Annotated in this window: 50 protein-coding genes and 3 pseudogenes (2 of these 53 running past the window's edge); 32 read left to right on the top strand and 21 right to left on the bottom strand. The window is 72.3% G+C overall.

The window, feature by feature from the left end:
• Positions 1–459, top strand: partial view of a TetR/AcrR family transcriptional regulator C-terminal domain-containing protein gene (locus ABT342_RS21790; RefSeq protein ID WP_351576199.1) — the 3' portion only. Its footprint begins 150 nt before the window's first position; only the last 459 of its 609 coding nucleotides appear in the window; its start codon lies off the left edge, out of view; its stop codon occupies positions 457–459.
• 93 nt (positions 460–552) lie between these two features.
• Entirely contained in the window at positions 553–1257 is a 705-nt protein-coding gene (locus ABT342_RS21785) for a hypothetical protein (RefSeq protein WP_351576196.1), read from the top strand.
• A 30-nt stretch (positions 1258–1287) separates the two neighbouring features.
• Here the strand turns inward: ABT342_RS21785 and ABT342_RS21780 are convergent, their stop codons facing one another.
• Positions 1288–4275 carry a bifunctional [glutamine synthetase] adenylyltransferase/[glutamine synthetase]-adenylyl-L-tyrosine phosphorylase gene (locus ABT342_RS21780; protein ID WP_351576227.1) on the bottom strand — a complete coding sequence of 996 codons (2988 nt, stop codon included), beginning with the start codon at positions 4273–4275 and terminating at the stop codon, positions 1288–1290.
• A gap of 146 nt (positions 4276–4421) precedes the next feature.
• On the opposite strand from ABT342_RS21780, the gene ABT342_RS21775 reads away from it, so the two are divergent.
• Complete coding sequence (locus tag ABT342_RS21775; RefSeq protein WP_351576193.1) at positions 4422–4943, top strand: pyridoxamine 5'-phosphate oxidase family protein; 522 nt, start codon at positions 4422–4424, stop codon at positions 4941–4943.
• A 25-nt stretch (positions 4944–4968) separates the two neighbouring features.
• Positions 4969–5403, top strand: a complete 435-nt coding sequence (locus ABT342_RS21770; RefSeq protein ID WP_351576190.1) for a VOC family protein — start codon at positions 4969–4971, stop codon at positions 5401–5403.
• 43 nt (positions 5404–5446) lie between these two features.
• Here the strand turns inward: ABT342_RS21770 and glnA2 are convergent, their stop codons facing one another.
• Complete coding sequence (gene glnA2, locus ABT342_RS21765) at positions 5447–6808, bottom strand: gamma-glutamylpolyamine synthetase GlnA2 (protein WP_351576187.1); 1362 nt, start codon at positions 6806–6808, stop codon at positions 5447–5449.
• A gap of 142 nt (positions 6809–6950) precedes the next feature.
• Between glnA2 and ABT342_RS21760 the strand changes: the two genes are divergently transcribed.
• From ABT342_RS21760 to ABT342_RS21750, 3 genes are all read left to right on the top strand, one after another.
• Positions 6951–7361 carry a hypothetical protein gene (locus ABT342_RS21760; protein WP_351576184.1) on the top strand — a complete coding sequence of 137 codons (411 nt, stop codon included), beginning with the start codon at positions 6951–6953 and terminating at the stop codon, positions 7359–7361.
• A 119-nt stretch (positions 7362–7480) separates the two neighbouring features.
• Complete coding sequence (locus ABT342_RS21755; protein WP_351576181.1) at positions 7481–8122, top strand: thioredoxin-like domain-containing protein; 642 nt, start codon at positions 7481–7483, stop codon at positions 8120–8122.
• 17 nt (positions 8123–8139) lie between these two features.
• The gene (locus ABT342_RS21750; protein WP_351576224.1) at positions 8140–8823 is read left to right on the top strand and encodes a DUF305 domain-containing protein; all 684 of its coding nucleotides are present in this window, start codon (positions 8140–8142) and stop codon (positions 8821–8823) included.
• A 70-nt stretch (positions 8824–8893) separates the two neighbouring features.
• Here the strand turns inward: ABT342_RS21750 and ABT342_RS21745 are convergent, their stop codons facing one another.
• Positions 8894–9343, bottom strand: a complete 450-nt coding sequence (locus ABT342_RS21745; protein WP_351576178.1) for a DUF5990 family protein — start codon at positions 9341–9343, stop codon at positions 8894–8896.
• A gap of 114 nt (positions 9344–9457) precedes the next feature.
• Between ABT342_RS21745 and ABT342_RS21740 the strand changes: the two genes are divergently transcribed.
• Positions 9458–9880, top strand: a complete 423-nt coding sequence (locus ABT342_RS21740) for a CBS domain-containing protein (RefSeq protein ID WP_351576175.1) — start codon at positions 9458–9460, stop codon at positions 9878–9880.
• Between the two features lie 4 nt (positions 9881–9884).
• On the opposite strand, the gene ABT342_RS21735 is transcribed toward ABT342_RS21740, so the two are convergent.
• Both ABT342_RS21735 and ABT342_RS21730 read right to left on the bottom strand, forming a co-directional pair.
• The gene (locus ABT342_RS21735; protein WP_351576172.1) at positions 9885–10739 is read right to left on the bottom strand and encodes an alpha/beta fold hydrolase; all 855 of its coding nucleotides are present in this window, start codon (positions 10737–10739) and stop codon (positions 9885–9887) included.
• Positions 10736–11440 (bottom strand): DUF998 domain-containing protein, encoded by a 705-nt coding sequence (locus tag ABT342_RS21730; protein WP_351576169.1) that lies wholly within the window; start codon positions 11438–11440, stop codon positions 10736–10738. The genes ABT342_RS21735 and ABT342_RS21730 overlap by 4 nt, the downstream gene beginning before the upstream one ends.
• Positions 11441–11511: 71 nt before the next feature.
• Between ABT342_RS21730 and ABT342_RS21725 the strand changes: the two genes are divergently transcribed.
• The 3 genes from ABT342_RS21725 to ABT342_RS21715 all read left to right on the top strand — a co-directional run bounded on the left by ABT342_RS21725 (position 11512) and on the right by ABT342_RS21715 (position 16090).
• Complete coding sequence (locus tag ABT342_RS21725) at positions 11512–12195, top strand: hypothetical protein (RefSeq protein WP_351576166.1); 684 nt, start codon at positions 11512–11514, stop codon at positions 12193–12195.
• A gap of 162 nt (positions 12196–12357) precedes the next feature.
• Entirely contained in the window at positions 12358–13947 is a 1590-nt protein-coding gene (locus ABT342_RS21720) for a multicopper oxidase family protein (RefSeq protein WP_351576163.1), read from the top strand.
• Between the two features lie 382 nt (positions 13948–14329).
• A complete protein-coding gene (locus tag ABT342_RS21715; protein ID WP_351576160.1) occupies positions 14330–16090 on the top strand; it encodes an NAD+ synthase in 1761 nt (586 codons plus the stop codon).
• An 87-nt stretch (positions 16091–16177) separates the two neighbouring features.
• Here the strand turns inward: ABT342_RS21715 and ABT342_RS21710 are convergent, their stop codons facing one another.
• From ABT342_RS21710 to ABT342_RS21700, 3 genes are all read right to left on the bottom strand, one after another.
• On the bottom strand, positions 16178–17200 hold the full coding sequence (locus tag ABT342_RS21710; RefSeq protein ID WP_351576157.1) for an endonuclease/exonuclease/phosphatase family protein: 1023 nt from the start codon (positions 17198–17200) through the stop codon (positions 16178–16180).
• 185 nt (positions 17201–17385) lie between these two features.
• The gene (locus ABT342_RS21705; RefSeq protein ID WP_502965586.1) at positions 17386–18018 is read right to left on the bottom strand and encodes a TetR/AcrR family transcriptional regulator; all 633 of its coding nucleotides are present in this window, start codon (positions 18016–18018) and stop codon (positions 17386–17388) included.
• A 698-nt stretch (positions 18019–18716) separates the two neighbouring features.
• On the bottom strand, positions 18717–20333 hold the full coding sequence (locus tag ABT342_RS21700; protein ID WP_351576154.1) for an MFS transporter: 1617 nt from the start codon (positions 20331–20333) through the stop codon (positions 18717–18719).
• A 186-nt stretch (positions 20334–20519) separates the two neighbouring features.
• On the opposite strand from ABT342_RS21700, the gene panB reads away from it, so the two are divergent.
• From panB to ABT342_RS21680, 4 genes are all read left to right on the top strand, one after another.
• Positions 20520–21386, top strand: coding sequence for a 3-methyl-2-oxobutanoate hydroxymethyltransferase (gene panB / locus ABT342_RS21695; protein ID WP_351576151.1), 867 nt, complete (start codon positions 20520–20522; stop codon positions 21384–21386).
• Positions 21387–21508: 122 nt separating this feature from the next.
• Entirely contained in the window at positions 21509–21874 is a 366-nt protein-coding gene (locus ABT342_RS21690) for a cupin domain-containing protein (RefSeq protein ID WP_351576148.1), read from the top strand.
• A 98-nt stretch (positions 21875–21972) separates the two neighbouring features.
• The gene (locus tag ABT342_RS21685; protein WP_351576145.1) at positions 21973–22986 is read left to right on the top strand and encodes an ATP-binding cassette domain-containing protein; all 1014 of its coding nucleotides are present in this window, start codon (positions 21973–21975) and stop codon (positions 22984–22986) included.
• On the top strand, positions 22983–23810 hold the full coding sequence (locus ABT342_RS21680) for an ABC transporter permease (protein ID WP_351576142.1): 828 nt from the start codon (positions 22983–22985) through the stop codon (positions 23808–23810). Before ABT342_RS21685 ends, ABT342_RS21680 begins: the two co-directional genes overlap by 4 nt.
• Here the strand turns inward: ABT342_RS21680 and ABT342_RS21675 are convergent.
• Positions 23758–27186 carry an ATP-binding protein gene (locus ABT342_RS21675; RefSeq protein ID WP_351576139.1) on the bottom strand — a complete coding sequence of 1143 codons (3429 nt, stop codon included), beginning with the start codon at positions 27184–27186 and terminating at the stop codon, positions 23758–23760. The two genes, ABT342_RS21680 and ABT342_RS21675, sit on opposite strands and share 53 nt — an antisense overlap.
• Before the next feature lie 598 nt (positions 27187–27784).
• Here ABT342_RS21675 and ABT342_RS21670 point away from each other — a divergent pair.
• The gene (locus tag ABT342_RS21670) at positions 27785–28591 is read left to right on the top strand and encodes a site-2 protease family protein (protein ID WP_351576136.1); all 807 of its coding nucleotides are present in this window, start codon (positions 27785–27787) and stop codon (positions 28589–28591) included.
• Here ABT342_RS21670 and ABT342_RS21665 read toward each other — a convergent pair.
• On the bottom strand, positions 28581–28775 hold the full coding sequence (locus tag ABT342_RS21665) for a hypothetical protein (protein WP_351576133.1): 195 nt from the start codon (positions 28773–28775) through the stop codon (positions 28581–28583). The two genes, ABT342_RS21670 and ABT342_RS21665, sit on opposite strands and share 11 nt — an antisense overlap.
• A gap of 63 nt (positions 28776–28838) precedes the next feature.
• The gene (npdG, locus tag ABT342_RS21660; protein WP_351576130.1) at positions 28839–29549 is read right to left on the bottom strand and encodes an NADPH-dependent F420 reductase; all 711 of its coding nucleotides are present in this window, start codon (positions 29547–29549) and stop codon (positions 28839–28841) included.
• A 143-nt stretch (positions 29550–29692) separates the two neighbouring features.
• Here npdG and ABT342_RS21655 point away from each other — a divergent pair, with 143 nt between their 5' ends.
• Together ABT342_RS21655 and ABT342_RS21650 are read left to right on the top strand one after the other, a co-directional pair.
• A complete protein-coding gene (locus ABT342_RS21655) occupies positions 29693–30298 on the top strand; it encodes a hypothetical protein (RefSeq protein ID WP_351576127.1) in 606 nt (201 codons plus the stop codon).
• Between the two features lie 100 nt (positions 30299–30398).
• Positions 30399–31721: pseudogene (locus ABT342_RS21650) on the top strand (MFS transporter).
• 267 nt (positions 31722–31988) lie between these two features.
• Here ABT342_RS21650 and ABT342_RS21645 read toward each other — a convergent pair.
• Positions 31989–32219, bottom strand: a complete 231-nt coding sequence (locus ABT342_RS21645; protein WP_351576124.1) for a hypothetical protein — start codon at positions 32217–32219, stop codon at positions 31989–31991.
• Positions 32220–32277: 58 nt separating this feature from the next.
• On the opposite strand from ABT342_RS21645, the gene map reads away from it, so the two are divergent.
• Together map and ABT342_RS21635 are read left to right on the top strand one after the other, a co-directional pair.
• The gene (gene map / locus ABT342_RS21640) at positions 32278–33135 is read left to right on the top strand and encodes a type I methionyl aminopeptidase (protein WP_351576122.1); all 858 of its coding nucleotides are present in this window, start codon (positions 32278–32280) and stop codon (positions 33133–33135) included.
• Positions 33136–33266: 131 nt separating this feature from the next.
• Positions 33267–33911: a biliverdin-producing heme oxygenase gene (locus ABT342_RS21635; RefSeq protein WP_351576220.1), complete on the top strand. Its 645-nt coding sequence runs from the start codon at positions 33267–33269 to the stop codon at positions 33909–33911.
• A gap of 31 nt (positions 33912–33942) precedes the next feature.
• Here the strand turns inward: ABT342_RS21635 and ABT342_RS21630 are convergent, their stop codons facing one another.
• Positions 33943–34644, bottom strand: coding sequence for a PhzF family phenazine biosynthesis protein (locus ABT342_RS21630; protein ID WP_351576119.1), 702 nt, complete (start codon positions 34642–34644; stop codon positions 33943–33945).
• A 299-nt stretch (positions 34645–34943) separates the two neighbouring features.
• On the opposite strand from ABT342_RS21630, the gene efeO reads away from it, so the two are divergent.
• From efeO to ABT342_RS21610, 4 genes are read left to right on the top strand one after another with little or no spacing between them, the layout of a single operon-like run.
• On the top strand, positions 34944–36092 hold the full coding sequence (gene efeO, locus ABT342_RS21625) for an iron uptake system protein EfeO (protein ID WP_351576116.1): 1149 nt from the start codon (positions 34944–34946) through the stop codon (positions 36090–36092).
• A 36-nt stretch (positions 36093–36128) separates the two neighbouring features.
• Positions 36129–37421: an iron uptake transporter deferrochelatase/peroxidase subunit gene (gene efeB / locus ABT342_RS21620; RefSeq protein ID WP_351576113.1), complete on the top strand. Its 1293-nt coding sequence runs from the start codon at positions 36129–36131 to the stop codon at positions 37419–37421.
• Positions 37422–37440: 19 nt separating this feature from the next.
• Complete coding sequence (efeU, locus tag ABT342_RS21615; RefSeq protein ID WP_351576110.1) at positions 37441–38451, top strand: iron uptake transporter permease EfeU; 1011 nt, start codon at positions 37441–37443, stop codon at positions 38449–38451.
• Positions 38369–39319 (top strand): SCO2278 family lipoprotein, encoded by a 951-nt coding sequence (locus tag ABT342_RS21610; protein WP_351576217.1) that lies wholly within the window; start codon positions 38369–38371, stop codon positions 39317–39319. Before efeU ends, ABT342_RS21610 begins: the two co-directional genes overlap by 83 nt.
• A gap of 277 nt (positions 39320–39596) precedes the next feature.
• Here the strand turns inward: ABT342_RS21610 and ABT342_RS21605 are convergent, their stop codons facing one another.
• Complete coding sequence (locus ABT342_RS21605; protein WP_351576107.1) at positions 39597–40352, bottom strand: bifunctional DNA primase/polymerase; 756 nt, start codon at positions 40350–40352, stop codon at positions 39597–39599.
• 101 nt (positions 40353–40453) lie between these two features.
• Complete coding sequence (locus tag ABT342_RS21600) at positions 40454–41062, bottom strand: TetR/AcrR family transcriptional regulator (RefSeq protein ID WP_351576105.1); 609 nt, start codon at positions 41060–41062, stop codon at positions 40454–40456.
• A gap of 175 nt (positions 41063–41237) precedes the next feature.
• Here ABT342_RS21600 and ddaH point away from each other — a divergent pair, with 175 nt between their 5' ends.
• Complete coding sequence (gene ddaH / locus ABT342_RS21595) at positions 41238–42053, top strand: dimethylargininase (protein ID WP_351576103.1); 816 nt, start codon at positions 41238–41240, stop codon at positions 42051–42053.
• 46 nt (positions 42054–42099) lie between these two features.
• Here ddaH and ABT342_RS21590 read toward each other — a convergent pair whose 3' ends face one another.
• A complete protein-coding gene (locus ABT342_RS21590) occupies positions 42100–43074 on the bottom strand; it encodes a small ribosomal subunit Rsm22 family protein (RefSeq protein WP_351576101.1) in 975 nt (324 codons plus the stop codon).
• A gap of 175 nt (positions 43075–43249) precedes the next feature.
• Here ABT342_RS21590 and ABT342_RS21585 point away from each other — a divergent pair, with 175 nt between their 5' ends.
• Positions 43250–44593, top strand: a complete 1344-nt coding sequence (locus ABT342_RS21585) for a hypothetical protein (RefSeq protein ID WP_351576098.1) — start codon at positions 43250–43252, stop codon at positions 44591–44593.
• On the opposite strand, the gene ABT342_RS21580 is transcribed toward ABT342_RS21585, so the two are convergent.
• Entirely contained in the window at positions 44575–45897 is a 1323-nt protein-coding gene (locus ABT342_RS21580) for a multidrug effflux MFS transporter (protein WP_351576095.1), read from the bottom strand. The genes ABT342_RS21585 and ABT342_RS21580 overlap by 19 nt on opposite strands.
• Positions 45898–45955: 58 nt before the next feature.
• A pseudogene (locus tag ABT342_RS21575) lies at positions 45956–47625 on the bottom strand (alkaline phosphatase D family protein).
• A 133-nt stretch (positions 47626–47758) separates the two neighbouring features.
• Between ABT342_RS21575 and ABT342_RS21570 the strand changes: the two are divergent.
• Both ABT342_RS21570 and ABT342_RS21565 read left to right on the top strand, forming a co-directional pair.
• Positions 47759–48514 carry an SDR family oxidoreductase gene (locus tag ABT342_RS21570; RefSeq protein ID WP_351576092.1) on the top strand — a complete coding sequence of 252 codons (756 nt, stop codon included), beginning with the start codon at positions 47759–47761 and terminating at the stop codon, positions 48512–48514.
• A gap of 415 nt (positions 48515–48929) precedes the next feature.
• Positions 48930–49814: a PhzF family phenazine biosynthesis protein gene (locus tag ABT342_RS21565; protein ID WP_351576090.1), complete on the top strand. Its 885-nt coding sequence runs from the start codon at positions 48930–48932 to the stop codon at positions 49812–49814.
• A 13-nt stretch (positions 49815–49827) separates the two neighbouring features.
• On the opposite strand, the pseudogene ABT342_RS21560 reads toward ABT342_RS21565, so the two are convergent.
• A pseudogene (locus ABT342_RS21560) lies at positions 49828–50071 on the bottom strand (nuclear transport factor 2 family protein); the annotation flags it as partial.
• An 89-nt stretch (positions 50072–50160) separates the two neighbouring features.
• On the opposite strand from ABT342_RS21560, the gene ABT342_RS21555 reads away from it, so the two are divergent.
• Positions 50161–50475, top strand: a complete 315-nt coding sequence (locus tag ABT342_RS21555; protein WP_351576087.1) for a MazG-like family protein — start codon at positions 50161–50163, stop codon at positions 50473–50475.
• Between the two features lie 26 nt (positions 50476–50501).
• Here ABT342_RS21555 and ABT342_RS21550 read toward each other — a convergent pair whose 3' ends face one another.
• Positions 50502–51290: a class II aldolase/adducin family protein gene (locus ABT342_RS21550; protein ID WP_351576084.1), complete on the bottom strand. Its 789-nt coding sequence runs from the start codon at positions 51288–51290 to the stop codon at positions 50502–50504.
• Positions 51287–52285: a C-terminal binding protein gene (locus ABT342_RS21545; RefSeq protein ID WP_351576081.1), complete on the bottom strand. Its 999-nt coding sequence runs from the start codon at positions 52283–52285 to the stop codon at positions 51287–51289. The genes ABT342_RS21550 and ABT342_RS21545 overlap by 4 nt, the downstream gene beginning before the upstream one ends.
• A 158-nt stretch (positions 52286–52443) precedes the next feature.
• Here ABT342_RS21545 and ABT342_RS21540 point away from each other — a divergent pair, with 158 nt between their 5' ends.
• The 3 genes from ABT342_RS21540 to ABT342_RS21530 all read left to right on the top strand — a co-directional run.
• Positions 52444–53415: an Lrp/AsnC family transcriptional regulator gene (locus tag ABT342_RS21540; protein WP_351576078.1), complete on the top strand. Its 972-nt coding sequence runs from the start codon at positions 52444–52446 to the stop codon at positions 53413–53415.
• 173 nt (positions 53416–53588) lie between these two features.
• Positions 53589–55247: an amidohydrolase gene (locus tag ABT342_RS21535; protein ID WP_351576075.1), complete on the top strand. Its 1659-nt coding sequence runs from the start codon at positions 53589–53591 to the stop codon at positions 55245–55247.
• Positions 55248–55317: 70 nt separating this feature from the next.
• On the top strand, positions 55318–56139 hold the 5' portion of the coding sequence (locus ABT342_RS21530) for an MFS transporter (protein ID WP_351576072.1). 531 nt of this gene lie beyond the right edge of the window; 822 of the gene's 1353 nt are visible here — the first part of the coding sequence; the start codon lies at positions 55318–55320; the stop codon falls past the right edge of the window.

Genomic DNA, 56139 nt, shown 5'->3' with positions numbered 1-56139 from the left:
CGGGACGGCATCGTCGAACTGATGCGCGAGCGGGTCTGCTCGGCGATCGACGCCTCGACACTGGACCTCGGCACCTGGGACGCGTCCCTCGCGGCCTGGGCCCGGTCCTACCGTGCCGCCTTCGCCGCACACCCCCGGGTGATCCCCCTGCTGATGACCTCCCCGGTGCGCGCCCCCAAGGTCCTCGAACAGTACGAGCAGGCCGTGGGCGTGCTCCTGGGCGCCGGATTCGCCCTGGAGGACGTCATGGGCGTGATCATCGCCCTGGAGAACCTGGTCCTGGGCTCGGCCCTGGATCTCGCGGCCCCGGAAGCCATGTGGGAGCTCCCCGACGAGACGGCCACCCCGCAGCTGGCCCGCGCACTCGCGGCGGTGGCGCCGGGGCGGGCGGACGCGGCGTTCGAACTGGCACTGGCGGGCTGCATCGCGCACTTCCGCGGACTGCTTGCCGCCGCGTGACACGTGACGCCGCCGTCACACTCCCGTCACGCTCCGGCCGCCACACTGGTCCCGTTCCCATGGGCCGCTCATTCCTGCCGCGGAGGGAAGAACATGAAACGGCACCCTTGTCTCGCCCTCGTCACCCCGCTGTTCGTTTCGTCGGTCGCGTTCGCTCCGGCCGTCTCCGCGCTTGGACACCCGGAAGAGCGGCCTTCCTCCGTTTCCGCCGCTCCCACCGTCGCGAAGTGCGAGCTGACGAGGGGAAAGCCGGACGCACAACGCAAACCCACATACGTTCTCAGGCTCTCCGGATTCACCAAACAGAAAGTGGTGACGGCCCGCTCGGCAGATCAGAAATTCAGCGTCAGTGGCACGACGTCCGATGACGGGAGTTTCCAGTCGACGGTTCCGAGGGGGAGATACGTCGCCCAGGAACTCAACGGCAAGACCATAAGATGCTCGCTGGTCCCGGTGGAGAAGGGACCGGAGGTCACGGACCTGGACGTGCAGATCACACCGAACAGCGGTACGCCGAGCTGCAACCCCCTGACGTTCACCATGACCATCAAGATCACGTCCTCGGGCGCGGGGACCGTCGACTACCGCTGGGACCTCACCCACAAAGGCGATTTCGGCGGGGGCGCTCCCGGAAAGGTCGAATTCACCGGGCCGGGAACCAAGGAAGAGACAAAGACCTACGGGGCATCCCCCGACAAGGCCGGGGAAGTCCATTCCGGCAAAGTGGTGGTGAAGATCCTCACCGGTCCGTCCAAGGGAAAGACCGACCAGGCACCGCTCTCGTTCACGTGCGCGTAGGGGAGCCGGGCGCGCCCCCCGACCGGGGCGTCACGCCCCGTAGAACAGCTCCTCCACCACCGCCCGCGCCCTGCGCGTCGTACGCCGGTAGTCGTCCAGCATGTCCCCCACATGCCCCGGGCCGTACCCCAGGTACCGCCCCACCGCGCCCAGTTCGCGGACGTCCGAGGGGAACGTGTCCCCCGGGCGGCCGCGGACCAGCATCACGGCGTTGCGGACGCGGGTCGCCAGGACCCAGGCCTCGTCGAGGATCTGGGCGTCCTCGGTGGACAGGAGCTCCGCGGACCGGGCCGCCGCGAGGGCCTCGCGGGTGCGGGTGGTGCGCAGGCCGGGTTCCGCCCAGCCGTGGCGCATCTGGAGGAGCTGGACGGTCCATTCGACGTCGCTGAGCCCTCCCCGGCCGAGCTTGGCATGGAGGTTCGGGTCGGCGCCGCGCGGCAGGCGTTCGGTCTCCATACGGGCCTTGAGGCGGCGGATCTCGCGGACCGCGTCCTCGCCCAGGCCCTCCATCGGATAGCGCAGGGGGTCGATCAGCTCGATGAAGCGCGCGCCCAGATCCTGGTCCCCCGCCATCGGCTGGGCGCGCAGGAGGGCCTGGCTCTCCCAGACCAGGGACCAGCGCCGGTAGTAGGCGGCGTACGAGGCGAGCGTACGCACCAGCGGGCCGCTCTTGCCCTCCGGGCGCAGGTCGGCGTCGATCAGCAACGGCGGGTCGGAGGTGGGGACCTGGAGCAGGCGCCGCATCTCCGACACGACGGTGTTCGCGGCGCGGGCCGCCTCCTGCTCGTCCTCCCCCTCGCGCGGCTCGTACACGAACAGGACGTCCGCGTCGGAGCCGTATCCCAGCTCGTGGCCGCCGAAACGCCCCATGCCGATCACCGCGAAGCGGGCCGGGAGGGTCTCGCCCCACCGCTCGCGTACGACGGCCCGCAGCGCGCCGGCGATCGTCGCCGCGTTGAGGTCGGTGACGGCGGTCCCGACCCGGTCGACGAGGGCGCCGGGGTCGTGCTCGGCGGGACTGTCCTCGGTGCCGTACGAACTGATCAGATCCGCCGCGGCCGTACGGAACAGCTCCCGGCGCCGCACTCCGCGCGCCGCGGCCACCGCCGCCTCCGCGCCGTCCGCGCGGCCGACCGCCGCGAGCACCTCCTGCTCCAGCGGCTCGCGGCCGCGCGGCTTCAGCCCTTCCGGGTCGCCGAGCAGCGCCACCGCCTCCGGGGCGCGCAGCAGCAGATCGGGGGCGAGGCGCCCGGCCGAGAGCACCCGCGCCAGGTTCTCCGCGGCCGCGCCCTCGTCCCGCAGCAGCCGCAGATACCAGGGGGTCTTGCCGAGCGCGTCCGACACCTTCCGGAAGCCGAGCAGGCCCGCGTCCGGGTCGGCCGAGTCCGCGAACCAGCCCAGCAGCACCGGCAGCAGCGTCCGCTGGATCGCCGCCTTGCGGGTCATGCCGGAGGACAGGGCCTCCAGATGGCGCAGCGCGGCGGCCGGATCGGCGTATCCGAGCGCCTCCAGGCGCTGTCGGGCGGCCGTCGTGCTGAGCCGGGTCTCACCGGGCGCGAGCTGCGCGACGGCGTCCAGCAGCGGCCGGTAGAAGATCTTCTCGTGCAGCCGCCGCACCACCGTCGAGTGCCGCCGCCACTCCCGCTGCAGCTCGGCGACCGGATCGGTGCGCAGCCCCAGCGAGCGGCCGAGCCGGCGCAGGTCCTCCTCGCCCTCGGGCACGAGGTGCGTACGCCGCAGCCGGTACAGCTGGATGCGGTGCTCCATGGCGCGCAGGAAGCGGTAGGCCTCATCCAGCTGCGCCGCGTCCACCCGCCCCACATAGCCGCCGGCCGCGAGCGCCTTCAGCGCGTCGAGCGTGGTGCCACTCCGCAGCGTCGCGTCGCTGCGCCCGTGCACCAGCTGCAGCAGCTGTACGGCGAATTCGACGTCCCGCAGCCCGCCGGGGCCGAGTTTGAGCTCGCGTTCGATCTGCGCGACGGGGATGTTGTCGACGACCCGGCGGCGCATCTTCTGCACGTCGGGGACGAAGTTCTCGCGCTCCGCGGCCTGCCAGACGAGGGGGGACACGGCCTCGATGTACGCGGCGCCGAGCTCCGGGTCCCCGGCCACCGGCCGGGCCTTCAGCAGCGCCTGGAACTCCCAGGTCTTCGCCCACCGCTGGTAGTACGCGAGATGGCTGGAGAGCGTACGCACCAGCGGACCGTTGCGGCCCTCCGGGCGCAGATTGGCGTCGACCGGCCAGATCGAGCCCTCCACGGTGGTCTCCGAACAGATCCGCATCAGGTGCGAGGCGAGCCGGGTCGCGGCCTTGAGCGCCTTGCCCTCGTCGGCGCCCTCGGCCGGCTCCCCGACGAAGATCACGTCGACGTCGGAGACGTAGTTGAGCTCATGGCCGCCGCACTTTCCCATGGCGATCACCGAGAGGCGGCAGGCACCGGCGTCGTCGGGCGCGGCGGTGCGGGCGATGGCCAGCGCGGCACGCAGTGTCGCGGTCGCGAGGTCGGCGAGTTCGGCCGCGGTCTGGGCGACGTCGGTCGTCCCGCACACGTCACGGGCCGCTATGGACAGCAGACAGCGCCGGTAGGCGACCCGCAGCGAGACGGGATCGGTGGCCTCGGCGAGCCCCTGCTCGAACTCCTCGACCCCGGGGTGCAGATCGGCCGCCTCGTACGTCACCAGCGCGTGCCAGTCGCGCGGGTGCCGCGCCAGGTGGTCACCGAGCGCCTCGGACGCGCCGAGCACGCCGAGCAGCCGGTCGCGCAGCGGCTTCGCGGAGATCAGCGTGTCGAGGAGGCCCCGCCGCTCGTCGGGCTCCTGCGCCTCCACCAGGCGGACGAGCCCGCGCAGCGCGAGATCGGGGTCGGCGGTGGCGCCCAGCGCGTCGAGGAGGACGGAGTCGGCGCGCACGGGCGCCATCTCGGGCAGGTCGAGGAGCCGCTCGGCGGCGGCGGGGTGGGTGAAGCCGTGCCGCAGCAAACGGGTGAACGTACTGCTTCTGCGCCCCGGCACCGTCATCCCGCCGCCTCCGATCAAGGTCATCCGGTTCCGAGCGTAGCCCGAGGGGGCGGATCGCGAGGGGTTCGACCGCCACCCCGTCGCCGGGCAGGGTCCGCACATCGTGGGGACGATGGTCGGGATCGGCACGAGAGACGAGGACCGCCATGCCGGAGCAGCTGCCACGGACCGAGCTGGACCCGCGCTACAGCTCGGCCGACGCCACCGCGACCCCATGGCCCCGGGCCGTGGCCGTCCTGGAGGAGGCCGAGATCTTCTGGCTGTCGACCGTGCGCCCCGACGGACGCCCCCATGTCACGCCGCTGATCGCCCCCTGGGTGGACGGGGCGCTGTACTTCTGCACGGGCGAGGAGGAGTGCAAGGCCCGCAACCTCGCCGCCAACCCGCGGGTGGTCCTGACGACCGGCACCAATGCCTACGACAAGGGCCTCGACGTGGTGATCGAGGGCGAGGCCGTGCACGTCACGGACGAGCGGCGGCTCACCCGGCTGGCCGAGGCCTGGGAGGCGCAGTACGGTCCGGAATGGCACTTCGGCGTACGGGACGGGGCCTTCCACTCCGAGCAGCACAACGGCCGCGCCCTGGTGTTCGAGGTCGCCCCGCGCACCGCCTTCGGCTTCGGCAGGGGCGAGACGTTCAGCCAGACCCGCTGGCGGTTCACGAGCTGATTCACGAACTGAGGGAGACGGCACCATGGAATGGACGCTCGAAGTGATCCCCGTCCCGGTCACCGACGTGGACCGGGCCAAGGCCTTCTACGCGGACCGGTGCGGCTTCAAGGTCGACCTCGACTCGTCCCCCGTCGAGGGGATCCGCTTCGTCCAGATCACCCCGCCGGGCTCCCGCTGCTCCATCGTGTTCGAGAGCGGCCTGCCGGACACTCCCGGGCAGTCCCGCATGGCACCCGGCTCCCTCCAGGGCCTCCAGCTCTGCGTGACCGACATCGAGGCCGCCAGGGCCGAGCTCACCGGCCGCGGCGTGGAGGTCAGCCCGGTCATGAACGTCGGAGCGTCCGGCTGGCAGGAAGGCAAGGGCGAGGACACGTGGAACGCGTTCCTCTTCTTCAAGGACCCCGACGGCAACGGCTGGGTGGTCCAGGAAGCGCCTTCTCCGCTCGCCGAACGCTGACGCACACCGAACGCTGACGCACGCAGACGGCGGGCCCTGCCGGCTACAGCACCGGCAGGTTCTTGCGCAGCTCGAAGGCCGTGACCTCCGAGCGGTACTCCTCCCACTCCTGCTTCTTGTTCCTCAGGAAGAAGTCGAAGACGTGCTCCCCGAGCGTCTCCGCGACGAGTTCGCTGCGCTCCATCAGGGTGATCGCCTCGCCCAGGTTCTGCGGCAGCGGCTCGATGCCCATGGCGCGCCGCTCGGCGTCCGACAGCGCCCACACGTCGTCGTCGGCGCCGGCGGGGAGCTCGTAGCCCTCCTCGATGCCCTTGAGGCCCGCGGCGAGCAGCACCGCGTACGTCAGGTAGGGATTCGCGCCGGAGTCGATCGAGCGGACCTCGACGCGCGAGGAGCCGGTCTTGCCGGGCTTGTACATGGGGACGCGGATCAGGGCCGAGCGGTTGTTGTGGCCCCAGCAGATGTACGAGGGGGCCTCGCCGCCGGAGCCGGCGGTGCGGGCCGAGCCGCCCCAGATGCGCTTGTACGAGTTGACCCACTGGTTGGTGACGGCCGAGATCTCGGCGGCGTGCTTGAGCAGACCGGCGATGAAGGAACGTCCCACCTTGGACAGCTGGTACTCGGCGCCCGACTCGTAGAACGCGTTGCGGTCTCCCTCGAAGAGGGAGAGGTGGGTGTGCATCCCGGAGCCGGGGTACTCGGAGAACGGCTTCGGCATGAAGGTCGCCTGAACCCCCTGCTCCAGCGCGACCTGCTTCATGACCAGGCGGAACGTCATGATGTTGTCCGCGGTCGACAGCGCGTCCGCGTAGCGCAGGTCGATCTCCTGCTGGCCGGGCGCGCCCTCGTGGTGGCTGAACTCGACCGAGATGCCCATGGACTCGAGCATCGTGATCGCCTGGCGGCGGAAGTCCATCCCGACGTTCTGCGGGGTGTGGTCGAAGTAGCCGGAGCTGTCCGCGGGGGTCGGGCGGGTGCCGTCGACCGGCTTGTCCTTGAGCAGGAAGAACTCGATCTCGGGGTGGGTGTAGAAGGTGAAGCCCAGGTCCGAGGTCCTGGCGAGCATCCTCTTGAGGACGAAGCGCGGGTCGGCGAAGGACGGGGAGCCGTCGGGCATGAGGATGTCGCAGAACATCCGGGCCGTGCCGGGGGCCTCCGCGCGCCAGGGCAGGATCTGGAAGGTGCCCGGATCCGGCTTGGCGATCATGTCGGACTCGTAGACCCGCGCGAAGCCCTCGATCGCCGATCCGTCGAAGCCGATGCCCTCGTCGAAGGCCTGCTCGAGCTCGGCGGGGGCCACGGCGACCGACTTGAGGAAGCCGAGCACGTCGGTGAACCACAGGCGCACGAACCGGATGTCGCGCTCCTCGAGCGTGCGGAGCACGAATTCCTGCTGCTTGTCCATAAGCCACATCCTTGCAGTTCAGACGGCCTGTGCACCACCGCCAGGGCGTAGGGAGGAGCTTCAGTATCACGACCCGGGGTTTCGCCCAGATTACGCACCCCGTATGACATGTGGCACGCCCTCGCCACTACCATCTGCGCCCATGGGGGGCTTGCGGCACATCCGCACCGCGCGCACCGCGCGAATCGCGCGTCCCGTGGCGCTCGTGACCGCCACGGCGACGCTCCTCGCCGCGCTCTTCGTCTGTCTGGGTGCCGGCCGGGCGGACGCGCCCACGGACCATGCCGAGGCCCGTCCGGGGACCCCGGCGCTCACGGCCGCGCCGTCGGCGTACCGGCACTCCCAGTACAGCTGCCCGTACGACCGGGACGACTGCGGGCTGTTCCCGCACCTCACCCCGGCCGTGCTCACCGCCCCGCCCCCGGACACGCCCGTGGACGGCGTCGGGCCGGTGTCCTGGCTCGCTCCGGAGCCGTCCCCCGGTCAGGTGCGCCGCACCGGTGCGCTCCCCCGCGCCCCGGATCTTCACGTCCTTCAGGTGCTGCGGACATAGCGGGACCGGCCCTCGCGCCCCTGCCCGCGCATCTCCGTAGCCGCGCATCCGCGCATCCGCGTATCCGCGTATCCGCTGTGCGACACCCTCCACAGAACACCGAAGAAGGACGAAGAAAAATGGCTTCCAAGGCAAAGACCAACGACCGCAGGGCCCGGATAGAGCAGATGCGACGCGCCGAGCTGGCCCGCGAGCGTCGCAACCGGATCATCACCATCTCCATCAGCACCGTCGTGGTGGCGGGCCTCGTCGGCTTCGGTGCGTTCGTGCTGAACAGGGAGTCGGAGAAGAAGGAGCAGGCGGAGGTCGCCGCCAAGAGCCCCGTCACGGGCGAGAAGACCTGGGACGCGAAGAAGCTCGGCCGTAAGCACGTCCCCCCGGCCTCGTACCCGATGAAGCCGCCGGTCGGCGGTGACCACCACGAGGCGTGGATGAACTGCGACGGCGACGTCTACGACAAGGCGATCCCCGACATGCACGCCGTCCACTCGCTGGAGCACGGCGCGGTGTGGGTGACGTACAACGACAAGGCCCCGGCCGCCGACGTGAAGAAGCTGAAGGACAAGGTCGGCAAGACGTCGTACACCCTGATGAGCCCGGTCAAGGACCAGGCCGGGGCGATCATGCTCAGCGCGTGGGGCAAGCAGGTCACGGTGGACGGGGCGGACGACCCGCGCGTGGACCAGTTCTTCACGAAGTACGTGCAGGGCCCGCAGACGCCTGAGAAGGGCGCCGTGTGCACGGGCGGGATGGGCGCGTGAGCCGGCCGGCCCGACCACTGACCCTGACGATCACCCGGACGCACTGGGCCGCGGTCACGGCCGTCGTGCTGGCGCTCCTGTTCGCGGGGGCGGCCACCGTGGCGTCCGCACGGGGTGAGGCGCCGACGACGACGGCGGCGGCCCCCGGCCCTGACTCCGCGGAGGCGGGCTTCGCCAGGGACATGTCCGTCCACCATCAGCAGGCGGTGGAGATGTCCTTCATCGTGCGGGACCGCACGCAGGACGAGGGGATACGCAGCCTCGCCTACGACATCGCCAACACCCAGGCGAACCAGCGGGGCATGATGCTGGGCTGGCTGGATCTGTGGGGGCTGCCGAAGGTGCGGTCCGGCACCGAGCCCATGGCCTGGATGAACAACGGTGAGTCCGGAGGCCACGGCGGGCACGGCGGCGGCCACGGCGGCCACCAGGTGCGCGACGGCTCGCTGATGCCCGGCATGGCCACCAAGACCGAGCTGGCCCAGCTGGCGAAGGCCGACGGCAAGCAGGCGGAGATCCTCTACCTCCAGCTGATGACCGACCACCACATCGGCGGGGTCGCGATGGCGCAGGGCTGCGTCGACCTCTGCACGGTGGAGGCGGAGAAGACCCTCGCGCAGGACATGGTCGACGGCCAGAACTCCGAGCTGGAACTGATGGCGGACCTGCTGAAGAAGCGCGGCGCCAAGCCCCGGAGCTAGGAACAGTCTCCAGGGAGTGTCGTCACAGTCCCGTCTGCCCCGCGGGCGGACGGGACTGTGACGACATGACCTAGGTCCGCTCCAGGCTTTCGTCCGCCCCGGGCCGCCACACCACCCGGGGCGGGCGGAGCGCCGCGCACAGGGGCAGGCCGCAGCCGTCGGTGAGCCCCAGTACGGCCTCGGCGGAGCCCGCCGCCAGCAGCTCTTCGGGGATGTCGGCGAAGAACAGCTTCGCGCGCCGGAACATCGTGAACGTACCGCCCGGCGGCAGTTCACCCCAGGTCAGATAGATGAAACGGGCACCGCGCCGGCCCTGGACGTACGGGCCGCGGAAGTCGGTCGTCCCGTCGGGCGCCTCGACAGTCTCGGCGGTAACGTCGAATACGGCTTCCTCGGCATCGGCCGGCACCAGCTGGTCGGGTTCCCTCCCCCGCTGCGTACCGACGTGGACGTCGGAGTAGTCCCCGCAGTCACGGCCGGGCAGATCCCGCCCTGTGATGCGCAAGGTCAGCCGGGCCATCGGCAGGCTCCTTCCATCGGCTTGCTCCTTCCACCGGTGCGGTCGCGAGGCCGGCCCGTGCTCGGGAGGTTCGCTCAGGAGGTTCGCTCAGGAGGTTTCAGGAGGTTCGCACCCATGACCACAGCCAAAGACATCATGCACCCCGGGGCCCACTGGCTCCCCTCGCACGAGACCCTGGACCGCGCCGCGCAGCTGATGCGCGAGCTGAACGTGGGCGCTCTCCCCATCGCCGATGCGGACGAGCGTCTCTGCGGCATTCTCACGGACCGCGACATCGTCGTGGGCTGTGTGGCGATGGGCCATGACCCGTCGAAGATCACCGCGGCCGATATGGCGAAGGGCACCCCGCGGTGGATCGACGCGGGCGCCGATGTGGACGAGGTGCTGCACGAGATGCAGGACCACCAGATCCGCCGGCTGCCCGTGATCGAGAACAAACGACTGGTCGGAATGATCAGCGAGGCCGATCTGGCCCAGCATCTGTCGGAGGATCAGATCGCGTCCTTCGCCGAGCACGTGTACGCGCCGACGCGCTGATCGCTCACATGGTCAGGACCGCGCGGGCCACCGCGTCCGGACGGTCCAGCATCATCAGATGGCCCGACGGCTCGACGGCCTCGAAACGGGTGTCGTCGCCGAGCTGCCGGGCCAGTGTGCGCTGCCGCTCCACCCAGCGCGTCTCGAACCGGCTCCGGACACCCCCTTCGTGGCCGTCGTACGCCACGAGGACGGCCACCGGTACCCCTTCGGGGAGCGGGAAACGCGTCCGCAGGGCGAGGAGTTCCGCGGCGACCGCGCGGTAGTGGGTGTTCTCCAGCAGGGCCCCTTGCAGCACGCGCCCGGTGCCGTAGCAGCGGCGTACGAGAGCGGCGGGAGCCGGGTCGCCGCCGGACGTACGGGAGAGCCGGACCACGGCACGCCGGGTGAGGGGCCCGAGCGTCGCGGGCGCTCCCACGGCGGTCAGGGCCGTACCGAGTGCGCGGGCGAGGGCCGTGCGCACGGCGGGGGCGGCGGGCACGCGTGCCCGTTCCTCGACGCTGGAGTCGACGAGGACGAGTCCGGACGTACGGGCCGGATGGAGGCGGGCGAAGGCCTCGGCGTGGAATCCGGCGATGGAGTGTCCGACGACGGTGGCGGGGCCGGTGAGGCCGAGCCCGTCGAGGAGCGCGGCGATGCGGTGGGCCTCGCCCGCGGCGGACGGCGGTACGGCGGCGGGGGCGCTCAGTCCGTGTCCGGGCCGGTCGAAGCGGACGACCGTGCGGTGCGGGGTGAGCAGCGGGACGACGGGGTCCCAGTCGAACCAGCTCATGGCGAGTCCGGCACTGAGGACGCAGACCGGGCCACTGCCCTCGACGACGACGTGGTGCGGTACGCCCCCGACCCGTACGAAGCTCACCTGGTGCCTCTCCTCGTGCGTCGCCCCTCCCGCTCCGGGGACTGCCGCGCCACCGCGTACGCGAGTGTCGCGAGCCAGCCTGCCACGAGCAGCACCTGGAGCCGCTGCCCGGCCCCGAGGGCCCAGTTCCCGCCGCCCGCCTCGAAGGCGGCGACGGCGGCCAGGGTCCAGCCGGTGGCGGCGAGTTCGAGGCCGACGAGCACGGGTCCGGCGCGGGCCAGCGGCGGCCACCAGCGGTAGCGGCGGGCGGCGACGGTGAGCGCGACGAGACCGACGAGGGCGCCCGTCATGGCGAGGGTGGAGCTGACGGCGTGCGCGGTGTGGGTCGCCGGGACGAGCCCCCCGGACTCGCGCGCCGCGCACTGCGGGTCGGCGGTGGGCGCGCAGCTGAGCGGCAGCAGGGAGTCGGCGGCGGTGGCGGCCCCGAAGAACGCGAGGCCGCCCCAGCCGATGAGCGCCCAGGGCCGCCGCGCCGTGGTGACCAGGCCCAGGAGCGCGCCCGCCAGGACGAGCAGCCCGGCGGCGAGATCGGTGCCCCGGAACAGCCCGCCGAAGGGCTGGTCGGCGGCGGAGAGTTCACTGACGTACGTCCGGACCGGGTCGAGGCCGGTCACCAGGACGACTTCGAGTACCCAGGCGCTGTACGCGACCGCCCCGAGAGCGAGCAGGGCGGCGACGGGCCGCGCGGCGGTCGTCGTCATGGGCCCATGGTCGGTGGAGCGCGGGCGGCCCGCACACCGAGCGATACGGGGCGGGGGTATGCTGCCTCCCCATGGGGAGCGACCGGATCTCGCAGTGGGCGCGGCTGTTGCTGCTCGTGGCCCTGCTGTCCGGGCTGGCCCTGATGCACACGGTGGGACATCCGTCGGCACACGGAAGCGGACGCGGCGACGGGTACGCCGCGGCACACCACCTGCCACCACAGGGCGCGGTCGGCGTCGCCGGACACGAGGGCCCCGCGACGCCCCGCACGCCGGGGCACGTGACGGGGTCGCTGAACGGCTCCGCGGCCGGGGCGGCGGCGGGTGCCGCGGGGGATGACCTGGCCGGCGGGCACGGCGGCCCGGTCCGGGCGGCCGGCCTCGCGAGGGATGCCGTGATCGCCGGAAGCGACGGCCCGGCCGAGGCGGCACCCCGCCCCACAGAGGATGCCCTGGCCGTCGGACACGAGCACGTCCCAACCGGTGCGGCGCCCCGCCCCATGGGGGACGGCCCGGCCGGCGGACACGGGGGCGGCGGCGAGCGTGGGCTGGACCCCGGTGCCGTGTGTCTCGCCGTGCTCGGGCCGTGGGGCCTCGCGGCACTGCTCGGAGGCCTCGCCGCGTATCGGCTGAGGCTCCGTTCGCACGGCGCGCACGCGCGCCCGCGCGGGCTGCGGCCGGTGCTCGCGCCGTGGGCCGCTCCGCCCCCGCCCGGAGGGCTCGTCCTCGCTCGGTTGTCGGTGCTGCGGATCTAGGAACACGGCCGCCGACTGCTTCGGTGGGCCTGGCCCCGGGGGGAACCTCCGGGCGCTGAGCGGTGTACCAGAAGCAGCGGACGCACCCATCCGCACGCGAGTACGTCAGTAAGCCCTTACGTCCGTACGCAACACCGACATCACCACGAGGTGCACTCAGTCATGCGCATCCACCCCGCCACCCCACGCCGGGCCGTGCTCGGCGCCGGAATCGCCGCGGCCGGGACGGCGTTCCTGTCCTCCTGCTCGGGCGCCACGGAGCACGGCGGCCACGGTCCCGGCCGGGCCACCGATGCCCCCACCGCAGCTCCCCAGGGCTTCGTCTCCCCCGACGGCAAGGAGGTCGCGGCGGCCGAGAAGGCCCGCGGCGGCGGCCCCGTCCGGACCGTGAAGCTCACCGCGACCGCCGGCTCCCTCGACCTGGGCGGCGGACAGACCGTCAGGTCCTGGGCGTACGGGGACCGGCTGCCCGGCCAGGAGGTCCGGGTCACCGCGGGCGACACCCTGGCCCTGACCCTCGCCAACCACCTCCCCGAGGCCACGTCGCTGCACTGGCATGGGCTCGCCCTGCGCAACGACATGGACGGCGTGCCCGGCCTGACCCAGCGCGAGATCAGGCCGGGCGCGGACTTCACGTATCGCTTCGCGGTCCCGCACCCCGGCACGTACTGGTTCCATCCGCACTCGGGCGTGCAGCAGGACCGCGGGCTGTACGCGCCCCTGATCGTGGAGGACCCGAAGGAGCCCCTGGCCTACGACAAGGAGTGGGTCGTCGTCCTGGACGACTGGGTCGACGGGGTGGACGGCTCGACTCCGGACGCGGTGCTGACGGAGCTGCGCGGAGGCATGGGCGGCGGCGGCCACGAGGGCCACTCGCTGGCGAAACCCTCCCCCGGCGCACCGGCGGCCGACGGCCCCTCGCGGATGATGATGGACGCGAAGAGCGACCTGCTGGGCGGCGACGCCGGCGACGTGGCGTACCCGCACTACCTGATCAACGGCCGCACACCCCAGGCGCCTTCGTCCTTCGCGGCGAGGCCGGGCGACCGCATCCGGCTGCGGATCATCAACGCGGGAGGCGACACGGCGTTCCGGGTGGCGCTGGGCGGCCATGAGCTGACGGTGACCCACACCGACGGCTTCCCCGTCGAGCACGCCCGCACCGACGCGCTGCTGCTGGGCATGGGCGAGCGGTACGACGTGCTGGTCACCGCGGGCGACGGCGTCTTCCCGCTCACCGCCGTCGCGGAGGGGAAGCGGGCCGCCGCGCTGGCCCTGCTGCGCACCGCCACCGGCGCGGCGCCCGCGGCCTCCGTCCGGCCCGAGGAGCTGTCCGGCCGGCTGCTGACGGCCGACCGGCTGAAGGCCGCGGAGTCCGTCGCCCTGGCGCCCGGAAAGCCCGACCGCACGATCCGGATCAAGCTGACCGGGGGCATGCGGACGTACGACTGGGCCTTCGACGGCAAGCCGTACGCCCCCGGGCCCCCGCCCCATGAGGTCCGCTCCGGCGAGCGGGTGCGTCTGGTCTTCACCAACTCGACGACGATGTGGCACCCGCTCCACCTCCACGGCCACACCTTCGCCCTGGCGAACAGCCTGGGCGGGGCCCGGAAGGACACGGCGGTGATCCTGCCGAACGGCACGCTGACGGTGGACTTCGACGCGGACAATCCGGGCCTGTGGATGATCCACTGCCACAACGTGTACCACGCTGAGGCGGGCATGATGACGGTGCTGGGCTACCGCGGGTAGCGGGTGGGGACGGGGCCTGGGGGGCGCTGCGCTGGGCTTTCCCCTACCCGCCCCTTCCCGAATCGGGGGCTCTGCCCCCGAACCCCCGCACCTCAAACTCCCCCTATGCCCTGCGGGCATGGGGGGGACCCCCAGCGGGGCTGAAAGGACCGGGGCAAGCCCCCCAGGCCCCCGTACGGCCTCGGTCGTGTCCTCGAACCCCCGTACCCCCCTATGCCCTGCGGGCATGGGGGATCCCCCAGGCGGGCGTGGGGGACCCCCGGACGGGCCCCGAAGAAGCCCCTCCGGCGATTGAGGAGCAGGGGTCCGGGGGGGCGGAGCCCCGGGGCGGTGCACGGCCGGGACCGGGACATCGCGTCGGTCTGACGATTACACTGGACGCGTGCCTCAACTTCGCCTCGCCCTGAATCAGATCGACTCGACCGTCGGCGACCTGACCGGCAACACCGAGTCGATCGTGCACTGGACCCGGCACGCCGCCGGGCAGGGAGCGCACCTCATCGCGTTCCCCGAGATGGTGCTGACCGGCTATCCCGTCGAGGACCTCGCCCTGCGGTCCTCCTTCGTCGAGGCGTCGCGGGCCGCCTTGCGGGCGCTCGCCGCGCGGCTCGCCGATGAGGGCTTCGGGGAGATCCCCGTGATCGTCGGCTACCTCGACCGGTCCGACAAGGCCGTGCCCCGGTTCGGCCGCCCCGCCGGGTCCCCGGAGAACGCCGCCGCCGTACTGCACCGCGGCGAGGTCGTGCTGCGCTTCGCCAAGCACCACCTGCCCAACTACGGCGTCTTCGACGAGTTCCGCTACTTCGTCCAGGGCGACACCCTGCCCGTGATCCGCGTGCACGGCGTCGACGTGGCGCTCGCCATCTGCGAGGACCTCTGGCAGGACGGCGGCCGCGTCCCGGCCGCCCGTTCCGCCGACGCCGGGCTGCTGATCTCGATCAACGCCTCGCCCTACGAGCAGGACAAGGACGACACCCGCCTGGAGCTGGTCCGCAAGCGCGCGCAGGAGGTCGGCTGCACCACCGCCTACCTCGCGATGATCGGCGGCCAGGACGAGCTCGTCTTCGACGGCGACTCGATCGTCGTCGACAAGGACGGCGAGGTCATCGCGCGCGCCCCGCAGTTCGCCGAGGGCAGCGTCATCCTGGACCTGGACCTCCCGGCCGCGTCCGCCGAGCCCCCCACCGGCATCGTCGACGACGGCCTGGCCATCGAGCGTGTCGTCATCTCCGAGGAGCCGCTCCCGGCGTACGAGCCCGAGCTGACCGGCGGGTACGCCGAGCGGCTCGACGACGAGGAGGAGGTGTACTCCGCGCTGGTCGTCGGCCTGCGCGCGTACGCCGCCAAGAACGGCTTCCGGTCCGCGCTGATCGGGCTCTCCGGCGGTATCGACTCCGCGCTCGTCGCCGCGATCGCGTGCGACGCGCTGGGCGCGCGGCACGTGTACGGCGTCTCGATGCCCTCGAAGTACTCGTCCGACCACTCCAAGGGCGACGCGGCCGAGCTGGCCCGCCGCACCGGGCTGAACTTCCGTACCGTGCCGATCGAGCCGATGTTCGACGCGTACATGGGTGCGCTGGGTCTGAGCGGCCTCGCCGAGGAGAACCTCCAGTCGCGGCTGCGCGGCACGATGCTGATGGCCATCTCCAACCAGGAGGGCCACATCGTGCTCGCGCCGGGCAACAAGTCCGAGCTGGCCGTGGGCTATTCGACGCTGTACGGCGACTCGGTCGGCGCGTACGGCCCGATCAAGGACGTCTACAAGACCTCGATCTTCCGGCTCGCGCGCTGGCGCAACCGGGCGGCCGAGGAGCGTGGCCAGACCCCGCCCATCCCGGAGAGCTCCCTCACCAAGCCGCCGAGCGCGGAACTGCGCCCCGGCCAGGTCGACACGGACTCCCTCCCGGACTACGACGTCCTCGACCGGATCCTGGAGCTCTACGTCGACCGCGACCAGGGCAAGGACGCGATCGTGGCGGCCGGTTTCGACGAGGAGCTGGTCGCGAAGACCCTCCGCATGGTCGACACGGCCGAGTACAAGCGGCGCCAGTACCCGCCGGGCACCAAGATCTCGGGGAAGGGCTTCGGCAAGGACCGCCGCCTGCCGATCACCAACCGCTGGCGGGAGACGACGGCCCGCTGAGGGCACCGGGGGAACTGACGGAGACGGGGGCTTCCCGCGCGTGTCGGCGCGGGAAGCCCCCGTTGTCTGCGACGAGAGACGGACAGGTCAGAACGCCAGGCGCGCCGCGATCGGGAGATGGTCGCTGTCCGTCCTCGGCAGGGTCCAGGACGAGACCGGCTCGACGCCCTTCACCATGATCTGGTCGATCCTGGCCATCGGGAACGACGCGGGCCAGCTGAACCCGAAGCCGTCGCCCGCCGCGCCCTGCGTGGAGCGCATCTGCGAGGTGACCGCGTTGAGGGAGCGGTCGTTCATCGTGCCGTTGAGGTCGCCGAGCAGGACCACCCTGCCCACGTGGTCGCGGGCTATGGCCTCGCCCAGCGCGTCCGCGCTGTGGTCGCGCTGGTTGGCGGTGAAGCCGGCGTTCATCTTGACCCGTACGGACGGCAGATGCGCGACGTAGACGGCGATGTCGCCATCCGGCGCCGCCACCGTGGCGCGCATCGCGCGGGTCCAGCCCAGCCGGATGTCGACCGGGTGGACGTTCCTCAGCGGGTACTTGCTCCAGAGTCCGACGGTCCCCTGCACCGAGTGGTGGGGGTACGTCGACTCCAGCGCCTGCTCGTACGCCGGGACCGCGTCCGCCTTCAGCTCCTCCAGCGCGATGACGTCCGCGCCGGACGCCGCCACCTGGCTCGCGGTGCCCTCCGGGTCGGGATTGTCGGCGTTCACATTGTGCGTGGCGACGGTGAGTCCGCCGCCGTCGCCCGATTTGCCGGTGACGAGCCCGCCGAAGAGGTTCAGCCAGACCACGGTCGGCACGAGCAGTGCGATCAGGGCGGTCGCGGAGCGCCGGAGCAGCGCGAACACCAGGAGCACCGGGATCAGGGCGCCCAGCCAGGGCAGGAACGTCTCGGCGAGACTGCCGAGGTTGCCGACCCGGTTCGGGATCTGCGCGTGGAAGATCATCAGCAGGGCGACGGCCACGGCGCACAGGGCGAGGACGATGCCGCGCCGCCAGATCCCCCGGTCCCCGCGCCAGCGCTCGAGCAGGGCCCGGACTCGGGACTCGGGGCGGGGGTCCTCCACGCCGTCGTTCCCCGTCTCCGTCATGTACGCCTGCCGCATTCCGTTGTCCTCACTGCCTTGCTGTCATGCTCTCTTGCTGTGCACGACGATGCCCCGCCCTGACCCTAGGCGATGAGCAGGGGTGTGTTCGCCGTACTGTCCCGAGGACGACCGGGTGGGTACGGAGGGTTCCGCTCGTGGCCACCCACGTGGCGGCTGTGACAGAACGCGCATATTCGGGCGCGTCAGCTTCCGGGGCGTACCCCGTCCAGCACCGCCGAGACGATGCGTTGCGCGAGATCGTCGTCGAGCGGGGCGTCCGGCCGCATCACGGACCGCAGGAGCATGGGCCCGATGAAGAGGTCGTTGACCAGCTCCAGGTCGAGGTCGTCGCGGATCTCCCCGTCGGCGACGCCGCGCCGCAGCACCTCCCGCACGATCAGTCGCCGGGGCTCGATCACGGTGGCGTGGTACGCCGCCCAGAGCTTGGGATAGCTCTTCATCTGCGCGAAGACGTGGTAGAGGAGGGCCGAGGTGCGCTGGGCCACGCCGCGGTCGCGCAGCGATTCCAGCATGACCACGAGGTCCTCGCGGGCGGAGGTGCCGGGCAGGACGGGCTCCGGGGGCTCGATGTCACGCAGAAGGTCGACGAACAGGGCCTCCTTGTCGCACCAGCGGCGGTAGATGGTGGCCTTGCCGACGCCCGCCGTGCGGGCGATGCGCTCGATGGACACCTCCCCGAGCGGCACACCGTCCTCCAGGAGCGCCACGACTGCATCGAGGATCGCCCGCTCGGCGGCCTCACTCCGCGGCCGCCCACGAGGCGCCTTCCTGCCCCCGCCCTCATCCGGGGCGATCGGGGCGTCCCCGTACCCCACGCCCTCCGCCGCAGCGCCGCCGCCGCCCGGGGCCGTTCCGGCGTCGGCACCCCCGCGTCCCACGGCGTCCGCACCGTCCGAGGCGAACCCTGCGCCCGGGGCGGTCCCGGCGTCCGAGGCGGTCCCGGCGCCCACGGCCGCCGTGGCAGCCCCCGCGTCCGCACCGCCCGAGGTGATCCGGGCACCCTCGACGCCCGGGGCGATCCCGCCGCCCGCGGCGGTCCCGGCATCCGGGGCCGCCGCGGCAGCCCCCGCGTCCGCACCACCCGAGGCGATCCGGGCACCCTCGACCCCTGAGACGGCCCCGGCACTCGGGGCACCCGGGCCGGTCCCGGTGTCCGCGGCGGTCCGGACACTCGCGCCGCCCAGGGCGCTCCCGCCGCCCGGGGCTGGCCCAGCGGCGGCGTCCGCGCATCCCACTGCGCCCGAGGCGATCCGGGCGCCCTCGACGCCCGAGGCGGTCCCGGCGCCCGCGCCGCCGGAAGCACGCCCGCCGCCCAGGGCAGCCTCGGCGTCCGCACCGCCCGCGACGTTCGGGGCATCCGTGCGGGCCGCGGAGGCCCGCGGGGCCTCGTTCTCATTTCGCACAGCCGCCTCCGCTTCCGTCGCGCTTCGTCACGGTGCCGATTCTCTCCTCTCCCGCACTCCCCTCATTTCTCGGGCACCTCACCGACGTCACTCCGGCGACGGGCAGCCGCTCACCCCCGGCCGGCGCCCGCGGGGAGTCGCTCCGGCTGCGCGCTGCCTCCGGCGGCGGGGCGGGCGCGCCCCGGCAGATAGATCGCGACGACCACCGCGCCGATGACGGCGACGGCCGCCGAGCCCAGCGCCGTGACGTGCATGGCGCCGAGGAACGCGTCGTACGCCGGTCCGATCAGGGACTTGCCCGCCGGGCCGAGCTTCTCCGCGACGCCGAGCGTCGCCTCGATCGACTCGCCGGCGGCGTCCCTGGCCCCGGCCGGGAGCGCGGCCGTCCTTTCGAGGGTCCCCTCGATCTCGCCCCGGTACGTCGCCGACAGCAGCGAGCCGAGGACGGCGACTCCGAGCGCGCCGCCCACCTGCCGGAACGTGTTGTTGATCGCGGATCCCGAGCCCGCCTTCTCCCGGGGCAGCGCCTGCATCACCGCGACCGTCACGGGCGGCATGATGTGGGCCATTCCGGCGCCCTGGAGGAAGAAGACGACCTCCAGCACCCACACCGGCGTCGAGGCGTCGAACAGGGCGAACGCCGCGAGCCCCGCCGCGACCAGCAGCATTCCGACCGTACAGACGGCCTTCGCGCCGAACCGGTCGACCACCAGCCGGGCGCGCGGCGCGAACGCCATCTGCGCGATCGCGAGCGGCAGGATCAGCAGCCCGCACTGCAGCGCGCTGTAGCCGCGCACGCTCTGCAGATAGAACGCGGAGAAGAAGGTCACACCCATCAGCGCGAAGAAGACGAGTGCGATCGCGGCGACCGCGGCGGAGAACGCCGGTGCCTTGAAGTACGAGACGTCGATGGCCGGATGGGCGCTGCGCTTCTCGTGCAGGACGAAGACGACCAGCACGGCCAGGCCGCCGAGGAGCGGCAGCAGCACGCCGGGTCCGGTGAAGTCGGCGAGTTCGCCGCCGCGGATGATGCCGTACACCAGCAGGACGAGCCCGACGATGGAGAGCACGACGCCCAGCGGGTCGAGGCGGCCCGGATCCGGGTCGCGCGAGTCGGGGACCAGCAGGGTCATCGCGACGAGTGCGATGACCACGATGGGGACGTTGATGAGGAAGATCGAGCCCCACCAGAAGTGCTCCAGCAGCAGTCCGCCGGTGATCGGGCCGATGGCGATGCCGAGGCCGACGGCGCCGGCCCAGATGCCGATGGCCTTCGGCTGCTCGTCCCGTTCGAACACGTTCATCAGCACGGCGAGTGTGGCGGGCATCACGAACGCCGCGCCGAAGCCCATCACCGCGCGGTACGCGATGAGTTCGGCGGGCGACCCGGAGAACGCGGCGAGCGCCGAGCCGACACCGAACAGGGCTATGCCGAAGAGCAGCACCTTCTTGCGCCCCCTGCGGTCCCCGAGGAGACCCGCGGTGAAGAGCAGTCCGGCGAAGACGAGCGTGTAGGAGTTGATCGCCCACTCCAGCTCGCCCTGCGTGGCGCCGATGCCGGTGGGCGCGGGGCTGGCGATGGTCTTGACGGCGACGTTCAGGATCGAGTTGTCCAGCACGACGATGAGCACGCTGAACATGAGGACGCCGAGGATGGCCCAGCGGCGGCGGTGGACGGCCTCCGGCACGCGGGGTGCGGCCGTCGGGGCGCTGTTCGACAGTGACATGCCCTCAGCGTACTCCCATTTCGATACGACACCGTCTCGTATAGAAATACAGGGCCGCGGAGGACCGTGCAGGGCGTGCGCCGGTGTGTACGGCATCACTTCACGCGACGGGCGCGGGGATGCCACCATGGACCTGGTCCGGGGACGCCGTAAGGGCGCCTCGAGATGACGAAGGAGCCGTTCACCATGACGCTTCAGGCTGCCCGCAAGCAGCCCGCCGACAGCAGCACCAAGGCGCTGTACGGCGGCAAGGGCACTCGCCGCATCACCGTCCACGACATCGCCGCCGCCAAGGAGCGCGGTGAGAAGTGGCCCATGCTCACCGCGTACGACGCGATGACCGCGTCCGTGTTCGACGAGGCCGGGATCCCGGTCATGCTCGTCGGCGATTCGATGGGCAACTGCCATCTCGGTTACGACACCACCGTGCCCGTCACGATGGACGAGATGACCATGCTCTCCGCCGCCGTCGTACGGGGCACCAGGCGCGCCCTCGTCGTCGGCGACCTCCCCTTCGGCTCGTACCAGGAAGGCCCGGTCCAGGCGCTGCGCTCGGCGACCCGGCTGGTCAAGGACGCCGGCGTCGGCGCCGTGAAGCTGGAGGGCGGGGAGCGTTCGCTGCCCCAGACCGAGCTGCTGGTCCAGTCCGGCATCCCGGTCATGTCCCACCTCGGCCTGACCCCGCAGTCCGTCAACACGATGGGCTACCGGGTGCAGGGCCGCGCAGACGAGGACGCGCACCGGCTGCTGCGGGACGCCAAGGCGGCCCAGGACGCGGGCGCCTTCGCCGTCGTACTCGAACTCGTCCCGGCCGAGCTGGCCGCCGAGGTCACCCGCTCCCTGCAGATCCCGACCATCGGCATCGGCGCGGGCCCCGACACGGACGCGCAGGTCCTGGTGTGGACCGACATGGCGGGCCTGACGGACGGGAAGGTGCCGCGCTTCACCAAGCAGTACGCGAACCTGCGCCAGACCCTGGGCGACGCGGCTCGCGAGTTCGCCGAGGAGGTCGTCGGCGGGGCGTTCCCCGCCGAGGAGCACACCTTCCACTAGCCACTGCCGGCACCAACGACAGCCCGCCGATCCTCCCCCGTCGGCGGGCTGTCGCCGTACACCCCGGCTAGCCTGGACAGTGGACTCGGGGCTCCTCGCTCTCCGCCGGGAGGCGGATCACCATGGCCGGAATTGTGTCCAGGAACTTCGACTCGGCCGACGAGACCCGTCCGTTCGAGGACGGCAAGGGCAGACTCGACCTCATCACCACCGAGCGCGGCTCCGTCGGCCGGGCCGTCTTCGAGCCGGGCTGGCAGTGGACCAAGCACGTCAAGCCCATAGCCGGAACGGACAGTTGCCGGTGCGATCACGTCGGGTACGTCGTCAGCGGCCGGATGAAGGTCGTCATGGACGACGGCGAGTCCTCCGAACTCGGGCCCGGTGACTTCATGGCCGTCACGCCCGGCCACGACGCGTGGGTCCTGGGCGACGAGCCCTGCGTGGTGCTCGACTGGGTCGGCTTCGGGGAGTACGCGAAGCCCGCGTAGCCGGCGGACCCCCCTCCCACCTGCACGTACGTCAGTTGTCCACAGCCTGTCGGCCGTCTGTCGGCGGATTGTCGGTGACGGCTGCGAACGTCTACGGCATGACGCGAAACGACAAGAACGCCGTCGAGGTACGAGGCCTCGTGAAGCATTACGGCGAGACGAAAGCACTGGACGGCGTGGATCTCGACGTCCGTGAGGGGACGGTCCTCGGAGTCCTCGGGCCCAACGGCGCGGGCAAGACCACGCTCGTGCGCTGTCTGTCCACCCTGATCGTCCCGGACGCCGGACGCGCCACCGTCGCCGGGTTCGACGTGGTCAGGCAGCCCCGGCAGCTGCGCCGCACCATCGGCCTCACCGGCCAGTACGCGTCGGTGGACGAGAAGCTGCCCGGCTGGGAGAACCTGTACATGATCGGCCGGCTGCTCGACCTGTCCCGCAAGGACGCCCGGCGCCGGGCCGACGAGCTGCTGGAGCGGTTCTCGCTCACCGAGGCCGCGCGGCGCCCGGCCGCCACCTACTCCGGCGGTATGCGGCGCCGTCTCGACCTCGCCGCTTCGATGATCGGGCACCCCGCCGTGCTCTATCTGGACGAGCCGACGACCGGCCTCGACCCCCGCACGCGTAACGAGGTGTGGGACGAGGTCCAGCGGATGGTCGCCGAAGGCGTCACCGTCCTGCTCACCACGCAGTACATGGAAGAGGCCGAGCAGTTGGCGCACGAGCTGACGGTCATCGACCGCGGCCGGGTCATCGCCGAGGGCCGGGTCGACGAGCTCAAGGCGAAGGTGGGCGGCCGGACCCTGCGGATACGGCCGACGGACGCGGCGCGGCTGCCCGCCATGGCGGCGGCGCTGCGCGAGGCGGGACTGGACGGGGTCGCGGGCGCGAAGGCCGTGCCGGACGAGGGCGTGCTGTACGTCCCGATCCTCAGCGACGAGCAACTGACCGCCGTGGTCGGCCTGCTGGGAGCCCGGGGCTTCGCCATCGCCGACATCGGCACCGATCTGCCCAGCCTGGACGAGGTGTTCCTGGCCATCACCGGCCGGCAGCCGGCGTCCACCCCCGCCGACACGATTCCCGACAGCACGATTCCCCAGGAGGTCGCCGCGTGAGCACCGCCACCGTCAGCACTGCTCCCCTCGACACCGCTCCCTCCGGCGAGGGCCGGATCGGCCTGCGCGGCAATCTCCGGCACATCGGCGCGCTGGTCCGCCGCAATGTGATGTGGATCCGGCAGGATCCGGAGTCGATGTTCGACGTCGTGCTGATGCCGATCATCCTCACCCTGCTCTTCGTCTACGTCTTCGGCGGCGCGATCGCCGGCAAGGGCAACCAGGAGGTGTACGTCAACTACGTGGTGCCCGGCCTGATGTCGATGATGGGGATGAACATCGCGATGGGCGTCGGCACCGGCTTCAACCAGGACTTCCGGACGGGTGTCATGGACCGCTTCAGGTCCCTGCCGATCGCCAGGTCCTCGGTGCTCATCGCCAAGATCGTCGTCGAGATCGGCCGGATGCTGGTCGCCACCGCGGTCCTGCTGTCGGTCGGTTTCCTGCTCGGCCTGTCCGTGGCGAACGTCCCCGGGCTGTTCGCGGCGGTCGGCCTGTCGCTGGTCTTCGGCGCCTCGGTCATGTGGATCTTCCTCACCATGGGCGTGACCATGAAGAACGCCCAGGCGATTCAGGGCATGGGCATGCTCGTCCTGATGCCGCTGCAGTTCGGTTCGTCGATCTTCGCACCGACCAGCTCCATGCCGGGCTGGCTGCAGACCTTCACGGACTGCAACCCGCTGTCGGCGCTCGCCGACTCCGCGCGCGGCCTGATGAACGGCGGACCGGTCGCCCACGACGTGTGGGTGACGCTGATCTGGTCGGTGGCGATCACCGTGGTGATGGCTCCGGTGGCGATACGGAAGTTCCGTACGAAGTCCTGAGGCCCGACGTGCCGGGGCCCGAACGGCTGGGGCCCGGACTACTGGGCACGAGCTGCTGGAGGCGCGCCCGTACGAGGGCGGCGGCCTCCTCCAGGGTCAGGTCGCCGCCCTCGGTGAACCTGGTCTCGAACTCGGCGTCGCCGAGGGCGGTGCGGACGGCCCGCTCGGCGCGGGCACGGCCCGCGCGTTCGACGGAGGCCGACACGATGTGACCGGCGGGCAGCACATGCTCGTACGCGCCGAGCAGCCGGGCCCCGTCACGGGCCGGCTCCGGGCCGAGCCCGGCCAGCGCCTCGGCGGCGGTCACCAGCTGGACGGCGGGCATCTGGGGGGCGACCATCAGCGACAGCGGGGCCCGCGCGGCCTCCAGCGCCAGGTGGGCATGGCGCAGTGCCTCTGCGTAGCGGCCGTCCAGGCAGTCCACCCAGGCGAGGCAGCCCAGCCGGATTCCCTCGAAGATGGCGAGGGTCTTCGACTGGAACCGGGCCGCCAGCAGGTCGAGTTGTTCGCGTGCCCCGGCGGTACGTCCGCTGCGGCCCAGCTGGACGGCGAGGAACAGCCGGGCCATGGGCACGACGGAGTGATTGGTGCCCTCACCGGCACCCGCGAGGATGTCCCGGAGGATCGCCTCCGCCTCGGCGCCGCGGCCCAGTTCGCCGAGGACCGCGGCCAGCCGGGCCCGCAGCACGGGGACCTGGCTCTGGGCGCCCAGCCGTTCGGCACGGTCGATCGCGGCGGTGAAGTCCTCGGCGGCGAGCTGGAATTCACCGCGCTTCTCACGGGACTCGCCGCGCGCGGACAGTGCCTCGGCCGCGCCCCACAGATCGCCGAGCCGGTCGAAGATCTCCAGACTGCGGTCGGCGTCGGCGCCCGCGTCGCCGGCCCATTCACTGCGGTTGGCGAGGATGTTGGCGCGCATCTGGAGCGCGGAGGCGAGTTCCCACTCCTCGCCGGACTCCTCGCAGCCCCGCACGGTCGCGTCGAGAATGTCCCGCGCCCCGTCGCTCGTTCCGGTCAGCAGGACGGCGAAGAACCAGAGCGCGCCGGGGAAACGGCAGGTCTGCGGCAGCCCCGGGCGGTAGACCTCGGTGACCCCGCGCAGCCACTCCATCCGCTCCGGGCTCACCCAGTCCTCCATCCCGTGCTCCATGCTGACCATCCCGATCAGCCGCACTCCGCGCCGCGCCTCCTGGAGCGGCTCGGGCTCGAACGGCGGCGGGGCGGCGAGGACGCGCGCGTGCAGCGGCGGGACCGGGACGACCGGCGGGGCGAACGGATCGGGGCCCAGCGCGGCCACGGCCTGCGCCCAGTGCCGGGAATCGCCGCGCAGATCCCGCATCTGCCAGTACCAGGCGAGGGAGAGCACCAGGCACAGTGCCTCGTGCTCGTCCCGGGCGGCGACGGAGCGGCGCAGGGCGGTGCGCAGGTTCTCGGACTCCAGCTCCAGCAGGGCGACGGCCGCGACCTGCTGGTGGCCGCGCAGCAACGGGTCGGTCCGGCGGGCGAGTTCGCGGTAGTGGCGCAGATGGCCGCGCTCGGCGTCGGCACGGTCACCGGCCTCGTCGAGGCGCTCCGCCGCGTACTCGGAGACGGTCTCCAGCAGCCGGTAGCGCATGCCGCCGTCCGCGGAGGGCGCGGCGACGACGAGCGATTTGTCCACCAGCGACCCGAGCACGGTGAGGACGTCCAGGGCATCGACCCCGTCCGCCGCCCAGCCGGAGCCGGTGGCGCAGACGGATTCCGCGGCCGTGAGGTCGCAGCCGCGGGCGAAGACCGCGAGCCGGCGAAGGACGGTCCGTTCGGCGGCGTCCAGGAGGTCCCAGGACCAGTCGACGACCGCCCGGAGGGTCTGCTGGCGCGGCAGTACGGTGCGGCTGCCGCTCGTCAGGAGGCGGAAGCGGTCGTCGAGGCGGTCGGCGAGCTCACGGGGGGTGAGCAGGCGCAGCCGGGCCGCGGCGAGTTCGACGGCGAGGGGGAGTCCGTCGAGGCGGCGGCAGATCTCCGCCGCCGCGTCGGGGTCGTCCTCGATCCGGAAGGCGGGGTTCACGGCCGTGCCGCGGTCGGCGAGGAGCCGGAGCGCCATGGGGTCGGGCAGGGCGTGCACCGGGCGTACCACCTCGCCCGCGGCGCCCAGGGGTTCGCGGCTGGTGGCGAGGACCGTGAGACCCGGGCAGTGCGCGAGGAGCCCCTCGCACAGGGCGGCCGCGGCGGCCACGACGTGCTCGCAGTTGTCGAGGACGATGAGCATGCGGCGGCGGGCGCAGTGCTCGGTGAGGCGTACGAGCGGGTCGTCGCCGTGCCACTCGGCCGCGGCCCGCAACTCCCCGGCCCCGGCGCCGCGCAGCACGGTCTCGCGCGCCCCGAGCGCGGTGACGACGGCCTCGGGCACGCCTTCCGGGTCGCCGACGGGCGCGAGCTCCACCAGCCAGACCCCGTCCGCGTACGCCTCCGCCGCCTGCTCGGCCGCCTCCTGCGCCAGCCGTGTCTTGCCCGCGCCGCCGGGGCCGAGCAGGGTCACGAGGCGGGCGCGCCCGAGGTCGAGCCGGATGGCCTCGATGTCCGCCTCCCGCCCGACGAAGCTGGTGAGCCGGGCCCGCAGATTGCCCGGCGCGGGGGCGGGCGCCGGGGCGGGGGCGGGCGCCGGGGCGGGGGCGGGCGCGGGATTGAGCAGCTCCGCGTGGAGCGCGCGCAGTTCGGGGCCCGGGTCGGCGCCCAGGCGGTCGGCCAGCTCGCGGCGTACGGCCTCGAAGGCCGCGAGCGCCTCCGCCGTACGGCCCGCCCCGCGCAGGGCGCGGATGTGCAGGACGTGGAGCGGCTCGTCGATCGGATGGGCGTCGCAGAGGGCGGCGAGTTCGGGCAGGGCCTCCGCCGCGCCGCCGAGCGCCAGCGCCGCGGCCAGCCGGTTGCGGCGGGCCTCCAGCCGACGGCTCTCCCAGCGGGCCGCCTCGCCCGTACGGTCCGGCAGATCGGCCAGCACCGGTCCCCGCCACAGCGCGAGCGCCTCGTCCAGCAGCCCGGCGGCCTCGACCGCGTCGCCCTGCGCCAGCGCCCGTGCGCCCTCCCCGGCCAGCCGTGCGAACCGGTGCAGGTCCACCTCGTCGGGCTCGGCGCCCAGCCGGTATCCGCCGTCCGCCGCGGCCACCGCGGAGGGTCCGAGCGCCCGCCGCACCCGCCCGACCAGGGCCTGCAGCGCCCCGACCGCGTCGGCGGGCGGCTGCGCGCCCCAGACCTCGTCGACGAGGACGCCGACCGGGACCGTACGCCCCGCCCGCAGCGCCAGCACGGCCACCAGCGCACGCAGCCGCGCCCCGCCGAGCGCGGCGGGGCTGCCGTCGTCGTGGAGGACTTGGGTCGTACCGAGCACGGAAACACGCACCCGGCCATTGTCCCCGGCCCCGTTCCGCCCACCGCGCGAGGGAGCGTCTTCAACGTGGCGTCATCCGTCCGGACGGGCGGGCCCGGCGGGGCCGGTGCTGGAGGTACCCCGTGCCCGCAGGACTGCGGGGGGATCGCAAGGCAGAGGAGGCAACCACTGCGCGGCGCATCGGCGATCGACGACAACGCGGCGGGGGCGCTCCCCCCTGGCATCGCCGGGGCACCCCTCTCCCCGCGGCCCTCCGGGCAGACGGGACGTCGAAGACACGACCGCCCGGCTTCGCCTGGGGCCCCACCCGTGCCCCGAGGGCTATGGTGCAGCGCGTGCCAGGCGTCGCCCGGCGGACGGGACTTCGAAGACACGGCCCGGCCGGGTCCGGTGCGCCGACAGCGGAACTCCCGGGTATCCGCGGGACGTTCCCCGGACGTCACCGGTACGTTCCTCCCACACCCCCACGACCCCGCATCGCCGCACCACCGCACCCCCGCACCACCGCACCCCCGCACCCCCGCACCCCCGCACCCCCGCACCCCCGCACCACCGCACCCCCGCACCCCGCACCACCGCGACGCTCGCGCCCCCCCGAGGAGCCCTCTTCATGACCTCCGCCACCACCCGCGGCGGCGACCGCAGGGTCTCCCCCGTCTTCCTCGGCATCACCGCGGTGATGGCGGTCACCGGCTGGGCGGTGTGGACGGACTTCGCGGGCGGCCCCGGCATCGCGGTGTTCCTCTTCGTGACGGCCGCGTGGATCGTCTCGCTCTGTCTGCACGAGTACGCGCACGCCCGCACCGCGCTGCACAGCGGGGACCTCACCGTCGGCGCCAAGGGCTATCTGACGCTCAACCCGCTCGCGTACACGCACGTGCTGCTGAGCATCGTGCTCCCCGTCCTCTTCGTGATCATGGGCGGTATCGGCCTGCCGGGCGGCGCGGTCTTCATCGAGCGGCACCGCATCCGGGGACGCTGGAAGCACAGTCTGATCTCGGCGGCGGGCCCGCTGACGAACGTCCTGTTCGCGGTCGTGTGCACGGCGCCGTTCTGGCTGGGCGCGCTCGACGGCGTACCGGTGGCGTTCCGCTTCGCGCTCGCGTTCCTGGCGCTGCTCCAGGTCACGGCGGCGATCCTGAATTTCCTGCCGGTTCCGGGGCTGGACGGGTACGGGGTGATCGAGCCGTGGCTGTCGCACAGGATCCGCCGGCAGGTGGAGCCGTTCGCGCCGTTCGGGCTGCTCGCCGTCTTCGTCATCCTCTTCATCCCCGAGGTCAACCGCGCCTTCTTCGACGCGATCTTCGCGGTGATGGACGGGCTCGGGGTGTCCCGGGCCGAGGTGGCCTGCGGCCAGGACCTCTACCGCTTCTGGACCGAGCAGTACCCGGTCTGCACGGAGGCGGTCAGCCGGTAGCCTTCACGGCCCCGGCGGCCCTGTCCGCCTTGGCGCGGCGGATGTAGTAGATCGCCATGTTCGAGGACACACCGGCCAGCAGCACCCACACGACCCCCAGCCAGCTGCCCTGCATGAAGGAGACGACCGCCGCGGTGACGGCGAGGACGCAGATGACGAGGGCGTAGAGGGCGAGGCGGGGCATGGGGGTCGGCTCCTGTCCGGTACGGCGTGTTCCGGTCCAGTGTCCCCCATGCCCCCGCGCGATCTAGACGTCGGTCACCCGCAGACCCGCGTGCGCCTTGTAGCGGCGGTTGACCGAGATCAGATTGGCGACCAGTGACTCCACCTGGTGAGCGTTGCGCAGCCGCCCCGCGAAGACGCCGCGCATACCGGGGATCCGCCCCGCCAGCGCCTGCACGATGTCCGTGTCGGCGCGCGTCTCGCCGAGCACCATCACATCGGTGTCGATCTCCTCGATCGACTCGTCCTGCAGGAGCACCGCCGAGAGGTGGTGGAACGCGGCGGTCACGCGGGACTCCGGCAGCAGGGCGGCGGCCTGCTCGGCGGCGCTGCCCTCCTCCGGCTTCAGCGCGTACGCGCCCTTCTTGTCGAAGCCGAGCGGATTGACGCAGTCGACGACCAGCTTCCCCGCGAGCACGTCGCGCAGCGCCTCCAGGGTCTTGGCGTGCCCCTCCCACGGCACGGCGACGATCACGACATCGCTGCGCCGCGCGCACTCGGCGTTCTCGGCGCCCTCGATGCCGAGGCCCAGCTCGGCGGCGGCGGTCTCGGCGCGCTCGACGGCCCGCGAGCCGATGATCACCTTCTGCCCGGCGCGCGCGAGCCGGTAGGCGAGGCCACGGCCCTGGTCACCGGTGCCGCCGAGGACGCCGACGACGAGGCCGGAGACATCGGGCAGGTCCCAGGGGTCCTTGGCGGCCGGCTTCGGCGTGGCGGCGTTGTCTTGTGAAGTCATGGACCCGACATTACTGGCTGGTCGGGTGGGCGGGGGCGGGCCCGCCGTTCTGGCGTTCGATGCCCTGGCTGACGGTTTCCCGTACGGGTGAGCCGACGCCGACTCCGCTCCGACGGCCCGTCCCTCGGGCAGGATGCGAGGCCATGGATGCCGTACGCGTCGCACTGCTGCGAGAGGTGCTCGCCGGGACCGCGTGGCCCTCGGCGGCCCGCCGGTTCGCGGGGGTGCTGCGCTCCTGCGTCGTTCCGCAGGGCGGCGGGCTGCTCCTGGTGGGGACGGCGGAGTACGAGCCCTGGCATCTCGCCGCGCATCTCGTGGACGAGGCGGCCTGGTCCGGGCTGCCGGAGCTGGCCCCCACGCTGGTGCGGCACCAGGTGCGTGCCGGAGCCCCCGCGCAGCTGGCCGTCGGGCTCGGTCGCATCACGGCGGCGGAGCGCGGCGAGACGCTGCTGCTGGTGGCGCCGGGGCAGCCGGACGACGGCCTGCTGGAGCGGGTGCACGACGCGCGCCGGTCGGGGGTGACGGTGCTGTCGCTGGACGGGGGCGACCCGGAGCTGCACGGGCTCGCGCACGAGGCGCTCACGGTGGGCGCGACGGCGGAGGTGGACCTGGACACGGTCCAGCACCTGGTGGGTGCGGCGGCCGGCGAGAACGTGCTGCCCGTGGGGCCGCGCGGGCGGCGGCGCCTCCGCGACCGCCTCGCCCGTCTCGCGGACCACCTGACCTCACCACCGCCGTCGCGCTGGTGAGCCCCACGCGGCCGGGGGCGAGCGCCTCCCGGCCGCCCTGGGGCGCGGCGCGGGAAAACCGGTTGCCGCTCCCGACCGCGCGAGCGGAGCATGGCGCAACGTGGCTTCACGACTCACCGCACTGCTCCCGGACCTGTCCCCCTGGCGCTCGTCCCGGGACTTCCGCCTTCTCTGGGTCCAGGGGCTGGTCACGTACTTCAGCAGCTTCATGGCCATGGTGGCGCTGCCGCTGCAGATCAAGGAGCTGACGGGTTCACCGCTCGCGGTGGGCGCGATGGGGGCCGTCGAGCTCGTGCCGCTGGTGGTGTTCGGGCTGTACGGCGGGGCGCTCGCCGATGCCGTGGACCGCCGGAAGGTCATCATGCTCACCGAGGCGGGCCTGGGCGTGCTGGCCGTGGTGCTGCTGGTGAACGCGCTGCTGCCGGCGCCCACGCTCTGGCCGCTGTACCTCGTCGCGGGCGGCGTCTCCGCCCTCGCGGGGCTCCAGCGTCCGGCCCTGGACTCGCTCATGGCCCGGATCGTTCCGCACGACCAGCAGACCGCCGCGGCCGCGCTGAACTCCGTGCGCTGGCAGCTCGGCGCCATCGCGGGGCCCGCGCTGGCCGGTCTGGTCGTGGCGTACGCGGGCCACGCCGCGGCGTACGCGACGACCGCGGGCGGCTTCGTCGTCTCCGTCCTGCTGTGTACGCGGCTGGCGCCCGCGCCGCCCGCGCACGACGCGGACAAGCCGTCGCTGCGCGGCATCGCGGAGGGTGCGCGGTACGCGTGGAGCAGGCCGGTGCTGCTGGGCACGTACGCGATCGACCTGGCCGCGATGTTCTTCGCGTTCCCCAACACGATCTTCCCGTTCCTCGCGGACGAGCTGGACGCGGAGTGGTCGCTGGGGCTGGGGGCACCTCCCGCGCCGTAGGCTGCGGGGGAGTATGCGGCGGGATCGGTCGGGTCGGTCGTACTCAGCCTGACCAGCGGCTGGACGTCCCGCGTGCGGCGGCACGGGCTGCTGGTCGTCTTCGGCGCGGCGGGCTGGGGGCTCGCGATCGCGGCGGCCGGCTGGTTCACCGACGTCTGGCTGGTGCTGCTGTGCCTGGCGTTCGCGGGCGCGGGCGACATGCTCAGCGGGCTCGGCCGGTCCACGATCTGGAACCAGACGATTCCCGAGGGGCTGCGCGGCCGGCTCGCGGGCATCGAGGTGCTCTCGCACAGCGTCGGCCCGCAGCTGGGCCAGGTCCGCGCGGGCGCCGCGGCGGGCTGGACGGGCACCCGCGCCGCGTTCTGGAGCGGCGGGCTGGCGTGCGTGGTCTCGGTGGGGCTGCTCACGGCGGCCCTGCCGAAGCTCGTCCGCTACGACGCGGCGACGGACGAGGACGCGCTGCGCCGCCGCGCCCAGAAGGAGGAGGCGTCGGCCGGGGCGGCGGCCTCCTGATCCGGGTTCGGCGGCCTGGGGCCACACGCCCCTGGCCCGTACGCGGCGACCGGAGCCGCAGGCCCGCTGATCCATGCACGGCTCCCCCGGGGCCGCAGACCCGTACTCGTACGCGGCAGCCAGACGCGCGGGCCCGGTCCGTGCACCGCCAGCGGAGCCGCAGGCCCCCTGATCCGTGCACGGCGACCTGGGCGCCCACGCGGCCCCATCCGTACGCCGCGACCCGGGCGGCGGGCCGCCCCCGGCCCGCGGCCCGCCGCCCTCCCGTCAGTCGGCGGTGTCCTGACCGCGTGGGGCGTCGTGCCACTTGGGGTCGGTCTCCCACTCCAGGTTCCGTTCGCGCGCCGTCTCCATCGCGTGTGCCGCCTCCTCACGGGTGGCGTACGGGCCGAAGCGGTTCTTGGCCGGGCACTCGGGCCCTTCCTCGACCTTCTTGTGCTCCAGGCAGTAGAACCACTCGCCCGGCTTGCCCACCGTGCGCTTCTTGAACAGGGCCATCGTCGGCTCCTTCCTCTGACGCCATGCTGCCCCACCCGCGCTGGTTAGACTCGCTGGCATGTCTGGCCAGTCGCTGCTCGTACCAGGGGAGCTCTCTCCCACCCGTTCCGTTCCCGGGAACATCCGGCGTCCCGAATACGTCGGGAAGCCCTCGCCCACGCCGTACACCGGGCCGGAGATCCAGAACGCCGAGACGATCGAGAGCATGCGCATCGCGGGGCGTATCGCCGCTCAGGCGATGGCCGAGGCCGCCAAGCTCATCGCGCCCGGGGTCACCACCGACGAACTCGACCGTGTCGCGCACGAGTTCATGTGCGACCACGGGGCGTATCCGTCGACGCTCGGCTACCGCGGCTTCCCGAAGTCGCTGTGCTCCTCGGTCAACGAGGTCATCTGTCACGGGATTCCCGACTCGACCGTCCTGCGCGACGGCGACATCGTGAACCTGGACGTCACCGCGTACATCAACGGTGTGCACGGCGACAACAACGCCACGTACCTGTGCGGCGACGTGGACGAGGAGTCGCGGCTCCTGGTCGAGCGGACCCAGGAGTCGCTGGCCAGGGCCATCAAGGCCGTCAAGCCGGGCCGCCAGATCAACGTCATCGGCCGCGTCATCGAGTCGTACGCGAAGCGCTTCGGCTACGGCGTCGTGCGCGACTTCACCGGTCACGGCATCAATTCGTCGTTCCACTCCGGACTGATCATTCCGCATTACGACAGCCCGCACGCGACCACGGTCATGCAGCCGGGGATGACGTTCACCATCGAGCCGATGCTGACGCTCGGGACGCACGAGTACGACATGTGGGACGACGGCTGGACCGTCGTGACGAAGGACCGGAAGCGGACCGCGCAGTTCGAGCACACGCTCGTGGTGACGGAGAGCGGCGCCGAAATTCTGACGTTGCCCTGACCGTAATCAGGGGTAGCGTTTTTACCGACAGGACGTCGGGAACCAGTTGACTGAGGTAAGCCTAAATAGCAAGATCCCTACTGGTTCCCGTCCCCATCGGTCCCCGGAGGCCCGCCTTGGACACGCTGGACATGCCCTTCTCGACCCTGATCCGTGTCGCGTCGCACGAACAGCACACCGAAGCGGAGACCTCGACCTTCATGAGCGACCTGCTCGGCGGTCGGCTGCCGGTCGACGCGTACGCGCGCTACACCGAGCAGCTGTGGTTCGTGTACCGGGCGCTGGAAGACGCCGCCGAGAGCCTCAAGGACGACCCTGTCGCGGGCCCGTTCATACAGCCGGAGCTGTTCCGCGCGACCGAGCTGGAGCGCGACCTGGCGCATCTGCGCGGGCCGGACTGGCGGGAGGGCCTGGAGCCCCTCCCCGCGACCGCGGCGTACGCGTCACGGGTCGAGGAGTGCGCCCGCACCTGGCCCGCGGGCTATGTGGCGCACCACTACACCCGCTACCTCGGGGATCTCTCCGGCGGCCAGATCATCCGCGACAAGGCGGAGCGGACATGGGGCTTCGACCGCAAGGGCGACGGCGTCCGCTTCTACGTCTTCGAGCGGATCGCCAACCCGGCCGCGTTCAAGCGGGGTTACCGGGAGCTGCTGGACCGGGTGAACGCGGACGACCTGGAGAAGCAGCGGATCATCGACGAGTGCAAGCGGGCGTTCGACTTCAACGGGGCGGTGTTCCGCGAGCTCGGGGGCGAGTTCCCGCTCAGCGCGTAGCGACCACACGACCGCGGCCGTACGACCGCCGTCACACGAGGCGGACGCGGCCGCCGATCTCGATCGTGCCGTCGGGGCCGGGGGCGGTGAGGATCTGCGACCCCCGGCCCTGGGTGATGTTCAGGGCCCGGCCGAGCCGCGCGGTGAGCAGCAGTGCGGCCGCGCCCGTCGCCTCATCCTCGTCAATGCCGTCGCCCCTCCCCGGGAACGCACGCGCCCGGATCCGGCCCGCGGCCTCTTCCTCCCAGCCCCAGGCGTACCTCCTCCCCCACAGCCCTTCGGGCGTGGGAGGCACCCTCATCTCGCTTCGCTCCCCCGGCGCCGTTACGTCGAGCGCCTCGACCTCGGCGGCCGATCCGTACTGCCGCAGGGTGAGCGGCGGCGCCCATTCCGGGCGGGCGGTGACCCACGTGAACTCGCCGTCGTAGCGCGCCCACACCTCGCCGGCCGACGGGTTCACCACCTCCAGGTCGAGCAGCCACGCCACCCCAACCAGAGAGTGGCCGGCGAACGGCGGGCGCAGGCCCGGTGTGTAGATGTCGACGGCTCCGCGCTCGGGGTCGTCGACGAACACGGTCTCGCTGAAACCCAGTTCGGCGGCGAGTGCCTGCCGGGACTTCTCGTCGGGGTACGGACGGCCGTCGCGTACGACTCCGAGCGCGTTGCCGTGACGGCCGTCGGCGGCGCAGAAGACGCGCAGGACGTCGATGCCGTGGGGTCGTTCCTGTGTCACCGGGGCATTCAAGCATCCCCGCAGGACAGCGGGACGGCGGGACCGCACCCGCGTTCGACGCGGTCGTCGTCGTCCCGCACGACCCCGGCCTCGCCGCGGCGTACCGGTCGCCGCTCCGAAACCCGATATTTGACCGGCCCTTGACCGGCCTCTGAGACGTCCATGACACACCCGTGACCAGGCTGTTTCCCCAACCGGTCGGCTGGGTCGAATCACTGGACGAACAGGGTTGCGGTCAGGTAAGCCTCGGTTAAGTTAGGTCCGCCTCATTTCCCGTCGTCCTGTCCTGTGGAGCCCCTATGCGACCCGTCCGCCTCTCCGTCGTCACCGCTGCCGCGGCCGCGGCCGCTCTGACCGCCGTCACGGGCTGCGCCGAGAAGAGCGACGCCAAGGGCGGCGAGGGCGCGATCGCCGTCACCGCAAAGGACGACTCCTGCGAGGTGTCCAAGAAGGAGTTCCCGGCCGGGCACATCCAGCTGGACATCGAGAACAAGGGCTCCAAGGTCACCGAGGTCTACATCCTCTTTCCCGACGACCGCATCGTCACCGAGCGCGAGAACATCGGCCCCGGCACCAAGGCGAAGCTGACCGCCGAGGTCAAGGCCGGTGACTACGAGATCGCCTGCAAGCCGGGGATGCGGGGCGACGGCATACGCCAGCAGGTCAAGGCCACCGGCGGCACGGTCACCAAGCGGTCCCCGGAGATGGACAAGGCCGTCGCCGCGTACCGCACGTACGTCCAGCAGCAGGCCGACGAGACCCTGCCGAAGGTGAAGGTGTTCACCGACGCCGTCCGCGCCGGAGACATCGAGGCCGCGAAGAAGGCGTACGCGGACTCGCGCATCGGCTGGGAGCGCACCGAGCCGGTCGCCGAGTCGTTCGGCGACATCGACCCGAAGGTCGACCTGCGCGAGGACGGCATCGGGGACCTGGAGAAGGGTCAGGAGTGGACCGGCTGGCACCGCCTGGAGAAGGCGCTGTGGCAGGACAAGAAGCTCGGTCCCGAGACGAAGAAGCTCGCCGACACCCTCGACAAGGACCTCGCCGACTGGGTGAAGAAGGTCGGCACCGCCGAGATCACGCCCACCTCGATGGCGAACGGCGCCAAGGAGCTCCTCGACGAGGTCGCGACCGGCAAGGTCACGGGTGAGGAGGAGCGTTACTCCCACACCGACCTGGTCGACTTCAAGGCGAACGTCGAGGGCGCGCAGAAGTCCTTCGAGCTGCTGAAGCCGGTCGCCGCGAAGAACGACCCGAAGCTGGTCGCCGAGCTCGACAAGCAGTTCGCGGCGCTGAACACGCTGCTCGACAAGTACCGAACGGACAAGGGCTCGTACGTCTTCACCTCGTACGACAAGGTCACCGAGCCGCAGCGCAAGGAGCTGTCCGACGGTGTGAACGCGCTCGCCGAGCCGCTGTCGAAGCTCGCCGCCGCGGTGGTCAAGTAGTCCGGGACGGACGGGGAGGACGGGGAGGACAGGGCGATGCCCGAAGAGCCCACACAGGCCACACAGGCCACACAGGCCACGGAATCCACGGAAACCGCGGCGGCAAAGGGGACCTCGCGGCGCGCGCTGCTGGGCTGGGGAGGTGCCGGGCTCGCGCTCGGCGCCGCCGCGGCCGGCGGTGCGGTGGCCGCCACGCGCGGCGCGGACGGCACGGCCCCGGCGGGCGCGGCGGGCGCCGCCGTACCGTTCCACGGGGCGCATCAGGCCGGTATCGCCACCGCCGTGCAGGACCGGCTGCACTTCGCCTCGTTCGACGTGAAGACCGAGGACCGGGCGGAACTCGTCCAGCTGCTCAAGGACTGGACGCGGGCCGCCGAGCTGATGACGGCCGGACAGGCGGTCGGCGAGGGCGCGTACGGCGGTCTGCCCGAAGCCCCGCCGGACGACACTGGCGAGGCACTCGGCCTCAAGCCGTCCCGCCTCACCCTCACGATCGGCTTCGGACCCTCGCTGTTCGACGCCCGCTTCGGGCTGAAGGCGAAGCGGCCCGCCGCGCTGCTCGACCTGCCGAAGTTCCCCGGCGACAACCTCGACCCGGCGCGCAGCGGCGGCGACCTCTGCGTCCAGGCGTGCGCGGACGATCCGCAGGTCGCCGTGCACGCCATCCGCAACCTCGCCCGCATCGGCTTCGGCAAGGTCGCCGTCCGCTGGTCGCAGCTCGGCTTCGGCAAGACGTCCTCGACGACGCCCGAGGAGCAGACGCCGCGCAACATGATGGGCTTCAAGGACGGCACCCGGAACATCGCGGGCACGGACGCCGCCGCCCTCGACAAGCACGTGTGGGTGTCCGGGAAGGACGGCCCGGCCTGGATGGCGGGCGGCTCGTATCTCGTGGCGCGCCGGATCCGGATGAACATCGAGACCTGGGACCGGACCCCGCTCCAGGAGCAGGAGGACATCTTCGGCCGCGACAAGGGCGAGGGCGCCCCGGTCGGCAAGGCCAAGGAACGCGACGAACCGTTCCTGCCCGCCATGCTGCCGACCGCGCATGTGCGCCTGGCCCACCCGGACACCAACGGCGGGGCCATGATGCTGCGCCGCGGGTACTCCTTCACGGACGGTACGGACGGCCTCGGCCGGCTCGACGCGGGCCTGTTCTTCCTCGCCTACCAGCGGGACGTGGCCAAGGGGTTCGTCCCCGTCCAGCGGAGCCTGGCCGCGAGCGACGTCCTCAACGAGTACATCCAGCACGTGGGTTCGGCGCTGTTCGCGATCCCGCCGGGCGTCCGTGACAAGGGCGACTGGTGGGGCCGGGCGCTGTTCTCGTGACCAGGAGGGACGGACCGACGTGTTCGGCAACTATCTGATCGGCCTGCGCGAGGGCCTGGAGGCCAGCCTGGTCGTCTGCATCCTCGTCGCGTATCTCGTGAAGACCGGCCGCCGGGACGCCCTGAAGCCGATCTGGGCCGGCATCGGGGTGGCGTGCGGACTGGCGCTCGCGTTCGGCGCGGCGCTCGAATTCGGCTCGCAGGAGCTGACGTTCGAGGCCCAGGAGCTGCTCGGCGGCTCGCTGTCGATCGTCGCGGTGGGCCTGGTCACCTGGATGGTCTTCTGGATGCGGCGCACCGCGCGGCATCTGCGGGCCGAGCTCCACGGCAAGCTGGACGCCGCGCTCCGGATGGGTACGGGGGCGCTGGTCGCCACCGCGTTCCTGGCGGTGGGCCGGGAGGGCCTGGAGACGGCTCTGTTCGTGTGGACGTCGGTACGGGCCGCCACGGACGCGAGCGGCTCGTCGGCCCCGCTGACCGGGGTGCTGCTCGGGATCGCGACCGCGGTCGTGCTGGGCTGGCTGTTCTACCGGGGCGCGCTGAAAATCAATCTGGCGCGGTTCTTCACCTGGACCGGCGGGATGCTGGTGGTCGTGGCCGCGGGCGTGCTCGCGTACGGCGTGCACGATCTTCAGGAGGCGCGGTTCCTGGGCGGTCTGGCGGACAAGGCGTTCGACATCAGCGCCACGATCCCGCCGGACAGTTGGTATGGCACGGTTCTGAAGGGTGTCTTCAACTTCCAGCCGAATCCGACCGTTCTCCAGGTCACGGTGTGGGCGCTGTATCTGATCCCCACGCTCGCGCTGTTCCTTGCCCCGGTAGGGTTCGGACGGTCAGTGACGGCTGGGCAGGCCGAGCAGGCCGAGCAGGCCGAGCAGGTCGAGAAGCAGAAGGCGCAAAGGGCAACCGATGAGCAGGCTGGGTCGGGCGGCGACGGGACTCGCGGCGATGGTGGTGCTGTCGCTGACGGCGAGCGGGTGCGTGACGGTGCACGGCGAGCTGGAGGTCGTGCCGACGGCGACGAGGTCTGAGGCCGCGCAGGCCTTGAAGGACTTCACCGAGGCGTACAACAAGGCGGACAAGGCCTACGATCCGGCCCTCGACGCGGGCCGGGTCACGGGCGCGCTCGGCGAGATCAACCAGGCGGGTCTGAAGGCCCGCGGCATCACCACGCCGGGCGGCAACGATCAGCACCGTCCGCTGGAGCTGACGGACGCGAAGTTCCACGTGCCGAAGAAGGCGGGCTGGCCGCGCTGGTTCCTCGTGGACGCCGACAGCAACCGGGACACCGACAGCGGACCGCGGGACAACCGCTGGCTGATCGTGTTCGTCAAGAACAGCAAGGACCAGCTGTGGGAAGCCGCGTATCTGGCGATCCTGACGAACGACGAGATCCCGAAGTTCCGGACGGACAAGGACGGCTGGGCGGAGCCCGTGGCGCCGGACTCGGCGAAGACGGCGGTGGCGCCGCGGGATCTGAGCGAGGAGTACTCCTCGTACCTGCAGACCGGCAAGCCCGCGCACTTCGCGCCGGGCCCGCACACCACCGGGTGGCGGGAGAAGCGCGCGAAGGACGAGAAGCGGCCGGGTCTGAACACGCAGTTCGTCGACCAGCCGCTGGACACCGGTGACTACGCACCGCTGGGCCTGGCCACCGAGGACGGCGGGGCGCTGGTGTTCTTCGCGACGCGCTACTTCGACCGGCAGACGGCGGCGCAGGGCCTCCGGCCGAAGGTCAGCCCGGATGTGAAGGCCTTGATGACGGGCACGCTGAAGAACACCCTCACGAAGGAGTGGGTGTCCAGCCAGGCCGTCCAGGTCGCCCCGGCCGGCGAGGCCGGACCGGCGGTGACGATCGTGGGCCGGCTTCAGGGTGTGACGGGCGCGGAGGGCTCGTAGGCGGTCACGACGACCGCCTGCCGCGGGCATCCGGCGACGGGCCGACGGCTCGGCGGAAATCGGCCGCGCCGACCGCCTGCCGCGGCCGGTGGCGGCACTCCGCCGCACTCGGCGACGGGCCTGCGAGCGGGCGGACGGCGTCCGCGCGCACGACCGCCGGTTCGCCACGCGGGCGAAGGACGGGGCGGCGCGCCTGCGGCGACGGAACACCGGCTCGGCGGAAATCGGCCGCGCCGACCGCCTGCTCGGCGGCACGCCGGGGGCGGCCGCCGAGTGGTCAGCGGTGCAGGGGCCAGGCCACCGCGTGGGGGTCCTGCTCGTGCTCGTCCGCCTGGTCCGCGTACTTCGCGCAGGCGTCGGCCAGCGCCTCCAGCAGCGTCAGCGGGTCGGGCAGGGGATGCTCGGGGCCGCGTACCCACTCCACCCGGCGTTCCTGGGGCAGCCGCGCCGGCGGTACGAGGACGTAGCTGCCGCGGCTGTGCCAGCGCAGCCCCGGGTGCTCGTCCATGGTCTCGGGGTGGCAGTCCAGCTCGCAGGGCCACCACTCGTCCTCGTCCTCGGGCGTGCCCCGGGTGGCGGTGAAGAACAGCATCCGGCCCTCGCCGGACTCGGCGACCGGGCCCACGTCGATGCCCTGGGCGAGCAGTCGGTCCAGCGCGGCGGTGCCCGCCTCCAGCGGGACGTCGAGGACGTCGTGGACCATGCCGGTGGCGGTGATGAAGTTGGCCTCGGGCTCGTTACGGGCCCAGCGCTCGATCTGGGCGCGGTCCGTCGTGGACTGCGTCTGCCAGGCGAACGAGACGGGGTGCCGGGCGGGGGTGGGACAGCCGACGCGCTCGCAGGAACAGCGGTAGCCGGCCGGGTGGGCGGCGGGCGCGAGGGGAAGGCCCGCGGCGGCGGTGGCCAGGAGCATGGCCTCACGGTCGGAGTCCTCGGCGCCCTCGCGGGGGCGCCTGCGCAGCCACTGGGGCAGTCGATTCTCCCAGGACAGCTTGCTCTCCGTGCCGCGGTAGCGGCCGATACCGTCGCCCATCTATCCCCTCACACCTCATGCTCGTCCAGGTATGGACGCTGTCATCGTCCCACCATCGAGCGCGCCGGGTGGCCGCACCCCCCGATCGAGTGGCCGGACTCTCATCCGCGCCGGGGCGCGATGCCGTACAGCGCGTACTCGACGATCTTGTCGGCGTAGTCGTGGGTGAGCGGGAGGGTGCGCATCATCCAGCGGTGGGCGAGGGGGCCGGTGAACAGCTCCAGGGCGACTCTGGGGTCGACGTCCGTCCGTACCTGACCGGCGTCCTGGGCCGCGCGCAACCTGCGTACGTACAGTTCGAGTTGGGGTTCGAGGAGCCGCTCGACGAACTGGGCGCCCAGCTCCGGGCTGACCACGGTCTCGGCGGCGAGCGCGCGGGCGGGGCCGTCGTACGCCGGGGAGTTCATCTCGTCGACCGTGGCGCGCAGGACGAGCTTGAGGTCGGCCTCCAGGTCGCCGGTGTCCGGGATCTCGGTCTCGCCCTGGGCGGCCTGTTCGGCGAGATCGAGGAAGGCGTCGAGGAGGACGGCGGCCTTCGACGGCCACCAGCGGTAGATGGTCTGCTTGCCCACTCCGGCACGGGCGGCGATGCCCTCGATGGTCGTACGGGTGTAGCCGACCTCGGCGACGAGGGCGAGGGCGGCGTCGAAGATGGCGCGGCGGGAGCGTTCGCTGCGGCGGGAGGCGTCGGGGGTCTTGGTCTCTGCCATGCCGGCCAACCTACCAAAAGGGACGACGATACGTCTCGTCTTGTTGGCCGGTGGGCGTATGTGTGATGAACCACCCGTTCGCGCCACAGCGCGCGGGGCCCGGAGGACGCACCATGGCTGCACGCACAACCGTGCGCCCCGCTCTGACGTTTCTGTCGTTCGTGAGGAGCCCGCATTGCCTCGTGACGCTGGATCCCGCCGCTACCTGATGTGCCCACCCACGCACTTCCAGGTGACGTACTCCATCAACCCGTGGATGGACCCCGGGAAACCTGTCGACCTGTCGCTCGCACTCACCCAGTGGGAGGACCTGCGCGACCGCTACCGTGCGCTCGGCCACACCGTGGAACTGCTCGACCCACGGCCCGACCTGCCCGACATGGTCTACGCCGCCAACGGCGCGACCGTCGTCGACGGGCGCGTGCTCGGCGCCCGCTTCGCCCACCGCGAGCGCGCGGCGGAGGCGGAGGTGCACCTGGAGTGGTTCCGCGCGCACGGCTTCACCGAGATCCACGAGCCGTCGCACATCAACGAGGGCGAGGGCGACTTCGCCGTCACCTCGACATACCTGCTGGCCGGGCGCGGCTTCCGGTCCAGTCCGCTGTCGCACGCCGAGGCGCAGGAGTTCCTCGGCAGACCCGTGATCGGGCTGGATCTGGTGGACCCGCGCTACTACCACCTCGATACGGCGCTGTGCGTCCTCGACGCGACGGCCGACGAGATCATGTACTACCCCGGCGCCTTCTCCCCCGGCAGCCGCGCGGTCCTCGCCCGGCTCTTCCCCGACGCCCTGATCGCCGGTGCGGCGGACGCGGCGGCGCTCGGGCTGAACGCGGTGAGCGACGGCCGTCATGTGGTGCTGCCGCAGGCGGCGGTGGGGCTGTTCGAGCCGCTCCGGGACCGGGGCTTCGAGCCGATCGGGATCGACCTCGGGGAGCTGCTGAAGGGCGGCGGCAGCGTGAAGTGCTGTACGCAGGAGCTGCGCCCCTGACCTCCTGCTGAGCCCACAGCAGCGGCGACGCCCGGCCCCGGCCGTCTCACTCGGGGGGCCAGGCGTCGCCCCAGGAGACGTCGCGGGCCGCGCGGTACAGCGCGCCGTGGCGTTTGCTGACCGTGGTGCGGTGGAGGGACTCGTCGTCGCCGCACAGCTCCAGCAGGACCTGGCCCTTGCGGATCTGGGGCTTGCGGGTGACACGGGACGGGGCGGGTGAGGCGGGGACCCTGGTCGCCACGACATAGCTGAACTTCTCGTCCTCGTACGCCAGCGACCCGCCCTTCACCTGCCGGTGCAGCGAGGAGCGGCTGACGCGCGCCGCGAAGTGGCACCAGTCCGTGCCGGGCACGATCGGGCAGTCCGCGCTGTGCGGGCAGGGTGCGGCGACCCGCAGACCCGCCGCGATCAGCCGGTCGCGGGCCTCGATGATCCGCTCGTAGCCGTCGGGGGTACCGGGCTCGACGATGAGGACGGTCTCGGCCGCCGCCGCGGCCTGGGTGACCACCGCCACCCGGTCCTCGGGATCCAGCTCCTTCAGGACGTACGAGACGGTGATCAGGTCGACCGGCTCCAGCCGCATCGCCGCGCCGATCCGCGCCCGGCGCCACTCGGCTCCACGCAGCGAGGGCGAGGCGGAGACGGCGGCCAGTTCCCGGCCGAGGGCGAGCGCGGGCTCCGCCCAGTCGAGCACGGTGGTGCGATGCCCGCCCTCGGGCCACGCCTCGGCGACGGCCCAGCTCGCCGCGCCCGTACCGCCGCCGATGTCGGTGTGCGTCGCGGGCACCCACGAAGGCGCCGCCGCCCGGAACGCCGCGAGCGCGGACCGCACCGCCTCGAACGTCGCGGGCATCCGGTACGCGGCGTACGCGGCGACATCGGCCCGGTCGCGCAGCACCGGCGCGTCGGTGGGTGTGGTGCCCCGGTAGCTGGCGATCAGCCGCTCCACGGCCTGGGCGACACGGCCCTGCGGGAGACCGTCGAGGAGGCCGGCGAGGGCGTCGGGGAGGGTGGCGTTCACCAGCAGATTCTAGGCCGGGGACGACGAGCCGGGGCCCAAGGCCTGATCCGAAAGGACAAGGCTGGGCCGACGCCGGTCCGCGTGCCCGCCGGTCTCGTCCGCGAACGCCCGTTCCCCTCAACCCAGTTGCTACCCTGACGCCCGTTGACCAACGGCGGTGCTCATCGGGGGGACCATGAGGCAGCGGGTCGTACGCATGGCTCTGGTGGCCGGGGTCGCCGTGCTGGCGATGCTGCTCCTGCTCGCGACCTGCGGCGGCGGGGGCGACGACGCGAAGGACGACAAGCCCGACAAGCCCGGGGCATCCGAGAAGCCGCGCACCGGGCCGGTCACCGGGCTCACCGTGCCACCCGCGTACGACACCGCGAAGGGGTGGGAGATCACGAACGCCTCGCCCGACTACGCGGTCGCGCGCGGGAACGGGCTGGTCGGCTATGTGGAGCGGACCGGTGAGGACCGGTTCCGGTTACGGACGGTGAACGCCGCGACCGGGAAGCCCGGCTGGTCCGGCGAACCCTGGCACGCGCTGGCCGGGCCCACGAAGGTCCCGCGGCTGTTCGCCGTCACCAAGGGTGAGCGGCAGTTCTTCGTCACCTGGTCGCACGGGAAGGCGGACGGGGACAAGCCCTCGGGGTCCTTCGTCTCCCTCGACATCTACGACACCGTGGACGGCGCCCGGCAGCGGATCGAGGTGCCCTGGAGCGGGCCGCCCAGCGTCTCCGGCACAGGCCCCGGCATCCTCATCGGCGACGGCGGGGCGCGCAGCGCGGTCGTCGATCCGGAGAGCGGGAAGATCAGCATCGTCGTGCCGAAGGACCTGGGTTATCCGAAGGGCTGCGCGACCTGCCGGCAGCTGACCGAGGTACGCGGGCTGACCGGGAAGGGGCTGCTGGTCAGCGGGGCCCGGGAGTTCTGGGTGCGGGGCGGCTGGTTCAGCCGGAACGTCGCCCCGTCCGGCGCGGACCGCGCCCACGGCGTGCCGACCTCCCTCACCTCCGGCCGGGTCCTGGTCCGGTGGCAGAAGGCGAAGGAACCGAAGAAGACGAAGAAGACGAAGAAGACGAAGCGCGCCACCACCCACGACATCTGGGCGGTGCACGACGCGGCGACCGGCAAGGCGCTCGTCCAGATCGACTGCCACAAGCCGGCGATCGAGCCCGGCGTCCACCCACAGGCGGTGCTCTCGCCGAACGGCCGCTTCCTCGTCGCCGGGAACCTCGCCTTCGATCTGGTGAAGCGGACCGGCCGCTGCTTCGAGGAGCCGGACGGCACCCGCCCGCTGACGCTGGCCACGGTGACCGACGAGGGCATGGCGTACGGGGCGAGGAACATCCGGAACGCGGCGGAGGCACTGGCCGGCGACGGCATCCCGTACGAGGTCGATCTCACCACCTGGCAGCCCGAGCCGCTCTCGCGGAACGCCCGGCTGCCGGGCACCGAGGTGTCAGGGGTGGGGGTGTTCCGCTGGCTGGACACCCGGGACCGGCTCCACCTGATCGGTTACGTACGCGCGGACTGACGGTCCTCGGAGTCCGTACGGCGCCACGGGCGGCACAGCCCCGCGAAACACGCCACCGCGCCCAGCGCGCACACCAGCTGCACCACCGCCATCGGCACCGCGGTCGTCTCGCCCGCGATCCCCACCAGCGGCGAGGCGATCGCCCCGATGAGGAACGAGGACGTGCCGAGCAGCGCGGAGGCGGAGCCCGCGGCGTGCGGGGTGCGTGTCAGGGCCTGGGTGTTGGTGTTGGGCAGCGCGAGCCCCATCGCGGACATCAGGACGAACAGCCCGGCGGCGACGGGCACGAGGCCCACCTTCCCGAAGACGCCCGCCGTCATCAGCAGCAGCGCCAGCGCGGCGACGGTGATCGTGGCGAGCCCGACGCCGAGCACCTTGTCCAGGCTGACCCGGCCGACGAGCACCTTTCCGTTGATCCGGCCGACCGCGACCAGGCCGATCGAGTTGATCCCGAAGAGCAGGCTGAACGTCTGCGGCGAGGCGCCGTAGATCTCCTGGACGACGAAGGGCGACGCCGAGATGTACGCGAAGAGCGCGGCGAAGGCGAGCGAGCCGGCCAGCGTGTAGCCGGTGAAGACCCGGTCGGCGAGGAGTCCGCGCATCGTCCGCAGTGCGGCCCCGACGCCGCCGCCGTGGCGCCGCTCCTGGGGCAGCGTCTCGGGCAGCCACTTCCACACGACGGCGGTGAGCAGCAGCCCGATCACGGTCAGGACGTAAAAGACACCGCGCCAGTCCGTGACCCGCAGGATCTGCCCGCCGATGAGCGGGGCGACGATCGGGGCGGTGCCGGAGATCAGCATCAGGGTGGAGAAGAACCGGGCCATGTCGTCGCCGTCGTACAGATCCCGGACGACGGCGCGCGCGATGACGATGCCCGCGGCCCCGGCCAGTCCCTGGAGCAGCCGGAAGGCGATGAGCAGCTCGGCGCTCGGGGCGAGGGCGCAGACCGCGGTGGCGGCGACGTACACGACCATGCCGATGAGCAGCGGGCGGCGGCGCCCCCACTTGTCGCTCATGGGGCCGACGACGAGCTGGCCGAGCGCCATGCCGGCGAGGCAGGCGGTGAGGGTGAGCTGGATCGTCGCGGCGGGGGCGTGCAGGGATCCGGTGACCTCGGGCAGGGCCGGGAGGTACATGTCCATGGAGAGCGGCGGCAGTGCGGTGAGGCCGCCGAGGACGAGGGTGACGAGCAGGCCGACGCGCCGCGCGGCAGCGGCGGCGGCGGGGGCAGCGACGGCAGGGGGTGCCGATGCCGGGGGCGCGGTCCGTATGTGTCCTGGCGTGCTCTGGCCGCTCTCCGGCATCGACAGCTCCTGGCTGGGTTGGGGGTGGCCCCCTATGCTCTCAGCTCGTCCGATGTGCTCATACGGGCTTGAGTCCCGGGTTTCCGGCCTCGGTCACGAACGACGCGGCCGTGGTGACCGGTGCGCCGGGGGTGAGGACCCCGGAGACGGTCCGGAAGTCGGCGCGGGCGTGCTCGTCGGTGAGCGTGACCGTCACGTAGCCGCGCCGCCCGTTGTAGAACTTCATGTGCGGGTTGGCCTGGGTGAGGTTGTCCCAGTTCGCGGGCTTGTCGGAGCCGTCTTTACCGCTGCTGATGGAGGTGGCGACGAATTCGGTGCCGACGGTGCGCGAGGCCGGGTCGTCGAAGTCCTTCTTCAGGTCGAAGGCGTACCCGACGTGCACGTCGCCCGTGAGCACGACGAGGTTGTCGACACCGGCGGCCTCGGCGCCGTCGAGGATCCGCGCCCGGGAGGCGGGGTAGCCGTCCCAGGCGTCCATGGAGAGCTTGAAGTCGGGGCGCGGGACATCGCGCCGCTGGGCGAAGGTGACCTGCTGCGGGACGACGTTCCAGACGGCGCCGGACGCCGCCCAGCCGTCGAGCAGCCAGCGTTCCTGGGTCGCGCCGGTCATGGTGCGCGTCGGGTCCTCGGACTCGGGTCCTGGCACGCGCCAGCCGTCGCCGTACGCCTGGTTGGAGCGGTACTGGCGGGTGTCGAGGATGTCGAACTGGGCGAGCCGCCCGAAGCCGAGGCGGCGGTAGAGCCGCATGTCCGGGCCTTCGGGCTGCTGGGGCTTCCTGAGCGGCTGGTTCTCCCAGTACGCGCGGTAGGCGGCGGCGCGGCGCAGCAGGAACTCCTCCGGCGGGACGTCGTTCTCCGGCGTCTCGTCGGCGTAGTTGTTCTCGGTCTCGTGGTCGTCCCAGGTGACGACGAAGGGGTGCGCGGCGTGCGCGGCGGCGAGGTCCGGGTCGGTGCGGTAGAGGGCGTAGCGCAGCCGGTAGTCCTCCAGGGTGACGGTCTCGCGGTTGAAGTGGGCGGGCAGCCGGCGGTCGGTGTGGTTGCGGGCGCCGCCGGTGGCGGTGACGGCGTACTCGTAGAGGTAGTCGCCGAGGTGGAAGACGGCGTTGAGGTCTTCGTCGGCGAGGTGCTTGTACGCGGTGAAGTAGCCGTCGTGGTAGGCCTGGCAGGAGACGGCGGCGATCTTCAGCTCGGAGAGGCGGGCGGCGGCGCGGGGGGCGGTGCGAGTGCGGCCGGTGGGGCTGATCCAGGTGCCGGCGCGGAAGCGGTAGTAGTAGACGCGGTCGGCGTCGAGGCCGGTGACCTCGACATGGACGCTGTGGTCGAACTCGGGGTGGGCGGTGGCCTGTCCGCGTCTGGCGATACGGGTGAAGCGCTCGTCGTGGGCCAGCTCCCAGCGGACGGTGACGCGGGCGTTCGGCAGCCCGCTGCCGGGCTCGTACGGCCGGGTCGCGAGCCGGGTCCACAGGAGTACGGAGCCGGGCTGGGGGTCCCCCCGCCGAAGGCAGGGGGAGGGTCTCCGGAGGCGACGCCGAGGGTGAACGGGTTCCCGGCCAGCTTCTTCGCGTCGAGTTCGGCGGCGCTCGCGGTGCCGGCGGCCGGAAGGTTCACGGCGAAGGCGAGCGCGGCGGCGGCGCCGGTGGTGGTGAGGAAGCGGCGGCGGCCGAGGCGCTGGGCGTCGGCGCGGAGTTCGGCGGCGTGCCGGCGTGCGGGTGCCTGTGCGGGTGTCATGTACCCCTCCCCTGACGACTGTTGTCAGTCGCATTGGAGTCGGGCGCGGCGTATCAGGCTTGTCGGGTACACAACATCCGCGTGTCGGACGGATGAGTTCCGCGTGCGGGTGCCTGCCGTACGCTGCGGGCCCATGAACGCAGAACGCAGCAGGAGCGCGGTGGTCACGGGCGCGGGTTCCGGCATCGGCCGCGGAGTCGCGCTCGCCCTCGCGGGCGCGGGCTGGTCGGTCGCCCTGGCAGGCCGCCGGGCGGAGGCGCTGGAGGAGACGGCGGCCCTGGCGGGCGGGGACGTCGTGTGCGTCCCCACCGACGTCACCTCACCCGACGACGTCACGGCCCTCTTCGCGACGGCCCGCGAACGGTTCGGCCGGGTGGACCTGCTCTTCAACAACGCGGGCACGTTCGGTCCCGGGGGCGTCCCGGTCGAGGACCTCTCCTACGAGGACTGGCGCGCTGTCGTGGACGTCAACCTGACGGGTTCGTTCCTGTGCGCCCAGGCCGCGTACCGGACGATGAAGGAGCAGGACCCGCAGGGCGGCCGCATCATCAACAACGGCTCCATCTCGGCCCACGTCCCGCGCCCGCACTCGGTGGCGTACACGGCGACCAAGCACGCCATGACCGGCCTGACGAAGTCCCTCTCCCTGGACGGCCGCCCCTACCGGATCGCCGTGGGCCAGATCGACATCGGCAACGCGGCCACGGAGATGACCGAGCGCATGCAGACCGGCATCCTCCAGGCGAACGGCCAACTGGCCGTGGAGCCGGTCATGGACGCGGCGGACGTGGCCCGTACGGTGCTCCACATGGCGGAGCTGCCGCTGGAGGCGAACGTGCAGTTCGCGACGGTGATGGCGACGACGATGCCCTACATCGGCCGCGGCTGATCGCTTGCGCGGGGCTCCGCCCCCCCACCCCGGGGCGCCCCGGGCCCCGGCCGGGTGGCGGGGTGGGTGCCTGCGGCGGGCTTGTTCCCCTACCCGCCCCTTCCCGAAACTGGGGGCAAGCCCCCAGACCCCCGTACGGCCTTCGGCCGTGTCCTCAAACGCCGGACGGGCTGGAAAATCCAGCCCCGCCGGCGGCGCGGGATTCGGGGCGGAGCCCTGAAATCCAGCCCCTCCGGCGTTTGAGGAGCGGGGGTTCGGGGGCGGAGCCCCCGCAACGGGGGCTGGGGCGCAGCCCCAGTTTCGGGAAGGGGCGGGTAGGGGAAAGAAGCCCGCCGCAGGCGCCCCCGCCCGCACCGGCACCGCCCACCGCCCCCGGCCCGGGAACACCACGCACACGCGTCGCGTTGGGCGGGGCATGACCACGAACGAAGATCACCCCGAGGTGCTGCGTTACACCGCCTTCTCCGGGGACCCCGACGGCGGCAACCCCGCCGGAGTCATCCTCGACGCCCGTGCCCTCTCGGACGCGGACATGCTCGCGATCGCGGCCGAGATCGGGTACTCGGAATCGGCCTTCCTGACCGCCCCGCCGGAGGGGCTCCGCGAGGCGGCCGCGGACGGGCGGGCGTACACCGTGCGGTACTTCAGCCCGAAGGCCGAGGTGCCGTTCTGCGGGCACGCCACCGTCGCCACCGCCATCGCGCTCGCGGAGCGGATCGGGCCGGGGGACCTGGTGTTCGCGACCCGCGCCGGGACCGTGCCGGTGTCGGTGACCGAGGAGGCGGACGGGTCGCTGCGGGCCACGCTGACGAGCGTGGAGCCGTACGTCGAGAAGGCCGCCGACGACGACCTCACGGAGGCCCTCGCCGCGCTCGACTGGCCGGCGGCCGACCTCGACCCGGCCCTGCCGCCCCGGATCGCCTTCGCCGGCGCCCGCCATCTCGTCCTCGCCGCGGCGACCCGCGAACGCCTCGCGGACCTCGCGTACGACTTCGCCCGCCTCGAAGCGCTCATGCACCGACTGGACCTGACCACCGTGCAGCTGGTGTGGCGGGAGTCGGCCACCGTCTTCCACGTGCGCGACCCGTTCCCCGTCGGCGGCGTCGTCGAGGATCCGGCGACCGGCGCCGCGGCCGCCGCGTTCGGTGCGTACGCCCGCGAGCTCGGCCTGGTCGACGAGGACGCGGTCCTCACCCTGCACCAGGGCGAGGACCTGGGCCGTCCCGGCCGGCTGACGGTGACGCTGCACGCGGGCGACCCCCGCGTCCGTGTCGGCGGCACGGGGGTCCGTATCGGGTAGCTACGCTACGCACCGTCCGCGTCTCGCCCCAGATGTCGTTGCGGTAGAGGGCGACGAGCTCACGCCCGTCGTCCGACTCCGACTCGACCCCCCCCCCTGTGCCCCCGCGAGGAGAAGATCTCGCGGTCGGAGCCGTCGTCGGACATGGACGCGTCGGGGGCGAGCACTGCGGAGAACGCGGCGCGGTCATGGGCATGGAGAGCCGTCACGAAGGCGCGTACGACCGGGTCGGTGAGGCGGTCCACGGAAAGGGTCATGCCCGCTTCTCCGCACCGCCCACCACCCGGCCCCACGCACCTTGACCCGCCCGTGGCGCGTCACCCCACACCCTCCGTACGCTCCCCGGATGACCGACATCTGGCACACCGTCGACCGTCTGCACGCCTGGCTGGAGACCGCCTCGGCCGACCGCGCGCCCGAGCAGAAGACCCTGCTGCGCGTGCTGAAGCTCTCCGAGGAGGTCGGCGAGGTCGCGCAGGCGATCATCGGCGCGACCGGGCAGAACCCGCGCAAGGGCACCACACACACCTGGCAGGACGTGGAGTCCGAGCTGTGCGATGTGATCGTGACGGCGATGGTGGCGCTGCGCACGCTCAACCCCGACGCCCCGGAGGTGTTCGAGGACCATCTACGCAAACTGCTCGCGCGTCAGTCCCTGTAGTCAGTCCTCGCAGTCAGTCCTTGTAGTCAGTCCTTGTAGTCGGGGGCGATCCGGTCCAGCAACCGCAGCATCGCCGCCCACGCCAGCTCGTACGCGTCGTCGTCCGGAAGGTCCGTGGCCGCCTCGCCCGCGAGCTGCTGGGCGGTGTACTCGCACACCTCGGCGGGCGGGACGACGAGCGGGGCGCCACCCGCCTGCGCGGTGACCTGGATCTCGCAGGCCTTCTCCAGGTAGTACATGCGCAGGAACGCCTGCGCCGCGCTCTCGCCGACCGTCAGCAGCCCGTGGTTGCGCAGGATCAGCGCGGGGTGGCCGCCGATGTCCTCGACCAGGCGCTTCTGCTCGTCGAGGTTGAGGGCGACGCCCTCGTAGTCGTGGTAGCCGACGCGGTTGTAGAACTCCATCGACATCTGGTTCAGCGGCAGCAGCCCGCCCTCCTGGGCGGCGACGGCGCAGCCCGCCTTGGTGTGGGTGTGCAGGACGCACCGGGCGTCCTCGCGCGCGGCGTGGATGGCGCTGTGGATGACGAACCCGGCCGGGTTGACGGGGTACGGGGTCGGCTCGACCGCGTTGCCGTCCAGGTCGATCTTGACCAGGTTGGAGGCGGTGATCTCCTCGAAGAGCAGCCCGTAGGGGTTGATGAGGAAGTGGTGGTCCGGGCCCGGCAGCCGCAGCGAGATGTGCGTGAAGATCAGGTCGGTCATCCGGAAGTGCGCGATGAGCCGGTAGACGGCGGCGAGTTCGCGGCGCAGCCGCAGTTCCTCGGAGACGGCGTTCGAGACGGCGTTGGGGGCAGCGTGGGAGGCAGCGTTCACGAGTGGGCTCCTTCGGAAGTCGGGTCGACCACGGGGGTCAGCGGGCGTCCGGTGCGCAGCCAGCCGATGACGTTCTCAGCAGGCTTGCACACATACGCGCGGCGGGAGGTGTCGGAGAGGTAGGCACTGTGCGGGGAAAGCTGGATGCGGGGATGGCCGCGCAGCGGATCGTCGGCGGGCGGCGGTTCGACGGGGAAGACGTCGAGCGCGGCTCCGGTGAGGTGGCCGCTGTCGAGAGCGGCCAGCAGGGCCGCCGGGTCGACGAGTTCGCCCCGTGAGACGTTGACGAGGAACCCGCCCGGCCGCAGCCGTCCCAGCAGGTCCTCGCCGACCAGCCCGTGCGTGGCCGGGTTGAGCGGTACGTGCACCGACAGGACGTCCGAGGCGGCGGCCAGCGCGCCGAGGTCGTCGTACCGCTCGATCCCGGCCGGCCACCGTTCGGGGTCGGCGTGCGGGTCGTACGCGGCGATGCGGCCGAAGACGGGCGCCGCGTAGGCCGCGAACTGCCGGGCGATCCGGCCCAGTCCGACGAGTCCGAGCGTCAACTCGCTCGACCTGCGTGGGAGATCGGCGGAGCCCTTCGACGCGAAGTCGGCGCTCCAGCCGCCCGACCTGACCACCGCGTCGGCCTGCGGAAGCCGTCGTACGAGCGACAGGGCGGAGGCGAGGGCGTGGACGGCGACGTCCTCGGTGGCGGCGTCGGGGAGGTTGGCCACCCATACGCCGCGGCGCCGGGCCTCCGCCGTGTCCACCATGTCGTAGCCGGCGGACATGGTGGCGATGATCCGCAGGCCCGGCAGCCGGCCGAGCAGTGGGGCGTCGACGCGCGCGTAGCCGACGATCAGGGCCACGGCGTTCGCGGCGACCGTGGCGATGACGTCGGGGTCGCGGCTGTCGGCGATCCGTACGTCGAAGCCGGCGCCGGCGAGCATCCGGGCGCCCGGCTCCGGATCGAGGTCCTCGGTGTCGGTGAAGACGACGACGGGCTGGCCCATACGACCCACACAACCTTCCGCAGATGATTCGTCGGTAATCAGCGCCATGAACTTACGATTCGACTCATCTGATTGTCCACTGCCGATCAGGCCGTACGCCCGTGACGCCGATCACGTTCGGCCACCCTCAGACGCCACAGGGCAGCCGGTGGCCGAGAATGTCCCGAGAACGTCAGCGGACCCGGGCGCGGCACGCCTCCCGGGCCGCCGAACCGAGGGGATCACCGCAGGTGGATCTGGACCGCATCGACCTGGCCGTCGTCCGCGAACTGCAGACGGACGGCCGCCTCACCTACGAGACGCTGGCGCAGCGCGTGGGCCTGTCGCGCCCGGCGACCCGGGCGCGCGTACAGCGGCTGCTCGACTCGGGGGCGGTACGGGTGGTCGCCGTCGTCCACCCCTCGGTGCGCGGGCTGACCGCCTCCGCGCATCTGTCGGTCGACACCCACGGGGACGCGGAGCGGGTCGCGCGGGAGATCGCCGCGATGCCGCAGGCGCCGTTCGTCACGCTCACCGCGGGACAGCGCGCGATCATGACCGAGCTGCGCACGGAGGGCTTCGACGCGCTGGACCGGGCGATCGAGCAGGTGCGGTCACTGCCCGGCGTATCGGCCGTCGACCCGCTGATCAGCACGCACCACCTCAAGGACCCGTATCTGATCGCCGCCGAGCCGAGCGTGAACGAGCTGGACGCCACCGATCTGAGGATCCTGGACGAGCTGGAGCGGGACGGGCGGCTGCCGTTCGCGGAGCTGGCGGAGCGGGTGGGCCTGTCGGCGGGCGCGACCCGTGCGCGCACGCTGCGGCTGCTGGAGGGCGGGGTGGTGAAGGTGCTGGCGCTGGTCCGGCCCGAGCTGCTGGGCCTGGGGTACCTGTGCGGTTTCGCCGTACGGCTGGAGGGGCCGCGCGAGCCGGTGGCGCGGGCGCTGGCCGACTGGGAGCGGGTGTCGTTCCTGTCCGCGTGCGTCGGGCGGGCGGATCTGGTGGGCACGATCAGCGCCGAGTCGCTCGGGGCGGTGCGCGCGACGCTGGACGCGATGCGGGCGTGCGAGGGGGTGCGCGGCGTGGAGAGCTGGGTGCATCTGGAGCTGGTGAAGGAGCGCTACGACCTGGGGGCGCCGGCGGCGTAACCGACGCACCACGGGGGGCTCCGCGAACGATCCGTAAGCGAGGGCGCGAAAAACTTCCGAAGAGTTTTTTGACTCAACCTCTGGCCAAGCTGTCGTTCGTTATCTATGGTCTCGACGAACGAATCAGCCGTTGCCCCCTCACGGCGTCCCCTTGGTCGAAAGCAGGCCCCCTCATGCACCACCCCCTCGCCGACAGCACCGAGCGCACGCTCCTGGTGACCGGTGCCGCCGTCGCCGCCGCCGGAACCCCGGTACGGGCCGAGGCCCTCGCCGTACGCGGCGACCGGATCGTCCACGTCGGCACCGCCGAGGACGCCAGCGCGGCGCTCGGCGGCCGCGTGGACGAGTCGCTGGAACTCGACGGCGGGCTGGTCCACCCCGGCTTCGTCGACGCCCACTGCCACCCGGTGATGTACGGCCAGGCCCTGGCCTGGGTCGACTGCCGCCCCGAGCGCGTCCCCGACATCGACACCCTCGTCGCCGTGCTCACCGAGGCGGCCCGCGAGCTGCCCGCCGGGGTCCCCGTGCGCGGCTTCGGCTACGAGCACCGCCGCCTCGCCGAGCGCCGCCACCCCACCTGTCACGACCTCGACCGGATCGCCACCGACCGCGAGGTGTACGTCATGAACGCCTCCGGCCACGGCGGCGTCGTCAACTCCCACACCCTGCGCACCTGCGGCATCACCGCCGGCACCCCGGACCCGGAGGGCGGTTCCATCGGCCGCTTCGCCTCCGGGGACCCGGACGGACAGCTGTGGGACGCGGCCTGCGACATGCTCACCGGCCCCGGCGGGGTGAAGATCGGCAACCACGGCCCGAACTTCCACCTCTCCGAGCCCGACGCCATCATGGCCGACCACCTCGTGCGCGCCCAGGAGACCTTCCTCGCGGCCGGTGTGACCACGGTCGGCGACGCGCAGGCCTCGCGCCGCGAGATGGAGACCTATCTGCGGGCGCACGAGTCCGGCGCCCTGCGGATGCGCGTCTCGGCGTACCTCACCTCCGCGCTCCTCGACACCGCGCTCGACCTCGGTGTCGTGCACGGCTTCGGCGACGACTTCTTCCGCGTCCAGGGCGTGAAGTTCTACGCGGACGGCACGCTCGGCGGCTGGACGGCGTACTTCCCGGAGGGTTACGCGGCCGACTGCTGCCACCACGGGCAGCTGTACCACTCCGCCGAGGAGTACGCGGAGATCATCCACCGCGCCCACAGCGCCGGGCTCCAGACCGCGACGCACGCGCAGTCGCCGTTCGCCATCGGCATGGTCCTCGACGCCGTGGAGAAGGCCCAGGCGGACGTGCCGCGCGCGGACATGCGCCACCGGATCGAGCACTGCGGACTGCCGACGGACGAGCAGATCACGCGGATGGGCACCCTCGGCGTCGTACCGGTGATGCAGCCGCAGCACCATCTGCGCACCGGCGACGGCACGCTGACCGCGGTCGGCGAGCTCGGCCACCGCTACAACCCGGCCGGTCCCTGCCTGCCCGCCGGCGTCCCCGTCGTCTTCAGCTCCGACGCCCCGGTCGCGCCGCCCGCCCCGCTGGAGGCCGTCTCCGCGGCGGCGACCCGGCGGACCGTCCTCGGCACCGTCCTCGGCGACGAGTCGCTGCGCCTGCCGGTCGCCGACGGCCTGCACGCCCACACCGCGTCGGCCGCGCGCGCCCTGCACCGGGAGCGTTCCGTGGGCTCGCTCGCGCCCGGGATGCTCGCCGACTTCGTGGTCCTGGACGCCGACCCGCTGCTCGCCGACCCGGCCGCGCTCGCGTCGATCGGCGTGCGCGAGACGTGGATCGGCGGCGCGCGCGCCTGGTCCGCGCCGACCCGCTGACCCCGCGCCGCTCCCTCTGCCCTCCCCGCCCCGCTCCCCCGCCCCCCTCCCCTTCCCGCCGGAGGCCCCCGTGTCCCACCCAGCACAGGCACCAAGCAAGCAGAACCCCCTGAGAGCGGCGTTCGCCGCGCTCGTCGGGACGTCCATCGAGTGGTACGACTTCTACGCCTTCGCGACGGCCGCCGCGATCGTCTTCGACGACGTGTTCTTCCCGGCGGACATGCCGCAGGCGCTCAAGACCCTGTCCGCCTTCGGAACGTTCGCCGTCGGCTTCCTGCTGCGCCCGCTCGGCGGCATCGTCTTCGGTCACATAGGCGACCGGGTCGGCCGTAAGAAGACCCTGGTCATCACGCTCATGATGATGGGCGTCGCGTCCTTCGCGATCGGCCTGCTCCCCACCTACGCCCAGGTCGGCGTCCTCGCGCCGATCCTGCTGATCGTGCTGCGGCTGATCCAGGGTGTCGCGATCGGCGGTGAGTGGGGCGGCGCGGTGCTCGTCGCCGTGGAGAACGCGCCGAAGGGCAAGGCCACCTTCTTCGGCTCCTTCGCCCAGCTCGGGTCGTCGGTCGGCGCACTGCTGTCCACCGGTGCCTTCTCGCTGATGAGCCTGTGGGGCGACGAGGCGTTCACCAGCTGGGGCTGGCGCGTGCCGTTCCTCGCCTCCGCCGTGCTCGTCATCATCGGCCTGGTCATCCGGCTGAAGCTGGAGGAGGCCCCGGTCATGGCCGAGATCCGCGAGGAGCGGGCGTCCTCGGCGGCCCGGGACAAGGACCGGCTTCCGGTCGTCGAGGTCTTCCAGACCTCCTGGCGTACGGTCCTCGTCGGCGTCTTCGCCCTGGCCACCGCCACCGGCGGCTACTACGTGGTCACGAGCTACCTGCTGGCGTACGGC

This window comes from Streptomyces sp. NPDC000410, assembly GCF_040300305.1.
Taxonomy (GTDB): domain Bacteria; phylum Actinomycetota; class Actinomycetes; order Streptomycetales; family Streptomycetaceae; genus Streptomyces.
This window is presented reverse-complemented; position numbering and strand designations above follow the sequence as displayed.

What these genes read in the sequence shown, in the direction of transcription:
- ABT342_RS21725 (WP_351576166.1), top strand. Translation starts at nt 11,512, where the DNA reads ATGGGGAGCGACCGGATCTCGCAGTGGGCGCGGCTGTTGCTGCTCGTG.
- ABT342_RS21535 (WP_351576075.1), top strand. Translation starts at nt 53,589, where the DNA reads ATGCACCACCCCCTCGCCGACAGCACCGAGCGCACGCTCCTGGTGACC.
- ABT342_RS21740 (WP_351576175.1), top strand. Translation starts at nt 9,458, where the DNA reads ATGACCACAGCCAAAGACATCATGCACCCCGGGGCCCACTGGCTCCCC.
- ABT342_RS21670 (WP_351576136.1), top strand. Translation starts at nt 27,785, where the DNA reads ATGACCTCCGCCACCACCCGCGGCGGCGACCGCAGGGTCTCCCCCGTC.
- efeO (WP_351576116.1), top strand. Translation starts at nt 34,944, where the DNA reads ATGCGACCCGTCCGCCTCTCCGTCGTCACCGCTGCCGCGGCCGCGGCC.
- panB (WP_351576151.1), top strand. Translation starts at nt 20,520, where the DNA reads ATGACGCTTCAGGCTGCCCGCAAGCAGCCCGCCGACAGCAGCACCAAG.
- ABT342_RS21605 (WP_351576107.1), bottom strand. Translation starts at nt 40,352, where the DNA reads ATGGGCGACGGTATCGGCCGCTACCGCGGCACGGAGAGCAAGCTGTCC.
- ABT342_RS21700 (WP_351576154.1), bottom strand. Translation starts at nt 20,333, where the DNA reads ATGTCACTGTCGAACAGCGCCCCGACGGCCGCACCCCGCGTGCCGGAG.
- ABT342_RS21720 (WP_351576163.1), top strand. Translation starts at nt 12,358, where the DNA reads ATGCGCATCCACCCCGCCACCCCACGCCGGGCCGTGCTCGGCGCCGGA.
- ABT342_RS21775 (WP_351576193.1), top strand. Translation starts at nt 4,422, where the DNA reads ATGCCGGAGCAGCTGCCACGGACCGAGCTGGACCCGCGCTACAGCTCG.
- efeB (WP_351576113.1), top strand. Translation starts at nt 36,129, where the DNA reads ATGCCCGAAGAGCCCACACAGGCCACACAGGCCACACAGGCCACGGAA.
- ABT342_RS21745 (WP_351576178.1), bottom strand. Translation starts at nt 9,343, where the DNA reads ATGGCCCGGCTGACCTTGCGCATCACAGGGCGGGATCTGCCCGGCCGT.
- ABT342_RS21600 (WP_351576105.1), bottom strand. Translation starts at nt 41,062, where the DNA reads ATGGCAGAGACCAAGACCCCCGACGCCTCCCGCCGCAGCGAACGCTCC.
- ABT342_RS21655 (WP_351576127.1), top strand. Translation starts at nt 29,693, where the DNA reads ATGGATGCCGTACGCGTCGCACTGCTGCGAGAGGTGCTCGCCGGGACC.
- ABT342_RS21690 (WP_351576148.1), top strand. Translation starts at nt 21,509, where the DNA reads ATGGCCGGAATTGTGTCCAGGAACTTCGACTCGGCCGACGAGACCCGT.
- ABT342_RS21755 (WP_351576181.1), top strand. Translation starts at nt 7,481, where the DNA reads ATGGCTTCCAAGGCAAAGACCAACGACCGCAGGGCCCGGATAGAGCAG.
- glnA2 (WP_351576187.1), bottom strand. Translation starts at nt 6,808, where the DNA reads ATGGACAAGCAGCAGGAATTCGTGCTCCGCACGCTCGAGGAGCGCGAC.
- ABT342_RS21610 (WP_351576217.1), top strand. Translation starts at nt 38,369, where the DNA reads ATGGTGGTGCTGTCGCTGACGGCGAGCGGGTGCGTGACGGTGCACGGC.
- ABT342_RS21780 (WP_351576227.1), bottom strand. Translation starts at nt 4,275, where the DNA reads ATGACGGTGCCGGGGCGCAGAAGCAGTACGTTCACCCGTTTGCTGCGG.
- ABT342_RS21645 (WP_351576124.1), bottom strand. Translation starts at nt 32,219, where the DNA reads ATGGCCCTGTTCAAGAAGCGCACGGTGGGCAAGCCGGGCGAGTGGTTC.
- ABT342_RS21555 (WP_351576087.1), top strand. Translation starts at nt 50,161, where the DNA reads ATGACCGACATCTGGCACACCGTCGACCGTCTGCACGCCTGGCTGGAG.
- ABT342_RS21565 (WP_351576090.1), top strand. Translation starts at nt 48,930, where the DNA reads ATGACCACGAACGAAGATCACCCCGAGGTGCTGCGTTACACCGCCTTC.
- ABT342_RS21635 (WP_351576220.1), top strand. Translation starts at nt 33,267, where the DNA reads ATGCCCTTCTCGACCCTGATCCGTGTCGCGTCGCACGAACAGCACACC.
- ABT342_RS21760 (WP_351576184.1), top strand. Translation starts at nt 6,951, where the DNA reads ATGGGGGGCTTGCGGCACATCCGCACCGCGCGCACCGCGCGAATCGCG.
- map (WP_351576122.1), top strand. Translation starts at nt 32,278, where the DNA reads ATGTCTGGCCAGTCGCTGCTCGTACCAGGGGAGCTCTCTCCCACCCGT.
- ABT342_RS21585 (WP_351576098.1), top strand. Translation starts at nt 43,250, where the DNA reads ATGAGGCAGCGGGTCGTACGCATGGCTCTGGTGGCCGGGGTCGCCGTG.
- ABT342_RS21570 (WP_351576092.1), top strand. Translation starts at nt 47,759, where the DNA reads ATGAACGCAGAACGCAGCAGGAGCGCGGTGGTCACGGGCGCGGGTTCC.
- ABT342_RS21730 (WP_351576169.1), bottom strand. Translation starts at nt 11,440, where the DNA reads ATGACGACGACCGCCGCGCGGCCCGTCGCCGCCCTGCTCGCTCTCGGG.
- ABT342_RS21770 (WP_351576190.1), top strand. Translation starts at nt 4,969, where the DNA reads ATGGAATGGACGCTCGAAGTGATCCCCGTCCCGGTCACCGACGTGGAC.
- ABT342_RS21580 (WP_351576095.1), bottom strand. Translation starts at nt 45,897, where the DNA reads ATGCCGGAGAGCGGCCAGAGCACGCCAGGACACATACGGACCGCGCCC.
- ABT342_RS21710 (WP_351576157.1), bottom strand. Translation starts at nt 17,200, where the DNA reads ATGCGGCAGGCGTACATGACGGAGACGGGGAACGACGGCGTGGAGGAC.
- ABT342_RS21665 (WP_351576133.1), bottom strand. Translation starts at nt 28,775, where the DNA reads ATGCCCCGCCTCGCCCTCTACGCCCTCGTCATCTGCGTCCTCGCCGTC.
- ABT342_RS21540 (WP_351576078.1), top strand. Translation starts at nt 52,444, where the DNA reads ATGTCCCGAGAACGTCAGCGGACCCGGGCGCGGCACGCCTCCCGGGCC.
- ABT342_RS21545 (WP_351576081.1), bottom strand. Translation starts at nt 52,285, where the DNA reads ATGGGCCAGCCCGTCGTCGTCTTCACCGACACCGAGGACCTCGATCCG.
- ABT342_RS21785 (WP_351576196.1), top strand. Translation starts at nt 553, where the DNA reads ATGAAACGGCACCCTTGTCTCGCCCTCGTCACCCCGCTGTTCGTTTCG.
- npdG (WP_351576130.1), bottom strand. Translation starts at nt 29,549, where the DNA reads ATGACTTCACAAGACAACGCCGCCACGCCGAAGCCGGCCGCCAAGGAC.
- ABT342_RS21685 (WP_351576145.1), top strand. Translation starts at nt 21,973, where the DNA reads ATGACGCGAAACGACAAGAACGCCGTCGAGGTACGAGGCCTCGTGAAG.